The following is a 56504-nucleotide window of genomic DNA, read 5'->3' as shown; positions in this document are numbered from 1 at the left end:
GGAAATCGCCTCATCGGCCGCCGGTATCCACTACTTGCCGTGCTGGAACACCGGGTGGCCGCGGTCGCGCTGGGGTGCCTCACCGAGCAGCCGGCGCAGCCGCTTGAGCCCCCGGTGCCGCGTCACGCGTACGGCGACCGCCGACATGCCCAACGCCGCACAGGTCGCGGCGACGTCCATCCCGATCACCTCCAGGCAGGTGATCACGTCCCGCTCCCGTGCGGAGAGCGCGGCGAGCGCCTCGCGCAGCCAGGCCCGCTCGGGGACCACGCTGTCGGGGCCGCGCACCGGCTCGGGATGCAGCAGTGCGATGGTGTCGTGGTCGGTCGGGGTGGTGGCCCGCCGGCCGCTGGTGCGGCGGGCGTTGGCGGCGTGACGGCGGGCGATGCCGAACAGCCAGCCGCCGAACTCCTCGCGGTTGCCGTGGAAGTCGTGGATCTTGCCCGCCGCGGTCAGCCAGGTCTCCGCACCCAGATCCTCGGCGGCCGCGGTGGCGTCGCCGGGGGAGCGGTGGGCCAACCACACCACCAGACGCCCGGCGTGGGCTCGGTACAGCTCACGCCAGGCGTCTGGGTCCCTCTGCTTCGCCGCGGAGACGAGCGGGTCGTCCCGCTCGTCCCCGCGGTTGCTCGCGCTCACGGCGACCGACCACTCCCGAGGCGGCCGGGGCCGGGGCCGTGACCGAGCGTGCCCGGCCAGCTGGGGTTCCGGAACGGCGGCTCGAGGTGGTGACGCCGGTGATGGCGGGAGTATGTGCCGAACGTCGGGGCGGCGTGGCGATGCCGCTTCGTCTGACCCGTGTGAGCGGCCGCGGTGCGGGTACCGACCGGGTGATCGGGCGGCGTCGCCGCACCGGTCGAGCGGGAGTGTTCCGCATCCGAGGTGGAGTGAGTGGCGCCCGGTGTCCCCCGCGTGGGGTTGGGGACACCGGGCGTCCGGGTGCGTGGACGTGCCGCACCGTGGGGGGACGGCGGGGCGGTCGGGACGACGGTCGGCCCGTGCGGGTGGTGCGCCGGGATGATCGGGGACGACGTACCCGGCAGGGCGCCGACCAGCCAGGTCACCGCCGCGATGGCGGCCACGCTCGCCGCGACCAGCAGGACCTTCGCCGACGACGCCCGAGATGTCGTCCGCGACGGCGTCGTGCTGACGCTGAGATCGACCAGCCGGACGAGCAGCGCGGCATCCGGCTCCAGCGTCGGTACGTCGACGCGGAGTCGTGCGATGCGATCACTCGCCATGGCTGGTCCGTGCTAGCTCAGGAGACCGGTGCCGGCGTGGGGGTCGGCGTCGCGGTGTCGGTCGGGGTAGGGGTGGGCGTCGGTGTGGGGTGCTGCCGCACCGGCTTGCCGTGGTGCCAGAACCAGCCGAGGTGCCAGCCGCGCCACCAGCCGAAGTGGCGGTGGTGGTGCCGGACGTAGTGGTGGTGCGTGCCGCGGTAGTGGTGCGCGAAGGCGGGCACGGCGCTCGGGTCGACGCTGGAGTGGGCGGCGGGGTAGTACTGCCCGTGCGGGGCATGGCTCACGTCGCTGCCGGGTCCGCCCACGCACGCCTGCGCGGCGTAGGCACCTGCGACGACGCTGACGACGACGGCACCGGAGGCAAGTGCGATGCGGATGCTTCGCATGGTGATCTCCTCTCCGAGAAAGAGGCCCCCTCGGGGGCAGTGTCACCCTTTCCCTGTCACGGGGGCCACGATGCGTTACGCCGGACCGCGGAGAATCTCAGGCGTTCACCATGAAGTCGGCCGCGCGCAGGATGTAGCTCCAGAACTCCGCATCCTGCTCGGGTGTCAGCGCGGCCGCGTCGAGCCCCGCTCGGAAATGGGTGAGCCAGCGGTCGCGCGCCTCGGTGGTCACCGCGAACGGCGCGTGCCGCATCCGCAGCCGCGGGTGGCCCCGGGTCTCGGAGTACGTCGTCGGACCGCCCCAGTACTGGCACAGGAAGAGGAAGAAGCGTTCCTCGGCCGGTCCGAGGTCCTCCTCGGGATACATCGCGCGGAGCACGTCGTCCTCGGCGACGCCGGCGTAGAAGGTGGAGACGATCGTGCGGATCGTCTCGGCGCCGCCGATCTCGTCGTAGAACGTCACCCCTCCATTGTGAGGGGTGCCCGTTGAGCCGACCGACCCCACCCGTCAGGATGGGGCCATGGCTACCACTCGCACTGCAACCACCGTCTGGGAAGGCACCCTGTTCGAGGGCGCCGGCAAGGTCACGCTGGACTCCTCCGGCCTCGGCACGTACGACGTGTCCTGGCCCTCCCGGGCCGAGGAGCCCGGCGGCAAGACCAGTCCCGAGGAGCTCATCGCCGCGGCTCACTCGGCCTGCTTCTCGATGGCGTTCTCCAACGGCCTGGCCAAGAACGACACCCCGGCCACGTCGCTGACGACCTCCGCCGACGTCGAGTTCACCCCCGGCACCGGCATCACCGGCATCAAGCTCACCGTCCGCGGTGTGGTGCCGGGCCTGGACAACGACAAGTTCGTCGAGCTCGCCGAGGCCGCCAAGGCCGGCTGCCCGGTCAGCCAGGCGCTCGCCGGCACCACCATCACCCTCGACGCCGCCCTGGCCTGATCTGAGACGCGAAGCGGGCCTCTGGCGGCGTTGTCGTCGCTCGACGGCCCGCTTCGCTCAAAGGCCGCCTTCGCTCCTCCGCCTTGCCAGGGGCTCCGCCTCGCGTCTCAGAGTCTCAGGCTTCTTCGGCCTCTGACGGCGTTGTCGTCGGAGCGGTTCCGCCCGCGTACGGCGGCGTCGGGAAGAGCACCTTCTGGGTGAAGGGCATCGCGATGCCCTCGTGGTCGAAGCGGGCCTTGATCCGCTGCCGCAGCTCGCGGGCGATCGCCCACTGCCGCATCGGCGCGGTCTTGATCAGCACCCGCACCGTGATCGCGTCGGGTGTCATGGTCTCCACGCCGGTGACCTCCGGCTCCTCGATCACCACGTCGTGGAAGTCGTCGTCCTGCCACAGGTCGTGCGCGACGTCCTTGAGGACGCGCTGCACCCGGGCGAGGTCCTCGCCGTACCCGATGCTGACGTCGACCACCGCCCGCGCCCAGTTCTGGCTCATGTTGCCGACCTTGAGGATCGAGCCGTTGGGGACGTACCAGACCGTGCCGCTCTGATCGCGCAGCCGAGTGACCCGCAGCGACACCGCCTCCACGGTGCCGGAGGCGACGCCGACGTCGACCACGTCGCCGACGCCGTACTGGTCCTCGAAGATCATGAACACCCCGGACAGGAAGTCCTTGACCAGGCTCTGGGCGCCGAAGCCAAGCGCGACGCCGACGATGCCGGCGCTGGCGATGATCGGGGCGATGTTGACGCCCAGCTCGCCCAGGATCATGGTCCCGAAGACCGCGACCAGGACGCCGGTGACGATGCTCTTGAGCAGGTCGCCCATGGTCTTGGCGCGCTGCACCCGGCGGGTGGCCGTGCCGGTGCTGAACCGGTCGGGCAGCACGCCCTCCTCGGCGTGGCGGACGATCCGGTCGACGAGCTTGCCGAGCACCCAGCGGATGCACAGCGCGAGCACGACCAGTCCCAGGATGGCGAGGGGCTTGCCGATCACCACGTCGGCGACGTGGTGCCAGTCGGTCTTCGCGGAGAAGACGGCGGTGAGCGCGGACATGGCCCCCATTCTTAACAGGCCCGGGCAACCGCTAGGCTGACCCTCGTGAGCAACTCGATCGCACGCCGCGCCCTGACCCTCGGCGCCGCCGTCGCCGCGGTCACCGTGGCCGTCGTCGGCCCCGCCGCCGCCGACACCCCGAACGGCTGGAGCAACCCGTCACACGTCAACCCGCTGCACTTCCTGGCGTTCGTGCTGTTCATCCCGGTCGGTGTCGCGCTGATCATTTCCGGGCTGGTGCTGCTGCCGGGTCTGCTCCGCGGTGAGGGGCTGCTTCCGCGCGCGCACAAGCCGAGCAGCCAGCCGCCCTCGCAGGGCCACTGATCCTCCCAGAAGATCGGCGTATCCGCGGCTGCGGATGCGCCGATCTCTCATTTCAACGCCCACGGCGGTGAGCGGATGCGCCGGCCGCCTCGTGCAGCCGGCGCATCCGCTCACGCGTCCGGCTCAGGCGCTGGCGGCGTCCTTCGCCTGGGCGGCCAGCGCGCGGGCGATCTCGTCGCGGCCCTCGAGCACGTACCGGCGGGCGCCGTAGGGAATGTCCCCGGTGGCGACCGCGGCGTCGATGGTCGCCAGCGCCTCGGTGGAGATGAGCGCGAACGGGAAGCCGTACTCCAGCGCGACCGACGCCTTCTGCGGGCCGATCCGGTCCCAGAGCGTCTTGGCCGCCTCCAGCATCTTCGGCAGGTACGGCGCGATCAGCTCCTCCTGCCCGACGCGGGAGAAGGAGTTGGCGATCGACCGCTGGGTCTCGTTGGGCGTGGCCGGGTCGATCCAGCCACGCTCGAACGACGCCGCCTTGGTCTCGGCGCTGGGGATCGCGGCGCGGGCCTCGGCGGCCTTCTCCTGGCCGGTGATGGTGTTGTCCCGGCGCTCCTCGGCGGCGACCTCGGCCTCGCCGAACACACCGGCCGCGCACAGGCCGATGATGAAGTACCAGCGCAGGTCCTGGTCGACGCTGAGGCCCTCGATCGACCACGAGCCGTCCAGCAGCGCCTGGAGGTCGGCGTGGGTCTGGGCGGCGACCGGGACGCCGGGGATGCCCCCGCGCAGCTGGCTGCCCGCGCCGGAGTAGCGCCGGGCCAGGCTGAGCTGCAGGTCGCTGCCCGGCTCGGCGGCCAGGATCAGCTCGCGCAGCCCGGCCTCCCAACGCTCCTTGAGGGCGATACGACGAGCCGGGTCGGCGTACGCGTTGACGGCTAGCTCGGCGTAGTGCGGGATCCGCGAGATGCCCCAGGCGTCGGTCTCGGCGCCGATGTTGGCCAGCACCAGCTCGACGAAGTCGTGCGCCGACAGCTCGGCGTCGCGGGTCATGTCCCAGGCGGCGCCCCACACCAGCGCGCGGGCCAGCGAGTCGGGCATCGAGGACAGGCTGGTCAACGCGGTCGCCAGGGAGCGCTCGTCGAGACGGATCTTGGCGTAGGTGAGGTCGTCGTCGTTGAGCAGCAGCAGGTCCGGCTGGACCTCGCCGACCGCCTCGGCGATCTGGGTCAGCTCGCCCGCGACGTCGACCTCGAGGTAGCGGCGCCGTACGAGGGCCCCGTCAGTGGTGTCGTAGAACCCGATGCCGAGTCGGTGCCGGCGCAGGGTGGGGTGGTCGGCCGGGGCGGTCTGCCGCACCGCGAACGACGTGTAGCGGCCGTCCTCGCCGACGGTGAACTCGGGACGCAGTGTGTTGACCTGCGCAGTCTGCAGCCATTCCGCCGCCCAGCTGGTCAGCTCGCGGCCGGAGGCCTGCTCCAGGTGTCGCAGCAGATCGGCGAACTCGCTGTTGCCGTAGGAGAACTCCTTGAAGTACGCCGTCAGGCCCTGCAGGAACGGCTCGAGCCCGACCCAGGCGACCAGCTGCTTGAGCACCGAGGCGCCCTTGGCGTAGGTGATCATGTCGAAGTTGACCTCGATGGCGTCGAGGTCCTCGATCTCCGGCGCGATCGGGTGGGTGGTGACCAGCTGGTCCTGCCGGTAGCCGGTCTGCTTGCGGGCGTTGGTGAAGCCGGTCCAGGCCTCGGTGAACTCGGTGGCCGTCGCGCCGGCGTGGTAGGCGGCCCACTCGGCGAATGACTCGTTGAGCCACAGGTCGTTCCACCACTTCATCGTGACGAGGTCGCCGAACCACATGTGGGCCATCTCGTGCAGGATCGTGTTGGCGCGGTTCTCGTAGAACGAGCGCGGCTGCTTGGAGCGCGGGATCAGCTCGTCGCGCAGCGTCACGCAGCCGGCGTTCTCCATCGCGCCCATGTTGTACTCGGGCACGTAGAGCTGGTCGTACTTGCCGAACGGGTAGGGCACCTCGAAGGTCGACTCGAAGAACTCGAAGCCCTGCCGGGTGACGGTCACCAGCTCCTCGCGGTCCAGCGAGTCGGCCAGCGACTGGCGGCAGTAGTGACCCAGCGGGATGGTGCCGTTCTTGCCCTCGTAGACGTCCTGCACCTCGTAGTACTCACCGGCCACGACAGCGGTGATGTACGTCGCCATCCGCGCGGTGGGCGCGAAGTCCCAGCGCGCCTTGCCGTCGCCCAGGTCGACGGGCTCGGGGGAGGGGCTGTTGGAGACGACCTTCCAGTGCGCGGGCGCGGTCACGTGGAAGGTGAAGACCGACTTGAGGTCGGGCTGCTCGAAGGTGGTGTAGACCCGGCGGGCGTCCGGCACCTCGAACTGGCTGTAGGTGTAGACGCGGCCGTCGGCCGGGTCGACGAAGCGGTGCAGGCCTTCGCCGGAGTGCGAGTAGGGCAGGTCGGCGCTGACCATGAGCACGTTCTCGGCGGCCAGCTGGTCGAGCCGGATGCGCGAGTCGGCGTACGCCGAGGCCGGCAGGGTGCGGCCGTTGAGGGTGATCTCGCGCACCGATGCGTCGACGAGGTCGGCGAACGTCGCCGCGCCGGGCTGCCGGCAGGTGAAGGCGATCGTGGTGGTCGATGCGAAGGTCTGGTCCCCGGTGGTCAGGTCGAGCTGGATGTCGTACGACGTGACGTCGAGGAGGGCGGCGCGGGTGCGCGCTTCGTCCCGGGTGAGGTTGGTTCCAGGCATGCGGCCGATCCTCTCACCCGTGCCTCGGTGCGGCCGATGTCGGGGTGAGGCCACCGACGGCGTCGGAAAAAGTACAAAAATGTAATTCCGCCACGCCGGTATCGGTACTTGACTTTTTTCACTACGGTTCTCCCGTGCCTCATCCGTCACATTCGCCACGCCGGTCACTGAAGCGTTCAATTCTCACGGTGATCCTGGCGTCGTTGGCGACCGCGACGGCACTCGTCCCGGCGCTCACGCACACCGCCGACCTGAGGACGATGTCGGGCTCGTCCTCGGTGCTGTGCACCGGCTTCGGGCCGTGCACGGACGCCGGCATGAGCGCGAAGGGCTACCACGCCGTCTGGAACACGTCGTTCTGGAACATGGCGTCGGGCCAGCAGTGCACCAACTACGTGGCCTACCGGATGATCAAGGCCGGGATGTCGGCCACCCGGCCCGCCCAGCTCAAGCCGGGGAAGGGCAACGCCGAGTACTGGGGCACCTCGTTCGGCTACAACAGCATCCCGACCGTCGGCTCGATCGCCTGGTGGCGGGGAGGCGCGCAGGGCGCCAGCGCGGAGGGCCACCTGGCCTACGTCGAGCGAGTCAACTCGCCCACCGACATCGTCGTGTCCGAGTCGAACTGGGGCAGCAACTTCGACTGGCGCCACATCACCACCGCGGCCAACTGGCCCAGCGGCTTCATCCACCTGGTCGACAACGGGGCGCCGCCCCCGCCGCCGGTCACGACACCGCCCCCGGTGACCACGCCGCCCCCGCCGCCGGTCACCACGCCTCCGGCCACGACTCCGCCGGCCACGGTGCTGCGGAACGTCAGCCCGCCGACCATCACCGGGACCGTCCAGGTCGGCCAGACCCTGGCCGCCACCGACGGCAGCTGGTCCCCGGCCGCACAGACGGTGACGTACCAGTGGCTTGCCGACGGCAAGGCGATCTCCGGCGAGACCGGCCGGACGTTCCTGGTCGGGCGCAGCCGGCTGGGCAAGAGCATCTCGGTGCAGGTCACCGCGACCACGGGCGGGCAGAAGGTGACCGCCACCTCGGCTCCGACGGCGCCGGCGATCGCCGGCACCATCGCGGTGACCACGCCGCCGGTCATCGAGGGGACCCCGGCCATCGGCGAGACGATCACCGCCGTACCGCCGGTGACGTCGCCGGCCCCCACGGCCTCGGCCGTGCAGTGGTACGCCGACGGAGTGCCGATCCCGGGCGCCACGTCCTGGACGCTCAACGCCGGCGCGGACCTGGCCGGCAAGCGGCTGACGGTCCAGGTGACCGGGACCCGGCAGTCGTTCGCGAACCTCTCGACCACCAGCGCACCCAGCGATCCGGTGCAGGCGCCACCGATCCAGTTCACCACCCCGGGCTCGGTGGCCGGCGCACCGCAGGTCGGCTCGCCGCTGACCGCGAGCCCCGGCGTGACGGACCCGGCTCCGGCGTCGACGACGTACGCCTGGCTGCGCGACGGCCGGCCCATCCCGGGCGCCACTACGCCCGCCTACACGCCGACCAAGGCCGACGCCGGGCACCGCGTGTCGGTGCAGGTGACGCTGACCGCGCCGGGACACTTCCCGAGCATCAACGAGTACGCCGCCGGCACGATCAGGGCCAAGCCCCGGCTCAAGGTCGCGGCCCGGTCGGCGCGGCGCGCGGCCACTCTCACCATCAAGCTCAAGACGGCCGGCCTCCCGGTCAAGGGCGGCAAGATCGTGGTGCAGGTCGGCAAGCACAAGGTGAAGGCCCTGGCGGCCAAGCACAAGGTGCGGCTGCGCGTCGCCGGCCTCAAGCCGGGCAAGCGGAAGATCACCATCCTCTACCGCGGCACGACCACGGTCCTCGGCGACTCGACGACCGCGATCGTGAAGGTGAGGCGCTGAGATCCGGCCGTACCCCATCTGGGGCATGCCGGGGGCGATATCGGCGATTCCACGACGCGGCGGGCACGGTCACGCCATGATTCCTTCCTGACCGGTGGGTTCGGGACCACCACGCATTCATTCGTGAGAGGGATCCCTAGATGACTCTTTCGGCGTATCGCCGCGCTCGTCGCCGTACCGGCACTGGCGCTGGCGTCCCTGACGCTCATCGCGCCGGCGGCCCAGGCCTCGACGCCGGGCAACGACGACTTCGCCCAGGCCCAGGTCGTCGGCCCCACGCTGCCGGTGGCCGTGACCGGCTCCAACGTGAACGCGACGGCCCAGGCCGGTGAGCCGTCCGAGCAGGGCAACGGGCCCGCCGCCACCATCTGGTACCGCTGGACGGCGCCGGCCGACGCCACGGTCGCGGTGTCCACGCAAGGCAGCGAGACGACCGATGGCGACAGCCTCGACACCTACCTGGACGTCTACACCGGCGCGAGCCTCGACGCGCTGACATTGGTCGGCTCCGACGACGACGGTGGCACCGAGGGCTCCAGTCTGCTCACGTTCGACGCGACCAGCGGCACCACTTACTACGTCCAGGTCGACGGCTACCACTATTCCGAGGGACCCGAGACCGGTTCCATCGCCCTGTCCATCGCGGAGGTCGACGCGACATTGAGGGGCACCGTCACCGCGGAGGAGTCGGGCTCGCCGGTCGCCGACGCCTGTGTCGACGTCTCGTCCTCGACCTACCACGCCGAGACGTCGACCGACGAGGACGGCTCCTACTCCTTCGACCTGCCCGCCGGCACCTACGACCTGCACGTCTCGAGCTGCGGCAGCGACACGAGTCTGCTCGACGTAGACGAGACCGGCATCGTCGTGGGCGCACACGCCACCGTCACCGCCAACGTGCAGATGCCGCCGGCCGGCTCGATCAGCGGCACGGTGACCGGCCCGGACGGCATGATCCCGTCGGACGTCTGCGTGGAGGCCTACAACGACGACGACAGCGTCGACGAGAGCACCGACACCGATGGGACCGGCGCCTACACCATCAACAATCTGCCCACCGGCAGCTACTACGTCGAGTTCAGCGACTGTGGCGGCGACGGCCTGATGACCACCTACTACGGCGGTACGACCGACGAGTCTGGGTCGACCCAGGTGGCAGTGACGGCGGGTGAGAACACCAGCGGGACGAACATCCAGCTTGCTCGCGGTGCCAGCATCAGCGGCACGATCTCCAACGCGTCCGGCGCCGTCCTCGACAACGCCTGCGCCGAGGTCTACAACGACGACTACGACCGTACGCGATACGTGGACGACAACGGGCACTACACGGTCGAGGGCCTTGCGGCCGGCACCTACCACGTGGAGTTCTACGACGACTGTGACGCCGACCACCCGAGCACGCTCTGGTACAACGGCTCGACCACCGAGGCCGGAGGTCAGACGATCACCCTGGTGGCCGGTCAGCAGATGACCGGCGTCGACGCCGTCTTCGGCAAGGTGGCCGTGACCGGTGGCCCCTCCGCGGCCTGCACCAGCGCCCAGGCGGCGGCCCAGCGAGCCACCGCCGCGCTCGGTAGCGCCAACGGCAAGCTGCACAGCGACCAGGGCAAGCTCAAGAAGCTCGGCAAGAAGGTCAAGAAGGCCAAGGGCCACGCGAAGAGCAAGCTCAAGAAGAAGCAGAAGAAGCTGAAGAAGACGGTCAAGTCGGACAAGCACGCGGTGAGCGCGGCCACCACCGGCGTGAGCAGCGCCAACGCCGCGGTCAGCGCCGCCTGCCGCTGACCCACAGCGACGCCCCGTGGGCCCGGTCCCGTCCTGGACGAGGCCGGGCCCACGGCATAACCGTCGGTGTCCGGTGGTTGACTGCGGATATGACCAACGCTGACTTCTGGTTCGACCCCGCGTGCCCCTTCGCCTGGATCACCTCGCGCTGGATCCTGGAGGTGGAGAAGGTCCGTGACATCAACGTCACGTGGCACATCATGAGCCTGGCCTACCTCAACCAGGACAAGGACATCCCCGAGGACTACCGCGCGTTCCTGGCGACCGCGTGGCAGCCGGTGCGGGTGTGCATGGCCGTCAACGAGCAGTTCGGCCAGGAGAAGCTGGCCGAGATCTACACCGCGCTGGGCACCCGCCGGCACGTGGAGAAGAAGGAGTTCACCCGCGAGGTGATCGAGGACGCGCTCGCCTCGGTCGGGTTGCCGACGGAGCTCGCGGACGCGATGGACGACTCGTCGTACGACGAGGCGATCAAGAAGTCCCACCACCTCGGCATGGACCAGGTCGGCAACGAGGTCGGCACGCCCACGATCGCGTTTGAGGGCCAGGCGTTCTTCGGGCCGGTCATCTCCAAGGCGCCGAAGGGGGAGGCCGCCGGCCGGCTGTGGGACGGCTTCGTGCTCGTCACCGAGTATCCCTACGTCTACGAGCTCAAGCGCGCCCGCACGCACGAGCTGGACTTCAGCTGATGCCGGTCGACCAGGTCGGCACCCTGGCGCTGCAGCGCGCGCTCACCCAGGCTGCCGACCTGCTCGACGCCGTCACTCCCGAGGACCTCAGTCGCCCCACGCCGTGCTCCGAGTGGGACGTGCGCCGCCTCGCCAACCACCTCATCGCCCAGCCACGGGTCTTCGTCACCATGCTGCAGGGCGCGCCGCCGGGGTGGAACGGCCACGAGGACTACGACACCGCACTCGGCGACGAACTGCGCAGCCGGGGCAACACCCTGATCAACCTGTGGCGCGAGACCACCGGGGAGACGATGCTCGACCCGGACTGGCAGGCCGTCGAGATCGCGGTGCACACCTGGGACCTCGCCCGGGCGCTCGGCCGCACCACCGACGGGCTGGACCAGTCGGTGGCCCAGCGGGCGCTGGTGGCGATGGACCGCATCCTGGGCCCGACCCGCAAGGGCCGCGCCTTCGCCGACGCCCGGTCCGCACCGGCCGGCTCGGACGCCTACACCCACCTGGCGGCGTACGCCGGGCGCGAGGTCTGACGCCTCGACACGCGACCAGGGGCGCCGACTCGGGCGAGTGGCGCCCCTGGTCACCGTCCGGCTGCCGCGACGATCAGCGCTTGACCTTCTTGATGACGTGCAGCTTCTCCGTCAGGCTGGTGTAGCCGGGCACCCGGTAGGTGACCTTGACGGCGATCCGCTTGCCCGCGTCCTTCTTCACCAGCGTGTACTTGCGGTGCGTAGCACCCCGGATCGCCTTGCCGTTGCGCAGCCACTGGTAGCCGACGGAGTTCGCGTACGGCGACACGCGCCCGGCCTTGACCTTGTCGCTCTGCCCGACGTGGGTCCTCTTCTTGCCGACCAGGTGCGGCGCCCGCACCACCGTCAGCCGCTGGGCGCCCGGCGTACCGGCCGGGTTGGCCAGGCCCTGGGGACCCGCGGGGCCGGCCGGGCCCGCCGGACCGGACGGACCCGCCGGACCGGACGGCGTGCAGTCGTCACCGGGTCCGGACGGGTTCCCGCCCGGGACGTACGACAGGATCGTGTCGATCGCCTGCTGCAGCGTGCCCGAGAGCGGCTGCGGGAGATAGCCGAGGATGCTGTCCAACGCCGCCGCAAGATCGCTGGTCAGGCCGCTCGGATCGGTGGGAATGGAGGTCGGGAACCCGCTGGGAACACCGGTCGGCAGACTGCTCGCCCCGCTCTCGAGGGCGTTGATCAGGGTGGCGATCGCGTCCTGCAGCGGTGCGGGCAGGTCGGTGGGGATGCTGGTCGGGATGCTGGTGGGCAGCCCGCTGGCCCCGCCTTCGAGGGCGTCGATCAGGGTGGTGATGGCGTCCTGGAGGGTCGCCGGCAGGCTGCTGGCGCCGTCCTGGAGGGCGTTGGTGAGCGTGGTGATGGCTTCCTGCAGCGGTGCGGGCAGGTCGGTGGGGATGCTGGTCGGGATGCTGGTGGGCAGTCCGCTGGCGCCGCCTTCGAGGGCGTCGATCAGGGTGGTCAGGGCGCTCTGAAGTGGCGCGGGAAGGCTGGTCGGCAGTGTGGTGGGGACGCTGCCCGTCGGCAGGCCCGTGGCGGAGCCGCTCGGGAGCAGTCCGCCCAGGATCGGGTCGAGAACATCGGTGAGCGCGGCCGGTGAGACGGCGTCGGCGCCGGTTGCCCCGGCGGCGTACGCCCGGGCCTGGGCTACCGCGGCGGTGGTCGGGCAGGCGGAGGTGGCGGCGGTGCCGGTGCTCTGCGCGTCGGCCTGAGTGCCGACGATCAGCACGGGCACGCCGAGGACGGCGCCGCTCACGATCAGGACGCCGGCGCGCCTAAGGATCGTGCGGTTGGTGGGACGAGCGTTCTTCATCAAGACCCCTCGGTGCTGGCTGCTGCTGGAAAGGCGTGACCCAGGTCACCCGGTCCATCAACGAGAGCGTCGGGCAAAGGTGACGGCGCTGCCGGCTCCCAGGGGGACACCCGCCCTTCACTAGGATTCACCGCATGAGTCATGTCCTGTCGGCCGTTGCCTGGCCGTACGCCAACGGCCCGCGTCACATCGGACACGTTGCCGGGTTCGGCGTGCCGTCAGACGTGTTCTCCCGCTACATGCGGATGGCCGGTCACGACGTGCTCATGGTCTCCGGCTCCGACGAGCACGGCACGCCGATCCTGATCGCGGCCGACGAGGCAGGACTGACCGCGCAGGAGATGGTCGACCGGAACCACCGGCTCATCGCCGAGGACCTGTGTGCCCTGGGCCTGACCTACGACCTCTACACCCGAACGACGACGCGCAACCACCACGCCGTCGTCCAGGAGCTGTTCCTCGGGGTCTATGAGAACGGCTACTTCGTCGAGCGGACCTCCAAGGGCGCGATCTCGCCCTCGACCGGCCGCACCCTGCCGGACCGCTACATCGAGGGCACCTGCCCGATCTGCGGGTACGACGGCGCCCGCGGTGACCAGTGCGACAACTGCGGCAACCAGCTCGACCCCGACCAGCTGATCAACCCACGCAGCAAGATCAACGGCGAGGTCCCGGAGTTCGTCGAGACCCAGCACTTCTTCCTCGACCTGCCCGCGCTCGCCGAGGCGCTGGGGGAGTGGCTCGACGAGCGGGAGAAGACCGGGCTGTGGCGGCCCAACGTGATCCGCTTCAGCCAGAACATCCTCAAGGAGATCCGGCCGCGGGCGATGACCCGCGACATCGACTGGGGCATCGCCGTACCGCTGGACGGCTGGCGGGAGAACCCCACCAAGAAGCTCTACGTCTGGTTCGACGCGGTCATCGGCTACCTGTCGGCCTCCATCGAGTGGGCCCGCCGCTCCGGTGACCCCGACGCCTGGCGCCGGTGGTGGAACGACCCGGAGGCGCTGAGCTACTACTTCATGGGCAAGGACAACATCACCTTCCACAGCCAGATCTGGCCGGCCGAGCTGCTCGCCTACAACGGCAAGGGCGACAAGGGCGGCCGCCCACGTGAGCTGGGCGAGCTCAACCTGCCCACCGAGGTGGTCTCTAGCGAGTACCTGACCATGGAGGGCCGCAAGTTCTCCTCCTCGCGCAAGATCGTGATCTACGTGCGCGACCTGCTCAGCCGCTACCAGGCCGACGCGTTCCGCTACTACGTCGCGGTCGCCGGCCCGGAGACGAACGACGCCGACTTCACCTGGGCGGAGTTCGTGCGCCGGACCAACGACGAGCTGGTCGCCGGTTGGGGCAACCTAGTCAACCGGACCGCCACCCTGATCGCGAAGAACTTCGGCGAGATCCCCGCGCTCGGCGAGCTCACCGGCGACGATCGGGCGGTGCTCGACCTGGTCGACGGGGCCTTCGCCACCGTCGGCGGCCTGATCGGCGGCCACCGGCAGAAGCAGGCGATCAACGAGGCCATGCGCGTGGTCGGCGAGGTCAACAAGTACGTCTCCGACAGCGAGCCGTGGAAGATCGCCAAGTCGGGTTCTGGGGCGGACCAGGCGCGGCTGGGCACCGTGCTGCATGTGATCGCGCAGTGCATCGCCGACCTCAACCTGATCCTCTCGCCGTTCCTGCCGTTCTCGGCCAACGCAGTGGACCGGATCTTCGGGGGCGCGGGCCGGATCGCCCCGCTGCCGCGGCTGGAGGAGGTCGAGGACCTCGACGGCGGTGCGCCCTACCCGATCATCACGGGCGACTATGCCGACGTGCCGTCCTGGGAGCGGCACCCCATCGTCGCCGGTACGCCGGTGGCCAAGCCCGAGCGGATCTTCACCAAGCTCGACACCGCGGTGATCGAGGACGAGCTCGCCCGGCTCGGCAGCTGAGCGACCGGATGGAGATCGAGCCGCTGGCGGCGCTGCGTCGCCGTGAGTCGGTGAAGTGGCGCGCCTATCCCGGGGACGTGCTGCCGCTGTTCGTGGCGGAGATGGACTACCCGGTGGCCGAGCCGATCCGGGAGGCGATCGCGGCCCGGGTGGCCGCCTCGGACCTGGGTTACGCGTTCGCGCCCGGCCGGATGGGCGCGGCCTTCGCCGGCTTCGCCGAGCGGCACTGGGGCTGGGCGGTCGACCCGGCGGCGGTGCGGACGACCACCGACGTCTCGGTGGCCATCGTGGAGACGTTGCGACGCGCGATCCGGCCCGGGGACGGCGTGGTCATCACGCCGCCGATCTACCCGCCGTTCTTCGATCTGGTGCCGGAGGCCGGCGGCCGGGTGGTCGAGGTGCCGCTCCTGGACGACGGCACAGCCTGGGACCTCGACGTGGAGGGCATCTCCGCCGCGCTCGTGAACGGCGCCCGGGCGGTGCTGATCGCGAACCCACACAACCCGCTCGGCATGCTCTCGAGGCGGCTCGGCGAGCTGGCCGAGGTCGCCGCCCGGCACGGTGCGGTCGTGGTCTCCGACGAGATCCATGCGCCGCTGGTGCACGCCGGCGAGACGTTCACGCCGTTCCTGTCGGTCTCGGACGCAGCCCGCGCGGTCGGGGTGACGGTGACCAGCGCGAGCAAGGCGTTCAACATCGCCGGCACCAAGTGCGCGCTGATGGTCGCCGGATCGGCGGCCACTCTGGCGCTGCTCGACGGCATGTGGGACGAGGTCACCTTCCGCACCTCGCTGCTCGGGCTGCACGCCAACCTCGCCGCCTTCGAGTGCGGCGACGCCTGGCTCGCCGATGCCGTCGCCGAGATCGAGGCGTCCTCGGCGCGACTCGTCGGGCTCCTGGCCGAGCATCTCCCCGGGGTGGGCTACCGCCCGCCGGCCGCCTCCTACCTCGCCTGGCTGGACTTCCGCGGCCTGCCGGAGTGGGGCGACGACCCCGCCGGGTTGGCGCTGACCCGCGGGGTCGCGCTCAACCCCGGCCCGACGTTCGGCACGCAGGGCCGGGGGTTCGCGCGGCTCAATCTGGCCTGCTCGGCCGACGTACTCGAGGAGGCGGTCCGCCGCCTGGCGGCTGCCGCTCCCAAACTGTCACCGTGACAGTTTGCGTCTTGGGTGACAGCTCTGAAGTGTCACCCGCCACCCGAACTATCACGGTGACACTTTGGGTGGAGGGCGGCGGGTGGGGAAGGCGGGTCAGAGCCGCCCCAGCGCCGCCCTCAGCGGGTCGAGCCCGAGCGAGCCGAGGTTGAGCGCCGCGGTGTGGAACGCCTTCAGGTCGAAGGTGTCGCCGGCCCGGGCGCGGGCCTCGTCGCGGGCCTCGAGCCAGATCTTCTCGCCGACCTTGTACGACGGCGCCTGGCCCGGCCAGCCCAGGTAGCGCTTGACCTCGAAGTCGATGAACGCCGGGTCCATCAGGCAGTGCTGGCCCATGAACTCGCGGCCCAGCGCCGGCGTCCAGGTCTCGCCCGGGTGGAACCCGAACGGGTTGTCGGCGGGGATCCTCAGCTCCAGGTGCATGCCGATGTCGATGATCACCCTGGCCGCCCGGAACGCCTGGCCGTCGAGCATGCCGAGCCGGTCGGCTGGGTTGGCCAGGTAGCCCAGGTCGTCCATCAGCCGCTCGGCGTACAGCGCCCAGCCCTCACCGTGTCCGGAGACCCAGCACAGCAGCCGCTGCCAGCGGTTGAGCAGCTCCTTGCGATAGGCGGTCTGGCCGACCTGGAGGTGATGTCCGGGCACGCCCTCGTGGTAGACGGTGGTCACCTCGCGCCAGGTGCTGAACTCGCTGACCGTGTCCGGCACCGACCACCACATCCGGCCCGGCCGGGAGAAGTCCTCCGAAGGCCCGGTGTAGTAGATGCCGCCGTCGTTGGTCGGCGCGATCATGCACTCGATCCGCCGGATCGGCTCGGGGATGTCGAAGTGCACCCCCGACATCTCCTCGATGGTGCGATCGGCGAGCTGCTGCATCCAGTCGCGGAACGCCTCCTTGCCGGCGATCTTGGTCGTCGGGTCGGCGTCCAGGTGCGCCACCGCCTCGCGCACGGAGGCGCCGGGCAGGATCCGGTCCGCGGTCGCGGCCATGTCGTCTTCGAGCCGCTTGAGCTCCGCCCAGCCCCAGGCGTAGGTCTCCTCGAGGTCGACGACGGCGCCCAGGTAGCGGCGCGAGGCCAGCGCGTAGTGCTCGCGTCCGACCGCCTCCTTCTCCCGGCCGCGCGGCGCTAGATCGGTCTCCAGGAACGTCCCGAAGTCGGCGTACGCCGCGCTGGCGCCTGCGGCCGCGCGCTCCAGCTCGGAGTGCATCGGCTCCGGTGCGCCGGCGACGAGGCCGGCGAAGAAGTCACCGACGGCCCCGCTCTGGCCGGTCCAGTTGCGGATCTGGGCGGCGACCTCGACGTACTGCCGCGCGGCCACGACGCGACCGGCTGCGGCCTCCTGCGCCAGCGTCACGCGGTAGCCGTCGACCGCATCGGGTACGGCGGCGAGGCGGGCGGCGATGTTGCGCCAGTCCTCCTCGGTCGCGGTCGGCATCAGGTCGAAGGTCTCGCGGATCTCGTGGATGGCGCTGGTGATGACCGAGACCATCGGCCGGCTCAGCCCGGCCTGTGTGAACTCGGCCTCCAGGCCCATCCGTTCCAAGAAGGCCTCGCGCGCGACGGCCTCGCGCTCGTCGGTCGGGGTGAGGGCCTCGACGTCGGCGATGGCGCGCCGGGTCAGCTCCTCGCGGGCGGCGTACCCGTCGGGCGACAGGTCGGGCAGCTCATGGTCGTGGCCGGGAACCCCGGCATAGGTGGCAGTCAGCGGATCGAGCGCGCAGATCTCCTCGACGAACGTGTCGGTCCGAGCATCGACGGGTCGTGTCATGGCTCGACCTTAGTCAGATCCGCGTGGGCGCGGTCGGCGACCGGTGCGAGCAGCCACAGCGCCTCGGTGAGGGCGTAGAGGAACAGCGCCACCGCGGCGACGTTCCGGGCGGCCAGGAGCAGCACCGTGCCGAGGGTGTGGTCGGTGTGCAGGAGCAGGTCGCCGTACCGCAGCGGGAAGATCGCCTGCGTGGCCACCGCGGTGACCAGCAGCGTCGCCGACCAGCCGAGCAACCGGCGCCGGGTCTCGGGGCCACGCGCCACCGCGAGTCCCGCCGCCGCGGGTGGCAGCAGCCACAGCAGGTACTGCGGGCTGAACACCTTGCCGGTGACCACGAAGCCGGCGACCGAGGCCAGCACCAGCCAGACCGTCGCGTCCAGGGAGGCGTCGCGGCGGGCGGCCAGGGCCCACAGCCCGAGCAGCAGCAGCGCGAGTACGACGGTGGTGACCGTCGCGGCGTGCAGCAGGCCCGGGACGGCCGGCCCGGCGACCTCGTAGGCGTGCGAGCTGGCGTAGGAGACCGAGTAGCGGTCCGGGTGCAGGGCGAAGCCGAGCATCGCGGGTGTGGCCGCCACCGACTCGATCTGCAGCCCGCGGCCGTGCAGGAACGACAGCGGCGTCCACACCCGGTGCCAGCCGCCCAGGGCCACGGTCGGGACGGCCAGGCACAGCACCGCGATCCCGGACCACAGCGCGAGCGGACGCCGGGAGGGTCGCGGGCCGAGAAGCGCGGGCAGGACGATGGCCGGCCAGTACTTGGCGCCGGCCGCCACCGTGGCGAGCACGCCGGCCACGCGGGGTCGGCGGGCGACGTACAGCAGCGCCAGCCCGACCAGGATGCCGGGCACCAGGTCGAAGCGCGCGTACGCCGTCGCGCCCAGCGCCGGCACCGCCAGCAGCCAGACCCACTCCGCGGGGCGGATGCCGAGCAGACGTCCGACGCCGGGGCGCCAGGAGCGGGTGCGCACCAGTGCGGCCCCGAAGAGCGCGTCCGTGGCGAGCCCGCAGACCGCGATCGCGCCGCTGTAGGCCCCGACCGCGCCGACCGCCTGCAGCAGCCAGTAGGGCAGCGCGAGCAGCAGCAGCGCCGGCACCGGGTATTCCACCAGGGTGTGGCCGATGCCCAGCCGCGGCAGCTGGGCCAGGCTGAACGCGTAGTAGCGCGGGTCCCCGACGACGTCGTGCTCGACGCCGACCAGGAGCGCGACGACGAGCACGCGGGTGGTCAGCCAGGCCAGCGCGACCGGCCACCACCCGCGCACCACGACGCCCAGCGGGTGCTAGCGGGGCAGGCCGCTGGCGCGCCAGGCGCCGGCGCCGTGGGCGAGCGGCCGCCCCACCTGCCGGGCCGGTGACGCCCAGGTCGAGCGCGGCGGCTTCGGGGCCGTTGCCCCGCCGCCGAGCGCGGAGAACACGGCCACGATCGCCGCCACCTCCTCGGGGGTGGCGTGCGCGTCGATGATCCGCAGGGTCGGCTGGGTCTCGACAGGCTCGACCGACGAGTGGTCGCCCACGGTGCCGCCTCGCTCGCTGGCGCTCACAGCGGGATGTTCCCGTGCTTCTTCGGCGGCAGGGTCTCGCGCTTGGTCTTGAGCAGCCGCAGCGCCCGGGTGATCTCGGCGCGGGTCTCGTGCGGCGGGATGACCGCGTCGACGTAGCCGCGCTCGGCCGCGATGTAGGGGTTGGCCAGGGTGGTGTCGTACTCGTCGATCAGCTCGGCGCGGCGGCTCTCGACCTGCTCGGTGCTCGCGCCCGAGTCGGCCAGCGCCTTGAGCTCGCGGCGGTGGATGATGTTCGCCGCGCCCTGAGCGCCCATCACCGCGATCTGGGCGGTGGGCCAGGCCAGGTTGATGTCGGCGCCGAGGTGCTTGGAGGCCATCACGTCGTAGGCGCCGCCGTAGGCCTTGCGGGTGATGACGGTGACCAGTGGGACGGTCGCCTCGGCGTAGGCGAAGATCAGCTTCGCGCCGCGGCGGATGATGCCGTTCCACTCCTGGTCGGTGCCGGGCAGGAACCCGGGCACGTCCACGAAGGTGATCACCGGCAGGTTGAACGCGTCGCAGGTGCGCACGAACCGGGCCGCCTTCTCCGAGGCGTCGATGTCCAGCGTGCCGGCGAACTGCATCGGCTGGTTGGCGACCACGCCGACCGGGCGGCCCTCGATCCGGGCGAAGCCGATCAGGATGTTGGGCGCGAACAGGGCCTGCACCTCGAGGAAGTCGCCGTCGTCGACGACCTTGGCGATGACCTCGTGCATGTCGTAGGGCTGGTTCGGGGAGTCCGGGATGATCGTGTCGAGGACGCGGTCGTCGTCGGTGATCTCCAGGTCGGCAACCTCGTCGTACGCCGGCGGCTCGTCCAGGTTGTTGGAGGGCAGGTAGGACAGCAGTGCCTTGACGTACTCGATGGCGTCGGCCTCGTCGGCGCCCATGTAGTGCGCATTGCCCGACTTGGTGTTGTGCGCCCGGGCGCCGCCGAGCTCCTCCATCGTGACGTCCTCGCCGGTGACGGTCTTGATCACGTCGGGGCCGGTGATGAACATGGCCGAGGTCTGGTCGACCATCACGGTGAAGTCTGTGACGGCGGGGGAGTAGACGTGGCCGCCCGCGCAGTTGCCCATGATCAGGCTGATCTGCGGGATCACGCCGGAGGCGTGCACGTTGCGGCGGAAGATCTCGCCGTACAGGCCGAGCGAGACCACACCCTCCTGAATGCGGGCGCCGGCGCCCTCGTTGATCCCGATCAGCGGGCAGCCGGTCTTGATCGCCAGGTCCATCACCTTGGTGATCTTCTCGCCGTACACCTCGCCCAGGGAGCCGCCGAAGACGGTGAAGTCCTGGGAGAACACGCACACCTGGCGGCCGTCGATGGTGCCGTAGCCGGTGATCACGCCGTCGCCGTAGGGCCGGGTCTTCTCCAGGCCGAACGCCGTCGAGCGGTGCCGGGCCAGCTCGTCGAGCTCCTGGAAGGAGCCCTCGTCGAGCAGCATCTCGATCCGCTCGCGGGCGGTCTGGCGGCCCTTGGCGTGCTGCTTCTCCACCGCCTTCGCCGAGCCGGCGTGGATCGCCTCGTCGAGGCGCCGGTCGAGCTCGGCGAGCTTCCCGGCGGTGGTGTGCAGGTCCGGGCTGGGCTGGATGCCGTCGTCGGGCTGGGCGCTCACGTACTGACTCCCTCGGAGGTGAGAAATGGGCGTGCGCCAATCTAGTGCCCATGAGCGGCGACGGAATGAGACACCCATCACTCGACCCGGGGCGGCTGGCGGCGCTGGCGCCCCGGCTGGACGTCGAGGTGTACGACGAGACTCCGTCGACCAACCCGCTCCTGGCCGATCGCGCCCGCGCCGGGGCCGCGGAGGGCCTGGTGATCGTCACCGAGCACCAGACCGCCGGGCGGGGGCGGCTGGATCGCACCTGGCAGACCCCGCCGCGCTCGGCCCTCACGTTCTCCGTGCTGCTGCGACCCGACGTGCCGCCGGCACGCTGGCCGTGGCTGCCGCTGGTGACCGGGCTGGCGGTGACCGGGGCGCTGCGCGACCTCGGCTACCCGGCCGGGGTGAAGTGGCCCAACGACGTCCTACTGACGCTGCCCGAGGGCGAGCGGAAGGTATGCGGGATCCTGGTCGAGCGGGTGGAGACGCCGACCGGCCCGGCCGCGGTGATCGGGATCGGGCTGAACAGCTCGATGAGCGCCGAGGAGCTGCCGCTGGCGACCGCGACCTCGCTGGCGGTGGCGGGCGGCGCCGAGCCGGACCGGACGCAGGTGCTGATGGCGCTGCTGACGTCGCTGACCTCGACGTACGACGCCTGGCTGGCCGACCCCGAGGGCATCGCCACCGCCTATACGGCCGCCTCGATCACGCTCGGTCGCCGGGTGCGGGCCGAGCTGCCCGGTGGCGGGGTGCTGGAGGGCACCGCCACCCGGATCGACGAGCTCGGTCGCGTCGTCGTCGCCGGCCCCGACGGCGAGAACGCGGTGGGCGCGGGCGATGTCGTGCACCTGCGATCGGTGGAATGATCGCGCCATGGCCATCTCACCGAAGCTGCTGAACGAGGGCGAGAGCGTCGTCGTCAGCACCCGCACCCACCCCAAGGCGCTGCTGCTGCCCCTGCTCGCGCTGGTGGTGCTGCTCGCGATCGGCGTCGCGGTTCAGGTCTGGGTCGGCGTGAACGCGCTGAGCTGGATCGTGTGGGCGCTGGTGCTCATCGGGGCGCTGTGGTGGTTCGTGCGGCCGCTGCTGGTGTGGTCGGCCGCCTCCTACACGGTGACCACCCGGCGGCTGATCACCCGTCGCGGCGTGCTCACCCGGCATGGACACGACATCCCGCTGAGCCGGATCAGCGATGTCGCCTACGAGATGGACCTGATCGACCGGATGCTCGGCTGCGGCACGCTGCGGATCAGTGACGCCAGCACCGACGGCGAGGTCGTGCTGCCCGACATCCCGCACGTCGAGGACGTCCAGCGCAAGATCAACGACCTGCTGCACGACGAGCCCGCCGGCCACGGGAGCGTGGACTGAGCGTGTCGCTGTTCGAGCACGGCGGGAGCTCGCCGTACACCGCTCAGGAGGTGGCCGAGCGAGCGGGCGTGCCGTTGGAGCAGGCCAAGCGGCTGTGGCGGGCCCTGGGCTTCCCGGAGGTGGGTGACGAGACCGTCTTCGACGACTCCGACATCACCGCACTGAGCCAGTTGACCGGGGTGGTCGGCTCGGGGCTGATCGACTTCGACCTGGCGGTCAACCTCACCCGGGGCCTGGGCCAGACCATGGCACGGCTCTCGGACTGGGAGATCGCGGCGATGCTGCACCGCGCCGAGGAGCTGGGCACCGCGTCCGAGGGCGAGCCGGAGTCCCGCGCCGGCGTGTTCGGGATGGCGATGGACACCGCCGAGAAGCTCAACGAGACCTTCGAGCAGCTGCTCGTCTACGTCTGGCGCCGGCACATGGGCGCGGCGCTGGGCCGACTCGAGGCGGCCCGCTCCGGCGACCCGGGCACGACCCAGCTCTCCATCGGGTTCGCCGACATCGTGCAGTTCACGGCGCTGTCCAACACGCTGACCGAGGAGAAGATCGGCGACCTGGTGGAGCTCTTCGAGTCGCGCTGCGCCGACGTGGTCGCCGTGCAGCGCGGTCGGGTGATCAAGTCGCTGGGCGACTCGGTGCTCTTCGTCAACGACGACCCGATCCGGGCCTACGACACCGCCGAGGGGATCATCAACGTGATCGGCCGTGACCCGCGGATGCCCGACGTACGCGTCGGCCTGGCGACCGGCTCGGTGGTCACTCGGCTCGGCGACGTCTACGGCCCACCGGTCAACATGGCCGCGCGGCTGACGGCGGTGGCCCGACGCAACCGGATCATCATCGACGAGGAGACGGCGCGGCTGCTGCCGGCCGATCAGTTCGAGACCCGCCGGCTGCCGGCCCGGCCGGTGCGCGGCTTCGGCATCGTGGAACCGGTCGCCGTACGCCGAAACTGAGCCGCCTGACTCGAACCTGACCGTTTGGCAGGAACCTGTCAGTGGCCGTTCTAGGCCAATTCCTTGGCGGTGCCCCTTTACCGTCTTTACCCTGCCGGAATGATCGAGGTGCAGGACATCCGGCTCGACCCCGTCGAGCGCCGGGTGTGGCGAGGTGTCGACGAGGTGGCGTTCTCGCGCAAGGAGTTCGATCTGGTGCATGCGCTGATCGCCCGTGCGGGCGACATCGTGACCCGCGAGGAGCTGATGCGCGAGGTCTGGAACGCGACGTTCTGGACCTCTTCCAAGACCATCGACGTCCACCTCGGCTGGGTCCGCCGCAAGCTCGGCGACGACAGCCGCCGGCCGCATCTGATCACGACCATCCGGGGCAAGGGTCTGCGCTTCGAGAAGGGCACAGCCGCGTCACAGTGACCCCGCCGGCCCGTCATCGTTGAGGTTGAGACGACGCGATGATGGGGATGGTTCTCGGCGTGAGGATGTGGCAGTTCGTACGGCGGGGCGTGCTGGTGGGTGCCCTGGTGGTGGCGGGTTTGGTCGGGGTGGAGGTGGCGCCTGCGAGCGCGGCTCCGACGGCGCCACCGGCGGCAACGTTCATCCAGTGCACCGACAAGGGCTCGACGTCGGCGGTCTATGTGCTCGTGGGCGGGGCGGCGCTGCATGTGCAGTCCTGGACCAACTTCGGCTACGACATCTCGGGTGGTCCGAGCCACCCCACGCCGACCAAGCGGTCCTGCAAGAGCCTGCCCGTCGTCCCCGCGGACGGCACCTTCATCCGCGGCGTCAAGGCGGTGAAGAACTCCGCCGGCACCGTGACCAACTGGGCGTGGACGGGGTCGACGTACGAGGTGATCGGTGGCACGCCGATCACGGTGCACGCGTGGTCTCACGTCGGCCTGAGTGCCGCGCCCTCGGGCTCCCCGAAGGCGGTCGACAGCACCGTCTTGTCGGCCCTGGTCGCGCCGGGCGCCGCCTGCCCCAGCAGCTATGCCGGCTGCCTCTACAGCCGGCCGAGGAACGGCGCCGTCTTCTCCGGCTACAACACGACCGCGCACAAGGCGACGACGTTCTACAAGGTCGACTCCCTCGGGCACCCGGTCCCGCAGGCGGCCGCCACGTCGGGTGAGAAGACCGTCGACCAGACCAGCATCAACGCCTGCGAGCGGATGGACTGCGCACCCAACGGGCAGATCGTGAACTCCGGCGGCACCGGCTACGGCATCCTCCACGTGGACGGCTGGGCGATGGACTATCCCTCGGCCGCCCCGGTGAGTGTGCAGTTGACGGCCGGCGGCTCGACCTTCGTCGTGCCCGCCAACCAGCAGACGAACGAGGTCCTGCCCAGCGTGGCCGGCAACCACGGCTTCTCGGTGAACCTCCCGATCCCGGCCGGCAGCTACGTGCTGTGCGCCACGGTCCTGGGCACCACCCCGGGCGCGACGACCCAGGACCTGGGCTGCAGCAACGTCTCGGTTCCGGGGGCGAAGCCCGGCAAGGTGCATCGGCCCAAGGTCAAGGTGAAGGGCCACGGCAAGGTCCGGGTGAAGTGGAAGACGCCGGCGCAGAACGGCAGTCCGGTCAACCTCTACGTCGTCAAGGTCAGCGTCGGCTCGAAGCACAAGAAGAAGCAGGTCGCGGGCGCCAAGCACAAGGTGGTGCTCAAGCACCTGCCGCGCGGGCAGCAGGTGCAGGTCAAGGTGAAGGCCAACAACCTCTATGGGTTCGGTCCGGCCAGCAAGAAGTCGAAGCCGGTCCGGGTGCGCTGAACCGATAGGGTCGGCCCGTGCCGGAACTCGCTCCCACCCTCGCCATCATCGGCGGTGGCCAGCTCGCCCGGATGATGGCGCAGCCGGCGATCGCGCTGGGCCTGCCGCTGCGGCTGCTGGCCGAGGCGGAGGGCGTCTCGGCGGCGCAGGTCATCCCCGACCACATGGTCGGCGACTACCGCGATCTCGACACGCTGCGCAAGGTCACCGACGGCTGTGCGGTGGCCACCTTCGACCACGAGCACGTCCCGACGCAGCACCTGCACGCCCTCGAGGACGCCGGCGTCGCGGTGCGGCCCGGCCCGGACGCCCTGGTCTACGCCCAGGACAAGGGCCTGATGCGGCAGCGGCTCGGCGAGCTCGGCGTACCGTGCCCGCGCAACGCTCTGGTGAGCGATCCGGCGGAGGTGGAGGCGTTCGGGTTCCCGTGCGTGCTCAAGACCACCAGGGGCGGGTACGACGGCAAGGGCGTCTGGGTGGTTCGCTCCCGAGACGACACCGCGGAGCCGTTCCGGGTCGCGGCCGAGGCCGGGGTGCGGATCCTCGCCGAGGAACTGGTCGACTTCCGCCGCGAGCTCTCGGCGCTGGTGGTCCGCTCGCCCAGCGGCCAGGCCGCGGCGTACCCGGTGGTGCAGACGACGCAGCTCGACGGCATCTGCCACGAGGTGATCGCCCCGGCGCCGGACCTGTCCGAGGAGCTGGCGGGCCAGGCCCAGCAGCTCGCGCTGCGTGTCGCCGGCGAGCTGGGTGTGACCGGCGTGCTGGCGGTCGAGCTGTTCGAGACGGCGTCCGATTCCGGAGGCGACGGCCGGATCCTGGTCAACGAGCTGGCGATGCGGCCGCACAACACCGGCCACTGGACGCAGGACGGCGCTGTCACCTCGCAGTTCGAGAATCACCTGCGCGCGGTCATGGACCTGCCGCTCGGCTCACCCGCGCCGCGCGCCCGCTGGTCGGTGATGGTCAACATCCTCGGCTCGGCGGACACCGAGGTGGGGCGGCTCTACGACGGCTATCCGCATGCGCTGGCCCGCGACCCGCACCTGCGGGTGCACCTCTACGGCAAGGCGCTGCGCCCTGGGCGCAAGGTCGGCCACGTCAACACGTACGGCGAGGACCTCGACGACTGTCTGGAGCGGGCTCGCCATGCCGCGGCGTGGTTCCGCGGTGACCTGGGGAACGAGAGCGAATGAGCGTGTCAGTTGGCATCGTGATGGGGTCGGACTCCGACTGGCCGACCATGAAGGCGGCCGCGGAGGCGCTCGCGGAGTTCGACATCGGCTACGAGGCCGACGTCGTCTCCGCGCACCGGATGCCGGAGGAGATGCTCGCCTACGGCAAGGCCGCGCACCAGCGTGGCCTGCGGGTGATCATCGCCGGCGCCGGGGGAGCGGCCCACCTACCGGGCATGTTGGCGGCGGTCACGCCGCTGCCCGTCATCGGCGTACCGGTGGCGCTGAAGTACCTCGACGGCATGGACTCGCTGCTCTCCATCGTGCAGATGCCCGCCGGGGTACCGGTGGCCACGGTGGCGGTCGGCAACGCCCGCAACGCCGGCCTGCTCGCGGTGCGGATCCTGGCCGCCGGCGACCCCGCGCTGCAGCAGCGGATGCTCGACTTCCAGGCCGAGCTCAAGGCGGTCGCGCAGGAGAAGGGCAAGGTCGTTCGCGGGGAGGCGTGAGCCCGTCGGTGAGGGTTACCGGGGTGGCATGACCACTGCACCTGTCGAGCCGGGTCCGGAGGTCTTCCCCGACCCGGACGCACCGCCCCTGACCGATCCCGACCCCGATCTGGACCCGGACGTCTTCCCGCCGGATCCGGCCGAGCCGGAGCCGCAGACCGAGCCGGATCCCGGCTAGGGCGGCACGCTCTAGCCGCGCCGTCGCCACTCGATGGCGGGGCAGGTGTCCATCACCATCCGCAGCCCGGCCGCCGTCGTGCGCGCGAACGCTGCCTCGTCGACCACGCCGAGCTGGAACCACACGCCCCGCGCGCCCACCTCGACCGCCTCGTCGGCGAACTGTCCGGCCGCCTCCGAGCGGCGGAACACGTCGACGACGTCGATCTCGAACGGCACGCCGGCGAGTGTGGGGTAGGCCCGCTCGCCGAGCACCTCGAGGCCGTCCGTGGCGGCCGGATGGATGGGCACGATCCGCTTGCCGCGCCGCTGGAGCAGCGCGGCGATGCTGTACGCCGTCCGGGTCGGGTCGCCGGAGAGCCCGACCACGGCCCAGGTCGTGGTCTCGTCGAGGAGGAAGTCCACATCGCTTCGTGCTGCCCACCGGCTCATGAACAGAAGGTAACCACCGATGTGACATGGAGCACGCCGCCGTGTGTACGCTGACGGCGCGTCAGCGCTGACGTCGCGTGTCTGGGAGGGCGCGCGTCACAAGAGAGGGAATCCCTTCATGAAGCTCATCGCGAAGGCGGCTGCGTTCACCGCTGCTGCCGCCATCACCGCCACGGGTCTGGTGGGTGCGACCGGCACCTCGTCCTCGGCGGCGACCGTCTCGAAGTCCGTCACCTACAACTGCGACCTGTCGTCGTTCGACGTGCCCAGCGGCGCGCCGTCGCAGATCGTCGCGGCCTTCGTGGCCCCGGCCCTGCCGACGAAGCTGGATGCCGGCACGGCCGTCCCGGCGCAGCCACTGACGGCGAAGATCACCGTCTCGCCCGAGGTCAGCACGCTCATCTCGAGCGTCGGTGCGAACGGCGGCAAGCTCAGCGGGAGCGTGGACGGCAACGCGAAGTTCGGCGCTGCCGACGTCGCGGCGTCGCTGACGATCCCGCCGCAGGCCGTCACCGCCGGTGCCGCGTCGACCGTGGACGCCAGCGGCACCCTCGCCGGGTTCACCGCCAGCCAGACCGGCGCCAACGCCGTCAGCCTGCCCTCGGCCGTGACCGCCACGCTTGACTCGGTCGCCGGCGCCGCGACCGTGAAGTGCACGGCCGTCACGGGCAGCGACCTGTCGCTCGGCTCGGTGAACGTGACCCCGACCCTGAAGGCCACGGTCAAGCCCAAGAAGATCAAGGCCGGCCACGTCGCCAAGATCAAGGTCGTCACCACGCCGGCCCAGAAGGGCAAGGCGATCGCCAAGATCGGCAAGAAGAAGGTCGCCAAGGCCAAGCTGAAGAACGGCAAGGCCACCCTCAAGGTGAAGGGCCTGAAGAAGACCACCAAGGTCAAGGTCTTCGTCGGCTCGCTGAAGACGGTCGTGAAGGTCAAGGTCAAGAAGTGACCTTCGCCTGATCCGCGCACAGGGCGCGTCTCCGGTTCCGGCCGGGGCGCGCCCTGGTGCATTCCGGCGTGATCACCACCTGCGATGGGCCCGGTTACCGGGCAGTAGACTCCGCGCCATGAGCGCCGAGTACCCGCTGTTCGCCCTGTCCGAGGAGCACCAGGAGATCCGCAAGGCCATCCGCGAGATCTGCGACGCCAAGATCGCGCCGGCGGCCGCGGCGGTGGACGAGGAGGCCCGCTATCCGCAGGAGGCGCACGACGCCCTGCTGGAGACCGACTTCTACGCCCCGCACGTGCCCGAGGCGTACGGCGGGGTGGGCGCCGATGCGCTCGCCACGGTGATCGTGATCGAGGAGGTGGCCCGGGCCGACGTCTCGGCGAGCCTGATCCCGGCGGTGAACAAGCTGGGGTCGCTGCCGGTGCAGATCGGCGGCTCGGAGGAGCTGAAGTCGAAGTACCTCGGGGCGTTGGCGCGCGGTGAGGGCGGCTTCTCCTACTGCCTCTCGGAGCCGGATGCGGGCTCGGACGCGGCCAATCAGAAGACCCGCGCCGTACGCGACGGTGACGGCCCGGATGCTGGGTGGGTGCTCAACGGCACCAAGCGCTGGATCACCAACGCCGGGGTCAGCGAGTTCTACACCGTGCTGGCGATGACCGATCCCGAGAAGCGCTCCAAGGGGATCAGCGCCTTCGTGGTGGAGAAGTCCGACCCGGGCGTGAGCTTCGGTGCGCCGGAGAAGAAGCTGGGCATCAAGGGCTCTCCGACCCGTGAGGTCTACTTCGACAACGTCCGCATCCCCGCCGACCGACTGATCGGGCAGGAGGGCAAGGGCTTCGAGTATGCGATGAAGACCCTGGACCATACCCGGATCACCATCGCTGCGCAGGCGGTCGGGGTGGCGCAGGGGGCGCTGGACTACGTGCTGGGGTATGTGAAGCAGCGGCAGCAGTTCGGCAAGCCGATCGCGTCGTTCCAGGGCGTGGAGTTCATGCTGGCCGACATGGGCATGAAGATCGAGGCGGCCCGGCAGATGACCTACGCCGCGGCCGGCCGCTCCGAGCGAGGCGACGCCGACCTGACGTTCTTCGGTGCAGCGGCCAAGTGCTTCGCGAGTGATGTGGCGATGGAGGTGACCACCAACGCGGTCCAGCTGCTCGGCGGCTACGGCTTCACCCGGGACTACCCGGTCGAGCGGATGATGCGCGACGCCAAGATCACCCAGATCTACGAGGGCACCAACCAGGTGCAGCGGATCGTGATGGCCCGCCAGCTCCTCGCCGGGGTCCAGAGCACCATCTGATCGTCGGCGCAGCGCCGCCCCGCTCGTTAGCCGCGCTAACGGATCGGCTAGCGTGCCGATATGGCTGAACTCATCGAGATCCCCACCGGCGAGGGCACGGCCGAGGCCTACCTCGCCCAGGGTGGCAGCAAGGGCGGCGTGCTGTTGTTCATGGACGCCATCGGTCTGCGTCCCCGTATCGGCGAGATGGCCGATCGGATCGCGTCCTGGGGCTACACCGTGCTCGCGCCCAACGTCTTCTACCGCGACGGCAGCGCCGAGGAGCTCGCCCCCCAGGGGGATCTGCGCATTCCGGAGGAGCGGGAGAAGTTCTTCGCGACCTCCGGCGTGAGCCAGCATATGGAGAACCTCACGCCCGAGCGCGCCGCCACCGACACCGCGGCCTACGTCCGCACCCTGCAGCAGTACGTCGGCACCGAGACCAAGCTCGCCACGACCGGCTACTGCATGGGCGCGCGGCTGGCGATGCGTGCCGCCGGGCAGTTCCCCGGACTGATCGTGGCGGTCGGTGGCTTCCACGGCGGCGGCCTGGTCACCGACGACCCCCAGAGCCCGCACACCACCGTGACCAACCAGGCGGAGTACGTCTTCGGGCACGCCGACAACGACCGCTCCATGACCCCGGAGAACGTCGCCACGCTGGGGCGGGCGCTGGACGCGGTCGGGGCGACGTACACCAACGAGATCTACGCCGGCGCGCCGCACGGCTACACCATGTCCGACACCTCGATGTGGAACGAGGAGGCCGCGGAACGGCACTTCACCGCACTGCAGGCACTCCTTGCCCGCACGCTCGGCTGAGCACGAATCCGCCGATCGGCAAAGCGACTGAGACAGTAGGCGCATGCATATCGTGGTGATGGGCGTCAGCGGCTCCGGCAAGTCGACCGTCGGAGCGGCGCTGGCGGCCCGGCTGGGTGTGGAGTTCGAGGACGGCGACGACCTGCATCCGCAGGCCAACATCGCCAAGATGAGCGCCGGCATCCCGCTCACCGACGACGACCGCTGGCCGTGGCTGGACGCGGTGGGGGACTGGCTCGCGTCCCGCCCGGCCGGGGTGGTGGCATGCTCGGCGCTGCGCCGCGTCTACCGCGACCGCATCCGCGCCCGGGTCCCCTCGGCGTACGTCGTGCACCTGGCCGGCGACCGGGAGACCATCGCGGCGCGTCAGGCCGCGCGACGGGGGCACTTCATGCCGCCGGAGCTGGAGGCCTCGCAGTTCGCCACCCTCGAGCCGCTCGAGCCGGACGAGGCAGGTGTCACCCTCGATGTCGCGCTCTCGGTCGACGCGCTGGTCGAGCTGGCGGCCCGGCGCGCGCAGGACGAGGTGGCGCGGTGACGCCTCTCGGGTAGCGCCGCCGCGCCTGGGTCGGGGTCAGGCCTCGTCGTACTCGGGTGCGTCGAGGTCCTTCTCCGGCCCGGCATCGGTGCGTGCGTCTCGCACCGACTCGTCCTCGGTGAAGTTCCGCTGCTCGGACGGGTCCAGCTTCAACCGCTCGACGGCGTCGGCCTCGGAGATGTCCTCCTCGGCCGGCACATCCTCGAACCGGTGCGGCCGGTCGTCTTGTGGATGGAACACCATGCCGGGCCGGTAGCCCGTGTGGCGGATGCCAAACCGGGTGCTCAGTCGGGAAAGACCCGCGGGATCCGCGAGGCGCGACCGGTGAACTCCGGCGGGCGCTTGGCCCGGAACGCCGCCACGCCCTCCTTGCCGTCGCCGACCGAGGTGTGCCACATCGCCAGCGAGTCGGACAGGTGTGCCTCCAGCGGGTGGCCGGCGGCGCTGTTGCGGTTGACCAGCTGCCGGATCAGTCCGACCGAGACGGCGGAGCGGCCGGTCACGAACGAGCGGGCCAGGGCATACGCGGCCGGCAGCAGGTCCTCGGGCTCGTGCACACTGCGCACCAGCCCGCCCGCCAGCGCCTGCTCGGCGGTGAGGATGTCGGCGGTGTAGAACCACTCCAGTGCCTGTGAGACCCCCACGATCCGGGGCAGGAAGTACGACGAACAGGCCTCGGGCACGATGCCGAGCCGGCCGAACACGAAGCCGATCCGGGCGGCGCTGGAGGCCAGCCGCAGGTCCATCGCCAGCGTCATGGTGGCGCCGATGCCGACGGCCGGGCCGTTGATCGCGGCGATGACCGGCTTGGGCAGGGCATGGATCGCCAGGGTGACCTTGCCGCCGGTGTCGCGCACGCCGCGGTCCCAGGCCGGGTCGTCGAGGTGCGCCCGCAGCGACTCGGGGGTCGGGTCCAGCGACTCGTCGAGGCCGAAGACGTTGCCCTCGGCGGAGAGGTCCATGCCGGCGCAGAAGGCGCGGCCGGCGCCGGTGACCACGATCGCCGAGATGGCGTCGTCGTACGCGTCGGTCTCGAAGAAGTGCCGCAGCTCGTCGGCCATGGTGACGTCGAACGCGTTGAGCGCGTCCGGCCGATCCAGGGTGAGGGTGGCGATGCCGTCCGCGTCGACGCTCAGGCTGAGCGTCTTCATCCGGTCACCGACTTCGGGAGGCCCGAGGGGGTGCAGAGGCTGGCCGGGATGTCGGCGGTGTGGTCGGTCTTGATGTAGTTGATCAGCCTGAGCGCCCGGGCGTGGTCCCAGTGCACCGCCAGGTCCGAGATCGGGATGCCGCAGGTCAGGCCGTTCTTCCCGTTGACGTGGGTCATCGCGCTGGCCCACTCCGCGGCGCGGAACGCCGAGGTGCCGTCGCCGAAGGTGAACAGGTCGGGCACCGCGTGCAGCAGCTTCCAGTAGCGGAACGGGTTGATCACCGTCATCGGCGAGGCGACCTTCTTGCCGATCGCGGAGACGACCTCGCGCTGGTGCTGGGCGCGGCCGATGTCACCCAGCGCCTGGGTGTGCCGCGAGCGGGCGTAGCCGAGCGCCTTGACGCCGCCGGCGTGCTGGCAGCCGGCCTTGATGTGCAGCCCGGCGAGCGGGTCGTTCATCGCGGTGGTGGGGCAGATGGTGATGCCGCCGACCGCATTGACGGTCTTCACCAGGCCGCCGAAGCCGATCTCGACGTAGTCGTCGATCCGGATGCCGGTGTTCTGCTCGATGGTCTGCACCAGCAGCTTCGGGCCGCCCCAGGCGAACGCGGCGTTGATCTTGGCCGTGCCGTGGCCGGGGATCGGCACCAGGGAGTCGCGCGGGATCGACATCAGCACGTTCGGGCCGCTGCCGGTGTGCAGCAGCATGATCGTGTCGGTGCGCTGGCCGGCGGCGTCGCCGGTGCTGAGCCGCTTGCGCTGCTTCTTGGTCAGCCCGGCGCGGGAGTCACTGCCGACCATGAGGTACGTCGTGCCCGGCTGCGCCGCGGGCCGGTCGCCGCCGGGGGCGAAGGCGACCTGGTCCACGCTCTTCCACGCGAAGATCGGCACCAGCACCAGGTAGGCGATCCAGGCCACGATCAGCAGCCCTACCAGCTGGACGACCCGACGCGGTCGCCAGAACCGGCCGCGGCTGCGACCGGAGCCGCCGCCGCTGCCCGCGCCGCCGGGCGTGGGCGCGATCGGAGGAGGCGTCGGCCGCGACGCGGGCCGGCTGCCGTTGTGGGCGCTGTAGGTCGCCCCGGCGCGGGCCCGGCGCTGGTCCGTCGGCATGGGCCGGGTGGCGTCCTCGCGGGGCGCGTCGGCAGACGGCTCGGGGGCGTCCTTCCCGTACAGCCAGCCGAAGTCGGAGCCCTGCCGATCTGGGCGGCGCTCGGGATCGGGTCGCTCAGGCATGGGCCAGACGGTACAGGCTCGGCCCACCCGGCGCGTCGTACCGGCTGTGACTGATGTGACTGTAGATACTGGCGAGGCACTGACCTTCCCCTCAGAGCACAGAGAGGCCGTTCCATGCGGACCATCGAGGAGCGCGCCGCGCGTGTCCGATTCCGCCGGGCGCTCGCCCTGATGGCGATGACGCTCGTCGTACCCGGCTCGGCGCAGCTGGTCGCCGGCGACCGGCGCGTCGGCCGGATCGCGATGCGGATCTGGGTGCTGCTCCTGGCCGGCGGCTTCCTCACCCTGGTCACCTCCGTGCTCTGGCACGAGCTGGTCTTCTGGCTGGCCACCACGCCGAGCGTGCTGCTGACGCTGCGCATCGGCCTGACCGTCGGCGCGGTCGGCTGGGCCTACCTCTTCTACGACGCTTGGCGGATCAGCCAGCCGCTCACGCTGGCGATGGGCCATCGGCGCGCGGTCGTCTCGGTGGCCGGCGTGGTCACCCTCGCGGTCACCAGCGTGCTGCTCTTCGGGGCGCACCTGGTCGGCGTCCAGCGCGGGATGGTGATGGCGATGTTCGCCGGCAACACCGTCACCAACGCCCACGACGGCCGCTACAACGTCCTGCTCGTCGGCGCCGACTCGGGCGTCACCCGCTGGGGCCTGCGCACCGACTCGATGACGGTGGCGTCCATCGACGCCAAGACCGGCAAGACGGTGCTGATCGGGCTGCCACGCAACATGATGAACTTCCCGTTCCCGAAGGGCTCGATCCTGGCCAAGCAGTGGCCGCACGGCTACAACTGCTCGACCTGCGAGCTCAACAGCCTCTCGACGTACGCCGCCGACCACAAGGCGCTGTTCGACAAGTTCGACCAGCCCGGCGTCGAGGCGACCATCGAGGGCGTCGAGGGCATCACCGGCCTGGACATCAACTACTGGGCGATGATCAACATGCCCGGCTTCCGCGACCTGGCCAACGCGGTCGGCGGGGTGACGATCAACGTCCGCCAGCCGATCGCGATCGGCAAGACCGGCGCGGTCACCGGCTGGATCAAGCCCGGCGTGCGCAAGCTCACCGGCGAGCAGCTGCTCTGGTACGCCCGCTCGCGCGCCACCTCCGACGACTACTCCCGGATGGCGCGGCAGAAGTGCGTGATGAACGCGATGCTGCACCAGATCAGCCCGGCGAGCGTGATGAAGAACTTCACCGCCATCGCGCACGCCTCCGCGTCGCTGTTCCAGACCGACATCCCCACCAGCGAGGTCGACCACTTCGCACAGCTCGCCCTCAAGGCGAAGTCGCAGAAGATCGCCACGCTGTCGCTGGTGCCGCCGCTGGTCGACACCAGCCACCCCGACCTGGGTGTCATCCACGATGCGATCGACAAGGCGATCAACCCGCCGCCGCCCGCGCCGAAGAGCGCCGCCGGCACCAAGGCCGCCAAGCAGTCCAAGAAGAAGTCCGCGACCACCCCGGCGCCCAGCAAGGACGTCATGACCGAGGGCTCGTACGGCTCGCTGAAGACCGGCTACGTCGCCAACCAGACCGACGACCTGGCGGGCGCCTGCTGATCGATCGCCCCGTAGGGTGAGGCCCGTGCGTGTGGTGGCGGTCGTGGTGACCTACAACCGGCTGCAGATGCTGCAGGGGCTGCTGGAGCGCCTCGACCGGATCGCCGAGCTCGACGAGGTGCTGATCGTGGACAACGCCTCCAGCGACGGTACGTCGGGATGGCTCGCCGGGATCGACGGCGCCGACCCGGCCGACGACCACCCCACGGCACGGGTGCTGGCCCGCACGCTGGCCAGCAACACCGGGGGAGCGGGCGGGTTCCACGAGGGGCTCGCCTGGGCGATGGAGCGCGGCGCCGACCTGGTCTGGCTGATGGACGACGACGGCCTGCCCGACCCGGACTGTCTGGCTCGGTTGCTGCGGGAGCGCGACCTCGACTTCTGGGGGCCGCTGGTCGTCGATCGAGACGACCCGGGCCGGCTGGTCTTCCCGATCCGGCTGCCGGGCGGCACCCGGGTCGTCCACGACCTGGCCGACGTGCGCGCCGCCGCCACCGACGGCCGGATCGACGGCATCGTCATCCCGTTCAACGGCGTCCTGGTCACCCGCGAGCTGGTGGAGCGGATCGGGCTGCCGCGCAAGGAGTACTTCATCTGGGGCGACGACCACGAGTACCGGCTGCGCGCCGAGGCGGCCGGTGCTCGGATCGGCACCGTGGTCGACGCCCAGGTGCGCCACCCGGCGGTGGGCAGCCTCGGCACGCCGATGCTGGGCGGGCGGACGACGTACAACCACACGCCCAGCGACCTGAAGCACTACTGCATGGCCCGCAACAACCTGCTCAACCTGCGCGACTACAAGGGATGGCTGTATGCGGTGGCCTTTGTGCTGAAGACCCTGTGGTTCTACACGTTCACCCGCCCCTCCCCGAAGCGGCTGGTGCTCAGCGTGAGGGCCTGGTGGGCGGCGCTGCGCGGCGACTTCACCGGCCACGAGCGGTTCCTGACGAGCGAGCGCCGCGAGCGTCTCGAAGGGAGGTCGCGGCGGTGACCGAGTCCGTCGCGATCGTCGTCGTCACCTACAACCGCGCCGACCTGCTCGCGGTCATGCTCGAGGGCCTGGCCGCGCTCGAGCGGCCCGCGGACGCGGTGATCGTGGTCGACAACGCCTCCACCGATCACACCGCCGACGTGCTGGCGGCCGCGCGGGTCCCAGGCCTGCAGGTCGTCACCGCGGAGAAGAACCTCGGCGGCGCCGGCGGCTTCCACCGCGGCATGAAGGTGGCCTACGAGCAGGGCTTCGACCGGATCTGGCTGATGGACGACGACGTCGTTCCCGCACCGGACTGCCTGTCGGTGCTCCTCGCCCAAGACGAGGACTGCCTGATGAGCGTGCGGGAGAACACCGACGGCGCCCTGATCGAGCTGGCCGCCACCCGCTTCGACCTGAGCAACCCGCTGGCGATCAAGCCGAAGACCGCCAGCGTCGTGTCCACCTACGCCACCCGCGCCGACATGCCCGCCCGGGTGCGGCTGGAGAACGTGGCGTTCGAGGGCTTCATGGTGCGGCGCCGGGTGATCGACGCGATCGGGCTGCCCGACCCGAGCTTCTTCATCTTCTACGACGACGTCGACTTCGCCCTGCGCGCCCGCCGTGCCGGCTTCGACATCTGGGCGGTCCGCGACGCGGTCCTGGTCCGCCAGCTCGACTTCAGCCAGCAGCACGACCTGGCCAGCTGGAAGGGCTTCTACATGTACCGCAACCTCTTCGCCGTCCATTTCCGGTACGGCGAGAATCCGCTGGTGCGGCTCAAGCCCTGGCTGATCGTGCTCCTGGTGGTACTGCTGAGCCCGGTCCGGGGCGGTCCCCGCGAGGCCGGCAATGTGATCTCCGCCGTACGGGCGGCGCGGGGAATGCGGAGTGTTCCCCGGGCGTCCGTAGACTGACCGATCGTGCCAGACAGTGTTGATACTCCCGATCTCGTCGTGGTCGGATCGGGCTTCTTCGGCCTGACCGTCGCGGAGCGTTGCGCCGCCGACCTGGGTCTGAAGGTCCTGATCCTGGAGCGTCGTCCCCACCTGGGCGGCAACGCCTACAGCGAGTTCGACCCCGAGACCGGGATCGAGGTGCACAAGTACGGGACGCACCTGTTCCACACCAGCAACGAGAAGGTGTGGGAGTACGTCAACCGGTTCACGACGTTCACCAACTACCAGCACCGGGTCTTTGGCAAGTACCAGGGCCAGGTCTACTCGCTGCCGATGAACCTGGCGCTGATCAACCAGTTCTTCGGCAAGTCCCACACCCCGGCCGAGGCACGCGCGCTGATCGCCGAGCAGGCCAGCGAGTTCAAGACCGAGGAGGCCACCAATCTCGAGGAGAAGGCGATCTCGCTGATCGGCCGCCCCCTCTACGAGGCCTTCATCAAGGGCTACACCGCCAAGCAGTGGGAGAAGGACCCCACGGAGCTGAGCCCGGACATCATCACCCGGCTCCCGGTCCGCTACACCTTCGACAACCGCTACTTCAACGACAAGTACGAAGGCCTGCCGACCGACGGCTACACCGCCTGGCTGACCCGGATGGCCGACCACCCGAACATCGAGGTGCGGCTCGAGACCGATTTCTTCGCCGTCGCCGAGGAGTTCAAGGGCAAGGTCCCGATCGTGTACACCGGCCCGGTCGACGAGTATTTCGGGTACTGTGCGGGCCGTCTCTCCTGGCGCACGGTCGACCTCGAGTCCGAGGTCCTCGACGTGGACGACTACCAGGGCACGGGGGTGGTCAACGCCAACGACCCCGAGGTCCCCTGGACGCGTGAGCTGGAGTTCAAGCACCTCCACCCCGAGCGGGCCGCGTCGTACACCCCGGGCAAGACGATCGTGGTGCGCGAGTACAGCCGCTTCGCCGAGGAGGGCGACGAGCCGTACTACCCGATCAACACGGCCGACAACCGCGAGAAGCTGCTGAAGTACCGTGACCTGGCGACCAAGGAGCCGATGGTGCTCTTCGGCGGCCGGCTCGGGACCTACAAGTACCTCGACATGCACATGGCCATCGCCTCGGCGCTGTCCATGTACGAGAACAAGATCAAGCCGCACTTCGCCGAGGGGGCGGAGCTGAAGTCCGGGGGTGTGGACGCCTGATGGTCACCCGTCTGCTGCAGCGGCAGATCCTGCCGCTCGACCGCGACTTCGAGGTCTTCGCGCTCTACGTCGACCCCGACGACGCCGACCTGGACGAGGACAAGTACGTCGTCGGCGGGGAGCGTGCGGCCAAGGAGCTCAACAACACCAAGATCCGCCAGGCCACCGGCAGCGGCGAGCAGATCCGCGCCGACCAGATCCTGGACCGGACCCGGCTGCTGGTCGACGCCGGGCAGCGGCTGAGCCTGGGCGCCTACTTCAACGCCTTCCCGGCGTCGTACTGGCGGCGTTGGACGATCGTGGAGCACGTCACCCTGACCGTGACGGTCGAGGGCGCCGGCGCCACCGTGATCGTGAACAAGTCGCTGGCCAACGGCAACAGCCAGCGGGTCGGCTCCGCGGTCAGCGAGAGCACGGGGGCCAACACCCTGACCTTCGAGCTGCCGCTGGCGCCGTTCATCGACGGCGGCTGGTACTGGTACGACGTCGTCGCCGGCGAGCACCCGGTGGTGATCAGCGCCGAGTGGACCGCGAACGTCCCCGAGGACCGGGCCGCGCACGGCACCGTGGACGTCGCCATCACCACGATGAACCGGCCGGAGTTCTGCGCCAGGCTGCTGCAGCAGTTCGGCGAGCCCGACCTGGCCGACTACCTCGACACCGTCTTCGTGATGGAGCAGGGCACCAAGAAGGTGGCCGACAACGAGGAGTTCCCGGCGGCCGAGAAAGCGCTGGGCGAGAAGCTGCGGATCATCGAGCAGGGCAACCTCGGCGGCTCCGGCGGCTACGCCCGTGGCCAGCTGGAGTCGCTGCGCAAGGGCACCGCGACGTACGCGCTGATGATGGACGACGACGTCGTCTGCGAGCCCGAGGGCGTCATCCGCCAGGTCACCTTCGGTGATCTGGCCAAGCGGCCCACCATCGTGGGCGGCCACATGTTCAGCCTCTACGCGCGCTCGCGGCTGCACAGCTTCGGCGAGATCGTGCTGCCGTGGCGGTTCTGGTGGCGTACGCCGGAGGACGCCTTCGTGCAGTGGGACTTCGCCACCCGCAACATCCGCTCGGCGCGCTGGCTGCACAAGCGCCAGGACGTCGACTTCAACGGCTGGTTCTCCTGCCTGATCCCGCGCGAGGTGATCGACCGGGTCGGGCTGAGCCTGCCGCTGTTCATCAAGTGGGACGACGCCGAGTACGGCCTGCGGGCGCGTGCCCACGGCTTCCCGACGGTGACGTTCCCGGGCGCGGCGGTGTGGCACGTGCCGTGGACCGACAAGAACGACGCGGTCGACTGGCAGTCCTACTTCCACCTGCGCAACCGGCTGATCGCGGCACTGTTGCACTCGCCGTTCCCGCGCGGCGGCCGGCTGCTGCGGGAGAGCCTGAACAACCAGATCGCGCACCTGGTGGCGATGCAGTACTCCACCGCCGAGCTGCGGCTGCAGGCGATGGAGGACATCCTCAAGGGCCCCGAGGCGCTGCACGGCATGCTCGCCACCCGGCTGGCGGAGATCAACGCCATCCGCGGCCAGTTCAGCGACGCGCAGCTGGTGGCCGACCCCGACGACCTGCCGCCGGTCCGGGTGGAGAAGCCGAGCAAGAAGGACCTCACCGAGGTGCCCTCGCGCAAGGCGCAGATCATCACCGCCGGCCTGGCCCCGCTGCGCCAGCTGCGCAAGCCGCGCCCGCTGTCGCGGACCAACCCCGAGGTGGCGGTGCCGGCCCTGGACGCGAAGTGGTACCGGATCTCGTCGTACGACTCCGCGATCGTGTCGATGAACGACGGCACCGCTGCGGCCCTCTACCGTCGTGACCCGAAGCTCTACCGCGAGCTGCTCAAGCGCACACTGGAGCTGCACGCCCGCTACCTGCGGGAGTGGCCGCAACTGGCCGAGCGGTACCGTTCCGCGCTGGCCGACATCACCTCGCCGCAGGCGTGGGAGGAGACGTTCAAGCCGTGGAAGGAGGCTGGCGATGACTGAGGTGGCGACCGCCTCGGCGACGTCCGGCACGGCTCTGCCTCCGCTGGCCGCGCCGTCGTCGAACCTGGGCCTGGTCTCGGTCTTCAAGCGCCGTTACCTGCTCAAGCTGCTGGTGCAGCGGGAGATCTCGGCGCGCTACGAGCGCTCGTTCCTGGGCTTCCTGTGGTCCTACATCAACCCGCTGACCCAGTTCTTCATCTACTGGTACATCATGGGCATCGTGATGGGGGCGCACGCCACCATCCAGAACTATCCGGTGCACGTGTTCAGCGGCCTGATCATCGTGCACTTCTTCACCGAGACCTTCGGCTCCGGCACGGCCTCCATCATGCGCAACAAGTCGCTGGTGCAGAAGATGCCGTTGCCCCAGGAGATGTTCCCGGTGGCGGCCATGCTGGTCTCGCTGTGGCACGTGCTGCCGCAACTGGCGATCCTGCTCGTCGTCTGCATCCTCACCGGTTGGCACCCGGACATGGGCACGCTGATCGGGGGCCTGCTCTCGGTCGCCATCCTGATGATGCTGGGCACCGCGCTGGCGCTGATCTTCAGCGTGGCCAACGTGTTCTGGCGCGACTTCGGCAGCCTGGTGGGCATCCTCAACAACTTCGTCCGCTTCGGCTGCACGATGATCTACTCCTACGACCAGCTCTCGCAGCACGCGGGCAGTCTGCAGCCGGTGGTGCTGGGTAACCCGATCGCGGTGGCCTGTCTGCTCTTCCAGCGGGCGTTCTGGGCGCTGTCGACCGATCACCCGCACCACGTGCTGAAGACGGAGTTCCCGCCGCACCTGTACCGGCAGGGGTTGGAAGCACTCGCCGCGTCGCTGGTGATCCTGCTGTTCGCGCAGTGGTTCTTCAGCAAGTTCCAGGCGCGGATCCCGGAGCAGTTCTGATGGCGGAGGCAATCGTCGCCGAGCACGTGACGAAGGACTTCGTGCTCCGTCGCCACAAGACGTTCAAGAAGATGACGGTCGCGAAGATGCGCGGCGAGCAGACCGTCGACAGGTTCAACGCGGTCGACGACGTCTCCTTCACCATCCAGCAGGGGGAGTCGGTCGGCCTGATGGGGCTCAACGGCTCCGGCAAGAGCACCCTGCTCAAGCTGGTCAGCGGCGTGATGAAGCCCAACAAGGGCACGCTGCTCACCCGTGGCCGGATCGCCGGGCTGATCGCGACCGGCGCGGGCTTCCAGAACCAGCTCTCCGGGATGGAGAACATCTACCTCAACGCCGCCATCTACGGTCTGTCCGAGAAGGAGACCAAGGCGGTGCTCGACGAGATCATCGACTTCGCCGACATCGGGCAGTTCATCGACCAGCCGGTGGGAACCTACTCCTCGGGAATGAGCTCGCGGCTCGGGTTCGCCATCGCCGTGCACGTCGACTGCGACATCTTCCTGGCCGACGAGATCCTCGCGGTGGGGGACAAGCCGTTCAAGCGCAAGTGTCTGGCGAAGATGCAGGAGATCCGGGAGAGCGGCCGAACGATCGTCTACGTCAGCCACGCGGCGGGGTCGGTGCAGAAGATGTGCGACCGGGTGATCTGCCTGGAGAAGGGTCGGCTGGTCTTCGACGGCGACGTCGACGAGGGCATCCGCTTCCTGCACTACGAGGACGAGGACGACGGCGACGAGCTCGCCGCCGACGACGCCGAGCTCGGCGCCGACGTCTGATTCCCACCCTCGGTACCACGCCACGCTGCCCGCCCTCCTCGGAGGGCGGGCAGCGTGCATGTGTGTGCCCCTGGTCGGAATCACAAGATTGTAATTTTACTTTAATCTCGGATATGTCGGCGTGTCGAGTGGAAATTACAATTCTGTAGTTACTCGCAAACCCTTCCCAGGGCGCTGTGACGGGTGTGAAAGTTGAGCCCTCGTGTGACTCTTCCCCCACACCTGGAGCAATGGAATGCACTCCGCAAAGACGCGCTACGTCGCCCTGTGCCAGCAGCTGCTGGTGCTCGGCGTCGTCGTCGCAGCCCTCGTCCCCGCCGCCGGCATCGTGACCCTCGACGTGGTCCGCGAGAAGCCGGCCGGCACCAGCTCGCCGGCCACGTCGCCCGCGACCGCGCCCGCCACGTCGGCCATCGCGCCCACACCGAGCGGCGCCCTGGCGGCGTACGTCAAGGCGGCCACCACACCCTCGGTGGTGCCGACCTCGGCCGTCGATCCGACCGTCGACGAGGTGCAGCTGACCGCCCCGTCGGCGCCGCTGGTGGGCCGCCGCGCCATCGGCGTGGCCACCGGCGCCGCCACCCCGCACGCTCGGGTGGCGCCGGCGAAGAAGGCCGGCAAGATCGCCGCGCGAGTCGCCAAGGACACCTCCCTGCGGCTGCGGCAGCACACCACCGTCATCACCAGCACGCCGCAGAAGGTGACCGGCTTCGGCACCGTCGGCGTGACCTGGCAGCACGGGGACGACCTCAAGCCCAGCCAGGTGCGGGTGCAGGTCCGCAGCAAGAAGGACGGCGTCTGGGGCTCCTGGCAGAAGGCCGACTACGACCCGGACGGCCCGGATGCCGGCAGCGCCGACGGCAAGCGCTCGCGCCCCGGCACGATGGAGGCGCTGGTCGGCCACGTCGACCTGGTCCAGGTCCGGATGACCATCACCGGCGCGGCGGTCCCGCCGGACATGAAGCTCGCCGTGATCGACCCGGGCACCCCGACGTCGACGGCCAAGGAGCGGCCGGCGCTCGACACCTCCCGGCTCGACCCCGATCCGGCCAGCGCGCCCGACACGATGACCGCGGCGCCCGCGACGTACTCCGCTTCGACCGCCGCGAGCGGCACGACCGGTCAGCGGAGCACGGCGACGGTGTCGGCGAGCGAGTCGAGCGAGTCGAGCGAGTCGGCGAGCGGGCAGTCCGGCGACGCCGAGCAGGCGGTGCTGGCGGCCGCGGCGTACACCCCCAAGCCGCAGATCTACAGCCGCGCCCAGTGGGGTGCCGACGAGCGGGTGCGTGAGCAGACCCCGCCGAGCTACGCCGAGGTCCACGGCGGCTTCGTGCACCACACCGTCAACGCGAACGACTACACCGCCGCGGAGGTGCCGGGCATCATCCGCAGCATCTACGCCTACCACGTCAAGAGCCGCGGCTGGCGCGACATCGGCTACAACTTCCTGATCGACAAGTTCGGCCGCATCTGGGAGGGCCGGTACGGCGGTGTCGACCGCGCGGTGGTCGGCGCCCACACCGAGAACTACAACGACTACGGGTTCGGCGTCTCGGCGATCGGCAACTTCGAGATCGCCAAGCCGGGCTCGGCGATCGTGCAGGCGGAGGGCGCGCTGTTCGCCTGGAAGCTGTCCCTGTACGGCGTCTCGGCCGCCGCGACCAACGTGACCATCGGCCCCCGGACCTTCGTGTCCTCGATCATGGGCCACCGCGACACCAAGTCGACGGCGTGCCCGGGCAAGTACCTCTACAAGAAGATCCCCAAGATCCGGAAGCTGGCCGCCTCGCTGCAGGTGGGCTGGTCGGGCCGTGATCTGGAGTCGAACGTTGCCGGCTCGGCCTACCCCGACATCGTGGTCCGCAACGCCACCAACAAGCAGGTGTACGTCGTGCCGACCACGGGGGTGGCCGCGAAGACCACCGGTCGCAAGGCCGTGACCCAGTCCGTGGTCTCGCCCGACCTGACCGGCGACGGCAAGCCGGACCTGGTCAAGGTGACCAAGAAGGGCGTGGCGAAGGTCCGGCCCGGCAATGGGGCCGGCCACTACGGCGCGCCGGTGGCCAAGGACAAGAAGCACTTCGTCCACCGCTCCCTGGTCACCGCGGTCGGCGACGTCAACGGTGACGGGCACAACGACCTGGTCGCCAAGATCACCAAGAAGGGCAAGAACAAGGGCCGGCTGAGCATCTACCTCGGCAGGGGCAACGGGACGTTCGTTCGCAAGGCGCAGCACTCGGTCAACCTGCACGGCGTCGTCGGGCTGGCCGGTCCGGGCGACGTGACGGGTGACGGTCATCCCGACCTGGTCGGCCGCAGGTCCAGCGGCGCCACGGTGACCCTGCCGGGCACCGGTGCGGGCACGTTCGGCGCGCCGGTCAGCACGGCGCCGCCCGGCCCGGTGCCGACCGGCAGCGGCCTCGGGGCGCTGATCCCCACCGGACTCGCCATCCCGAACGCCAACCTGCTGCTCAACGCCGGCGACTGGAACCGGGACGGCTTCGACGACCTCGTCACCCGCAACACCGACGGCAACCTCTACCTCTACCTCGGCAACGGGCAGGGTCACTTCGCGGCCCCGACGCTGCTGGCCACGGGCTTCGGCGCGGTCACCATGCTGACCGCCGCCGGGGACATCACCGGTGACGGCTGGCCGGACCTGCAGGGCCAATCGAACGGCACCATGTACATCTGGCCCGGCCAGGGTGCCGCGGGCCTCGCCGCCGGCTATCCGTCGCACAAGGCGATCAAGGCGCAGCAGCAGGTCGCGGTCGGCCGTTGGGACGGCGACGGCGCCCCGGACGCGCTGTTCGTCAAGGCGAAGAAGACGGTGCTCTACCCGGGCAACGGCCCCGGCGGGCTGACCAACGCGGTCACGATCGGCGGCAGCCTGACGGCGTACGACTGGGTGATCGGGGTCAGCAACGTCGGTCTCTCCGGCGCCCCCGGTCTGATCGTGCGACAGAAGGGCACCGGCAACCTCTACCAGATCGCCCGCGGCGCGAACGGGCAACTGGCCGCGCCGGTCCTGCTGGGCAGCGGGTTCGGAGGCTACGACCTGGCCGGCTGAGAGCCGGTCACACCTGGGCCTCGCGTGGGAAGCGACCATCGGCCCGCTCGGCGACTGCGATCGCCTCGAGCCGGTCGGGGTCGGCGTGGGCGACCAGGATGAGCGAGCCGCCGCTGACGAGCGGCTCGCAGAAGGAGGCGGTTCCCGGTGGGGAAGCCGGGTCCACCTCCGACACGAGGCGGTCGCCGCCGGAGAGGGAAGCTCCGGTGGCGGCCGCCCACAGCTGCGCCTGGGTGGTCGTCTCGCCGGCCCACTCGGTGGCGGGGTCGTCCGCGCCTGGCGGGTCCCAGGGCCTCCAGCCGTCCGGCTGGCCCCACACCTCCACGCCGACATCGTGTACGCCGGTGGGCAGCGGCTCGGCGAACCGCACGCCCAGCGGTCGCAGCGAGCAGGCCAGGGTGGGTCGTTGCGCCGCCTCGGCCGCCCATCGGGCCAGGCCGTCGGGCCCGCACACCACCGCGTCCGGATCCTCCGCGTCGGTGACGACGAGGCCGGCGTTCCAGGCGGCGCCGAGGAAGACCAGCGAGAGCCAGTGCGGCGGCAGGTCGATCCGCAGCCGGTCACCGCGCTCGAGCTCGTGCTCCTCGACCAACAGCGCCGAGGCCTTCGCCACCCAGTTGGCGTAGGTGGTGACCGAGAGCTCGACCCGTTCGCCGGTGGCCTCGTCGTAGAACGTGATCAGCGGGCGACCCGGGTGGTGGCGCAACTGGGCGCCGAGGACCTGTGCGAACGTGCTCATGGTTCCCATCCTTCCGCCCGGGCCGTCCGCCCGGCTGCACTGCCGTTGACAATTAGTAATATTTTATGGATAGTGACGCCGATGTTGGTGACCTCTGACACAGATAGGACGCAACATGAGGGTTCTCGATCCATCCTCCCGGATCACGAGGAGAATCGCGGCGGTCGTCGGGCTCGTGGTCGCGGCCGCGACCGCCCTGTCCGCCTGCGGCAGTAGCGGCGGCGATTCGGGCGACACCCAAGGCGCGGTGAAGCTGGGGCTGATCACCCAACTGTCGGTGGGCGACTATTTCGTCGTCGAGGCGAACGGCGCGAAGGCGGAGGCCAAGAAGCTCGGCGTTGATCTTCAGGTCGTCGACTCCGGTCAGGACCCTCAGAAGGACGTCACTCTCGCCCAGTCGCTGATCACCGGCGGGATCAAGGGTCTCGCCGTCGTGCCCAGCAACACCGACATCGGGCCTCGGGTGTTCCGCGTCACCGACCAGGCGGGGATCCCGCTCGTCGCCTCCGACTCGCCTCTGGCGGACGCCAGCGGCAAGAAGGCTCCGTTCATCGGGCTCGACAACACCGGATCCGGTGAGCAGGTCGGCAAGATCCTGGCCTCTGAATACGGCAAGAAGGGGTGGTCGGCCGCTGACACGTACTTCGCAGTCGTCGCCGCTCCGACTCTTCAGGTGTGCAACCTTCGCACCAACGCCGAGGTCTCCGTGTTCCAGAAGGCGAACCCTTCGTTCCCGTCGAACCATGTGGTCACCGTCCCGTACGACGGGACACCGGGTAAGGCGACCGACTCGATGAGGACCGCGATCACCGCCCACCCCCAGGCGAAGCACTGGCTCATCACGTCGTGCAACGACGATGGCGTCGTCGGCGCGGCGAAGGCTCTCCAGGGCAACGACTTTCCGGCGGCGAATGTGCTCGGCGTCGGACTCGGTGGCGATCTCGCCTGCCAGATCTACGCCGACTCGTACCAGCAGGTCGCCATCCCGACGACGACGTATCTGGACGCGGGGCTCATCGGAGCGACGGCCGTGAAGACCCTGTACACGCTCGTCGTGAAGAAGGGCAAGGTGGGAGACAACGTCTACGTCCCGACGCCCCAGATCGACAAGTCCGACTACCAGAAGTACGCGGGGTGCAAGTGACCACTCCGCCGAGCAGTCGCATGACGGGTGAGGTGTCGTCGTCGGCCGAGGAGGTCGGCGACACCACCACCCCCCACGAACCGCCGCTGAGCGCACGAATCCTCAGGCGTATCGGTCCGGCCAACGTGGGTCTGGTGGTCGCACTGGTCGTCCTGTGCGCCGCGATCCGCACCCAGAGCGACAAGATCTTTCTCCTGGGGAACATCATCAACATCGGCGTCGCCGTCGCGATCCTCGGCGTTCTGGCGGTCGCGCAGATGGTCGTGGTCATCTCGGGAGGACTGGACATCTCGATCGGCAGTACGACGAGCCTGACGACGGTGGTCGTGGCGATGGCCCTGCACCACGGGGTCCCCACCGGGCTGGGGGTACTGATCGCGTTGGGAGTAGGGCTGGCGGCGGGGGCGGTCAACGGACTCATCGTCATCGCGATGCGCATCAACGCGATCATCGTCACGCTGGCCACCTTCAGCGGCTTCGCCGGAATCGCCTACGTGCTGTCGAAGGGCCTGCAGATAGCCGTCAACGGGAAGTTCTTCCTCGACCTCGGCACCAACAAGCTGGCCGGGATTCCGTACCCGGTGTGGGTTCTCGCCGTCTTCGCACTCCTCACCCACCTGTTCATCAGGTACACGGTGGCGGGTCGCCACATCTTCGCGATGGGAAGCAATGAGGCCGCGGCACGCAACACGGGCATCAGTCTCGCCCGCTACCGGCTCGGTGTGTACGCCTATGCGGGCCTCGCCGGAGGGGTCGCGGGACTGTTGAGCATCGCAAGCAACGGTCTGGGGGAGGCGACCACCGCGGGAGCCGATCAAGGGCTCACCGCGATCACCGCCGCGCTCCTCGGTGGCGCTGCGCTCACAGGCGGTCGGGGTTCCATTCCCGGGGCGGTTCTCGGCGTGATCCTCCTCGGCGTCCTCGACAACGGACTCGTGCTGATGAACGCCAATCCCTTCTACTCGCAGATCGTCGTCGGCTGTCTCCTGATCGTCGCGGTCGGGTTGCAGCAGTCCGGTGTGTTCGACCGGATGACATCCCGCGCCCGAAAGGCGAGAGTCTCGTGACCATTGCCAACGACGAATTCACCAGCGGCGCCCACGAGGCGGTTCTCACCCTCGAAGGCATCACCAAGCACTTCGGTGGTGTGACGGCGCTGGCCGGTGCCTCCTTCAACGTGGCGGCAGGTCGTGTCCTCGGCCTGCTCGGCCACAACGGTGCGGGCAAGTCAACGCTCGTGCGCATCATCTCCGGCGTGCAACAGCCGGACGCGGGTCGGCTGCTTTGGAGAGGCCGACCTGTGCAGGTGTCCTCGCCCGCCCACGCCCGGCGGCTCGGAATCGCCACCGTGTTCCAAGAGCTTGCGCTGGCGGACGATCTTGACGCGACCGCGAACATCTTCCTGAACCGGGAGCTTGCGTGGGGATGGGGGCCCGTCAAGGTACGACGCGAGCGGGAGATGCGCCGGCGGGCGGTCGAGCTACTCGACCGCTTTGCGATCAATCTCCCGCCCGGAGCCATCGACGTTCGTTCGATGTCCGGTGGTCAGCGTCAAGGTGTGGCCATCGCGCGCGCACTGGCCGGTGGCAGCGATCTGCTTCTCCTGGACGAGCCCACGGCGGCGCTCGGGGTGCGGGAGACACGTCAGGTCGAGGACCTGATTCTGAGGCTGCGCGATCACGGATCCGCGGTCTTGCTCGTGAGCCACGACCTCGAACAGATCTTGAAGGTGTGCGACGACATCGTGGTGTTCCGCCGTGGACATCAGGTCGGGCTCCATCCTCGCCACCAGCTCACCAAGGCTGACGTCGTCTCTCTGATCGTCGGCGGCGAGGGGTGATGGCCGGGCGCGTAGTGCGGTCGGGGCCGGAGAGGTGGGGACAGGTGGTCTTGGTGTAGCGAGTGGCGACGTCGCGTCGGATCCGCATGCCCGCTCCCTCCACACGCCCTAGGCTCTGGGCCATGGCAGGACGGCTGAACATCGAGAACTTCTGGGCGGTGATCCCGGCGGGCGGCGCCGGCACCCGGCTGTGGCCGTTGTCGCGGCAGACGGCGCCGAAGTTCCTGCGGGACCTGACCGGCAGCGGCCGGTCGCTGCTGCAGGAGACCTACGACCGGCTGCAGGTGCTCGCCGAGGACCGGCTGCTGGTGGTCACCGGGTCCAGCCACGAGGAGGCCGTGCTCGGCCAGCTGCCGGAGCTGGCCGGACGCGGCGGGATCCTGGCGGAGCCGTCCCCGCGCGACTCGATGGCGGCGATCGGTTTGGCCGCCGCCGTACTCGAGCTCCGCGACCCCGACGCGGTGATGGGCTCCTTCGCCGCCGACCATGTCATCACCCGGGCCCGGAAGTTCACCGAGGCCGTGCACACCGCTGTCGGGGTGGCCCGCGAGGGTTGGCTGGTCACGCTCGGCATCACGCCGACGTTCGCCAGTTCCGCGTTCGGCTACGTGCACGAGGCCGGCGAGCTCGAGGGCTTCCCCGGTGTCTGCCTGGTCGACAAGTTCGTCGAGAAGCCGTCGGAGGCGACCGCCCAGGGCTACCTCGCCGAGGGCGGCTACCGCTGGAACGCCGGCATGTTCGTCGTCCGGCCCGGCGTGCTGCTCGACCTCCTCGCCACCTGGCAGCCCGACTTCGCCGCCACCCTGCGGGAGATCGCGGCCAAGCCGGATCAGATCGAGGAGCTGTGGGGCCGGCTGCCCAAGATCGCCGTCGACAACGCCGTCGCCGAGCCGGCCGCGGCGGCCGGGCGGGTGGCGATCGTGCCGGCGTCGTTCGGCTGGGACGACGTCGGCGACTTCGACTCCCTGGCCACCCTGCTCGACGCCGCGATGACCGTCGACGCGGAGGGGCCGACCGTGTTGGGGGAGAAGTCGCTGGTCCACTCCATCGACAGCACCGGGCTGGTGGTGCCCAGCAGCGGGCGCACCATCGCGGTGGTCGGTCTCGACGACATCGTGGTGGTGGACACGCCCGACGCCGTCCTGGTCACGACCCGGGCGCGGGCGCAGCAGGTCAAGCAGGTCGTCGCCGGGCTCAAGGAGGCCCACCTGGACGACCTGACCTAGACACTGTCGAACATATGTTCGATCATGGTCGGGTGATTCTGCACGCCGACCTCGACTCCTTCTACGCTTCCGTCGAGCAGCGCGACGATCCGTCCCTGCGCGGTCGGCCGGTCGCGGTCGGCGGCGGGATCGTGCTCGCGGCCAGCTATGAGGCCAAGGCGTACGGCGTCACGACGCCCATGGCCGGCGGCGAGGCTCGGCGACGATGTCCGGGGCTGGTCCTCGTGCCGCCGCGGTTCGCGGCGTACAGCGAGGCGAGTGCGCGGGTCTTCGACATCTTCGCCGACACCACGCCGCTGGTGGAGGGGCTCTCCGTCGACGAGGCGTTCCTCGACGTGGGCGGCCTGCGCCGGCTGGCGGGGGAGCCGGTCGAGATCGCCGCGGCGCTGCGCCGGCGGGTACGCGCGGAGGTCGGGCTGCCGATCTCGGTCGGCGTCGCCCGTACCAAGTACCTCGCCAAGGTCGCCAGTGCGGTGAGCAAGCCCGACGGACTGCTGCTGGTCGAGCCGGAGCGCGAGCGGGAGTTCCTCCATCCGCTGCCGGTGGAGCGGCTGTGGGGCGTGGGCGCGGTCACCGCCGCCAAGCTGCATGCCGACGGCATCCGCACCGTCGGCGACCTGGCACGGCGCGAGCAGGAGGTCGTGCAGGGCCTGGTGGGCAGGGCCTCCGGGCGGCACCTGTGGGCGCTGGCGCACCTGCTCGACCCGCGCCCGGTCGAGGTCGGCCGGCGGCGCCGGTCGGTCGGGGCGCAGCGCGCCCTGGGACGGCGCCGATGCACGCCCGCCGAGCTCGACGCCCACCTGGTGGCGCTGGTCGACCGGGTCGCGCGACGCCTTCGCGCGGGGGAGCGGATCGGCCGGACGGTGACGCTGCGGCTGCGCTTCGACGACTACGCCCGCGCCACCCGCTCGGCCACGATCGGGTCCAGCACCGGCGCGACCGAGGCGTGGGTCGCGACCGCGCGGACGCTGCTGCGCGGCGCGCTCCCCTTGATCGAGGAGCGTGGCTGCACGCTGATCGGGGTCGGCATCTCCGGGCTGGTCGACGCCCGGACCGAGCAGCTGGAGCTGCCGCTGGAGTGGCCGGCGCGCCGCGCCAGCATCCTGGACGGCGCCCTGGACGCGGTCCGGGACAAGTACGGCGCCGGCGCCGTCACCCGCGCCGTACTCCTCGGGCGCGACCCGGGCCTGGAGATGCCGCAACTGCCCGACCCCGGCCCGACTGTTCGTCAGCAGGCGGCCGCGGCTCACATCGCGCCGGGCTCGGGGCTGTCGGTGTAGGGGTACTTGGTCATGAACGACTTGAGCGCGGCGCCCGAGACGTCGGAGCAGTACTGGAAGACGCCGACCTGCTTGGACACGTCGGTGATGCCGGTGCCGCCCTGCGACCAGTGCGTGAACGCGATGTGGGTGCCCTTGGGGAAGGCCTTGCCGATCTGCTTCTGGTCGGCCGGCAGCCACGGGACCGCGATGAACTTGTAGCGGAAGTTGGTGTCGCCGGGGAACTTCGCCCCGATCGCGCGGATCTCGTCGAGCTGCGCGGCCGACACGGTGTCGTCGTACCACAGCAGCGTGTAGCCGTGTTCGAGGTTGTGCACCAACGCCTCGAGGGCTGGGCGGTCGGTGCGGGTGTAGAACTTGCGGCTCATCGCCACCGGCGCCACGCCCTGCTCGTTCCAGTGCGCGCCGAACGCCGGCGGGGCGGTCGTGTAGACGACCGTCTGGCCCGTCGGGACGTGCTGCTGATTGCCGTCCGCCTTGATCGTGGTCACCGGCTTGCAGACCGAGGCGGGCTTGCCGATGCTGGCCAGGTCGACCGAGTTGAACTTGCGGGTGTCCCACCAGCCCTTGACCGGCTGGTACGCCGCCAGGCCGACGATCAGCACCGCCACCAGGGCGCAGACGCCGACGATGGCGTAGCCGCGGGCCCGCTCGGCGCCACGCTGTTGCTTGCGGATCGAGTCGAGGACCGCGCGGCGGTCGGACTTCGGCTGCTTGGCCACTGCTACCTCGGGCTGCTGGACGGGTCGGGTCGCGCAGAGTCTACGGAGTCAGCGGACGCATACGTGCGGTGATGCCCCGATCCGCCGCCTCCACCGTCCAGCCGAAGGCGAAGGCCAATGCGGCCAGCGCGGTCGGGTCGGCGCCGTCGACGGTCAGCCCCTCCCCATCCGGTACGGCGACGCCACCGGTCGCCTCGGCGATCGCCGCCGCCATCTCCTCGTGGTCGGCCGGAGCGCCGAACGGGGTGCGGTCCTCCGGCCGACCAGTCAGCGCGCGCAGCACGGCCTCGCGTGCGCCGTACCCGAAGAAGTCACGACCCTCCGGGCGGATCAGGCTGGTCGCGCCGGGGCCGTCCTCGCCGACGGGCATCACCAGGTCGGCGCGGCCGCGGACGAGCGCGAACGGGCGCCCGGCCAGCTTGCCGCCGGCCAGTTCGGCCAGCCCGGCCAGTTCGTCGGCGATCGCGGGCGCGGTGACCACGAGGTCGTTGCCGTAGCCGTCGACCCGGCCGGCGAAGCTCTCCAGCGGCAGGACGCCGGCCGCGCCGATCGCGATGTCGACCTGCCCCTCGCGCCAGGCCCGGCCAGCGGTGTCGGTCACGACCACGCCGACGTTGACCCCGGCCCGCTCGGCGAGCGCGGTGCGGAGTCGGCGCGCGGAGGCGTCGGGGTCGGCGGGGAGCAGCACGACATGGCCGGGCTCGACGTTGGAGGCGTCGATGCCGGCCGCGGCCATGGTCAGCCCGAGACGGTTGCGCACGATCGTGGTCGCGCCCCGGCGGGCCACCACCCGCCGGGTCTCGCCGGGCAGCTCCGCCTCGCGGGTGGAGGCGCGCACCTGTCCCTCGGCCTTGGCGACCACCTTGCTGGTGACCACGACGATGTCGCCGTCGGCGAGCTCGACCAGGGGCAGCAGCAGGGCGGCCAGATCGTCGCCGGTCCGCACGTCGCCGACGCCGTCGGGCGCGTGGACGGTGATCATCGGACCAGTGCGATGGCCGAGGCGGCCATCGCGGCGGTCTCGGCGGGCGAGGTCATCCACAGTGGTGCCGCGGCCGCCCGCAGCCCGGCCTCGCGCAGTCGCCCGAGCGCGGCCTCGTCGACGGTGTCGACCAGCCAGCCGTCGAGGACGCCGCCGGCCACGCGGGCACCGTGGTGCAGGCCGACGCCCGCGGCGCTCACCTCGGCGCCCACCGAGGCGAGCATCTGCTCGGCCATGCCACGCACGTGCGCTCCGCCGATGATGGGGGAGAGGCCGACCACGGGGGCCGCGGTGGCGCGCAGCACCTCGCGCAGGCCGGGTACGCCGAGGATCGTGCCGATCGACACGATCGGGTTGGACGGCGGCACGATCACCAGGTCGGCCCCGCTGATCGCGTCCAGGACGCCGGGACCCGGGGCGGCGTCCTCGAGCCCGACGAAGATCAGCTGCTCGGCCGGCACGGCGGCGTGCAGCCGCACCCAGTACTCCTGGAAGTGGACGACCCGCTTGCCCGAGGGGGAGTCGGCGTCGGCGATCGCCACGTGCGTCTCGACCCGGTCGTCGGTCATCGGCAGCAGCCGGACTCGTTCGCCGTACTTCGGGGTGAGCCAGCGCCGGCACAGCGCGGCGGTGACCTGGGAGAGCGGGTAGCCGGCCTCGAGCATCTGGGTGCGGACCAGGTGGGTGGCGATGTCGCGGTCGCCGAGTCCGAACCAGGTGTTGGGGACCTCGTAGGCATCCAGATCCTCCTTGACGCTCCAGGTCTCCTCGGTGCGGCCCCAGCCGCGCTCGTGATCCAGGCCGTCGCCCAGGGTGTACATCACCGTGTCGAGATCGGGGCATACCTTGAGGCCGTGGATCCACAGGTCGTCGGCGGTGTTGGCCACCACCGTCACCTCGGCCTCGCGGCTCACGCCCGGCAGTGCGCCGGCGGCGATCCCGTGCAACAGGCCCTGGATGAACTTCGCGCCGCCGTGCCCGCCCGAGAGGACGGTGATCCGGCGGATTTCTTCGCGGGTCGATGCGGCCATGGCGACAGCCTCTCAGACGCCGCCCGCACCCCTCCGTCGAGCCCGCGGTTGTGACTGATGTGACTGGTGGTGCTATAGCAGAAGGCGGGCTTGACTTCGCGTTGCGACAGGCATGTAATTTCATCAGTGTCGTTTTGGTGAGGAGTACTTCTCAGTAGTCCAGCCGACACGCCGATATGTGGGGCAGTTCATCTGTAGCGACAACATCTACTGCTGAAGGTCGGAAAGGGCTGAGGTCGATGAGGGAGTTGTTTCTCCTCGAGTCGAACGCCGACGACGGGGGTTGGCAGGAGCGTGCGCTGTGCGCCCAGACGGACCCGGAGGCGTTCTTCCCCGAGAAGGGTGGGTCGACCCGGGAGGCCAAGAAGGTCTGCCAGACCTGCGAGGTGCGTGACGAATGTCTGGAGTCGGCGCTGATGAATGACGAGCGCTTCGGCATCTGGGGCGGCCTCTCCGAGCGGGAGCGTCGCAAGCTCAAGAAGCGGGCGGTCTGAGCGCCGCGCCGCCACAGCAGGACCCCGGCGATCGCCGGGGTCCGCTGCATTTGCGTGCGCATCGGTTCGCCCGGTCGGGGGGCGGCGGCTAGGGTTGCCGATCGTGCGTCCCACGGTTGCAGTGCTCCTCGTCAGCCATGACGGGGCGCGCTGGCTGCCCACCGTGATCGGCGGCATCAAGGCGCAGACGACGCCTCCCGACCGGGTCCTGGCCATCGACACCGGCAGCAAGGACGGCTCCTCGGCGCTGCTCGAGGAGGCCTTCGGTACGGCGCTGCGCGTCTCCGGCGCCACCACCTACCCGCAGGCCGTGGCGCTCGGTCTGGCCGAGCTGCGCGAGGACGCTCCGGAGTGGGTCTGGCTGCTGCACGACGACTCGACGCCGGACCCGGGTGCCCTGGCGGCGCTGCTGGCCGCGGCGGCCGAGCACCCCGAGGCCGACGTACTCGGGCCCAAGCTGCGGGAGTGGCCCTCGCTGCGTCGGCTGCTCGAGCTCGGCATCACCATCTCGGGCACCGGGCGGCGCGAGACCGGCCTGGAGCACGGGGAGTACGACCAGGGGCAGCACGACCGGGTCCGGCAGGTGCTCGCGGTCAACACTGCCGGCATGCTGGTGCGGCGCAGCCTGCTGGAGAAGCTGGACGGACTCGACCCGCAGCTGCCGATGTTCGGCAACGACCTCGACTTCGGCTGGCGCGCCGCCACTGCCGGGCACACCACGCTGGTCGTCCCACAGGCGGTGGTCTTCCACGCCGAGGCGGCGCACCGCGGCGTACGGCGCACCCCGCTGACCGGGCGGCACACTCACTACCACGAGCGCCGGGCCGCGTTGTACACGCTGCTGGCCAACTCGCGCCGCGGGGCGCTGCCCTTCCAGATGGTCAGGCTGGCGCTCGGCACGCTGTGGCGGATGATCGGGTTCCTGCTGGTGCGCGAGGTCGGCACCGCGCTCGACGAGCTGGCCGCGCTGGTCTCGGTCTACTCCTCGCCCCGGATGGTGCTCGCCGCGCGCCGGCGGCGCCGCGGGCTGGCCGCGGCGCCGCCCAAGCAGGTCAAGGCACTGCTGGCACCGGCGTGGCTGCCCTACCGACACGGGCTCGACTTCGTCAGCGACGTCGCGACCGCGCTCACCAACCAGGCCTCCGATCTGGCCGAGCGCCGCCGGATCGCCGCCGCCGAGGCCGACCCCGCCTCCTTCGCCGCCCGCCAGGTGGCCGCGCGCGCCGCCGCCGAGGACGAGGACGAGATCCCGGTCGAGAACGGGTGGATCGTCAGGTTCTTCACCAACCCGGTCGCGGTGCTGCTGGCGGTGGTCGCCGTGCTCGGCGTGATCGGCTCGCGCGCCGCCTGGCACGCGGTGGCCGGTGGCGGGCTCTCCCCGGCGCCCGGTGGGGTCGGGGAGTGGTGGCACCTGCAGTACGAGTCCTGGCATGCGCTCGGGCTGGGCACTGCGGTGCCGGCACCGCCGTACCTGCTGCCGCTGGCGCTCCTCGGCACCATCCTGGGCGGCCATGCCGCGCTGACCATCAGCGTGGTGATGGTCCTGGCGTTCCCGCTGGCGCGGTGGGGTGCGTGGCGATTCCTGCGCATCGTGGGCCGGCTGATCAGCCACCGAGGGGCGCCGCGCTGGCTGATCCTGTGGGGAGCCACCACCTACGCCCTGGTCCCCGCAGTGAGCGGGGCGTGGGGCGATGGTCGGCTGGGTCCCGTGGTCGCCGGCGCGCTGCTGCCCTGGGCGGCGCACGCGGGCCTGGGCTTCGCCGAGCCGGATCCGGAGCGACGCTGGCGAGCGGCCTGGCGCACCGGCCTGCTGCTCACCCTGATGGCGTGCTTCACGCCCTCGGCCTGGCTGGTGGCGCTCGTGCTCGCGCTGGTGGTGTTGGTGGCGGCGTTCGGGATCGTCCCCGGCAGCATCCGCGACCGCAACGTGTGGGGGCCGCCGGCGCTCGCCCTGGTGATCGCCCCGGTGCTGCTGCTGCCGTGGTGGCTGCCGGCGCTGCTGCACGGTGCCGGCGACGGGCTGCTGCTCGACGCCGGCCGGCTGCCCAGCCCGCAACTCGGCGGCGGCCACCTGATCATCGCCCGGCTCTCGGACCTGGGTGCGCCCTGGTGGCTGGGCCTGGTGGTCCCGGTGCTCGCCATCGTGGCGCTGATCCCGATCCGGACCCGGATCCCGGTGCTGGTCTGCTGGATCGGCCTGCTCGCCACCGCCGTGGTGGCGATGGCGCTCGGATTCGTCACGCTCCGACTCGCGCACGGCACCAGCCCGACCGGGATGATGTTCCCACTGGTTTGCCTCCAGGGCGCCGCCGTGGTCGCTGCCGTGCTGGGCACCCAAGGCTGGCTCGCCGCCGCCGCGGCCCGGGGCCGCCCATCGTGGCGCTGATCCCGATCCGGACCCGGATCCCGGTGCTGGTCTGCTGGATCGGCCTGCTCGCCACCGCCGTGGTGGCGATGGCGCTCGGATT

At 70.5% G+C, this 56504-nt stretch carries 55 protein-coding genes (1 of these 55 running past the window's edge); 35 read left to right on the top strand and 20 right to left on the bottom strand.

The window, feature by feature from the left end:
• From VHA72_RS02975 to VHA72_RS02955, 5 genes are all read right to left on the bottom strand, one after another.
• Window positions 1-14, bottom strand: the 5' end (the start) of a protein-coding gene (locus VHA72_RS02975) for a matrixin family metalloprotease (protein WP_325572959.1). It extends 661 nt beyond the left edge of the window; 14 of the gene's 675 nt are visible here — the first part of the coding sequence; it begins with the start codon at window positions 12-14; its stop codon lies beyond the left edge, outside the window.
• A 16-nt stretch (window positions 15-30) separates the two neighbouring features.
• The gene (locus VHA72_RS02970; RefSeq protein WP_325572958.1) at window positions 31-639 is read right to left on the bottom strand and encodes an RNA polymerase sigma factor; all 609 of its coding nucleotides are present in this window, start codon (window positions 637-639) and stop codon (window positions 31-33) included.
• Complete coding sequence (locus tag VHA72_RS02965) at window positions 636-1241, bottom strand: hypothetical protein (RefSeq protein ID WP_325572957.1); 606 nt, start codon at window positions 1239-1241, stop codon at window positions 636-638. The genes VHA72_RS02970 and VHA72_RS02965 overlap by 4 nt, the downstream gene beginning before the upstream one ends.
• Window positions 1242-1258: 17 nt before the next feature.
• A complete protein-coding gene (locus VHA72_RS02960; RefSeq protein ID WP_325572956.1) occupies window positions 1259-1627 on the bottom strand; it encodes a hypothetical protein in 369 nt (122 codons plus the stop codon).
• A 97-nt stretch (window positions 1628-1724) separates the two neighbouring features.
• Window positions 1725-2090: a globin gene (locus VHA72_RS02955; RefSeq protein ID WP_325572955.1), complete on the bottom strand. Its 366-nt coding sequence runs from the start codon at window positions 2088-2090 to the stop codon at window positions 1725-1727.
• Window positions 2091-2148: 58 nt separating this feature from the next.
• Here VHA72_RS02955 and VHA72_RS02950 point away from each other — a divergent pair, with 58 nt between their 5' ends.
• Window positions 2149-2574 (top strand): OsmC family protein, encoded by a 426-nt coding sequence (locus VHA72_RS02950; RefSeq protein ID WP_325572954.1) that lies wholly within the window; start codon window positions 2149-2151, stop codon window positions 2572-2574.
• Window positions 2575-2689: 115 nt separating this feature from the next.
• Here the strand turns inward: VHA72_RS02950 and VHA72_RS02945 are convergent, their stop codons facing one another.
• Window positions 2690-3628 (bottom strand): mechanosensitive ion channel family protein, encoded by a 939-nt coding sequence (locus VHA72_RS02945; RefSeq protein ID WP_325572953.1) that lies wholly within the window; start codon window positions 3626-3628, stop codon window positions 2690-2692.
• A 45-nt stretch (window positions 3629-3673) separates the two neighbouring features.
• Between VHA72_RS02945 and VHA72_RS02940 the strand changes: the two genes are divergently transcribed.
• The gene (locus VHA72_RS02940) at window positions 3674-3952 is read left to right on the top strand and encodes a hypothetical protein (protein WP_325572952.1); all 279 of its coding nucleotides are present in this window, start codon (window positions 3674-3676) and stop codon (window positions 3950-3952) included.
• A 123-nt stretch (window positions 3953-4075) separates the two neighbouring features.
• Here the strand turns inward: VHA72_RS02940 and pepN are convergent, their stop codons facing one another.
• Complete coding sequence (gene pepN, locus VHA72_RS02935) at window positions 4076-6655, bottom strand: aminopeptidase N (protein ID WP_325572951.1); 2580 nt, start codon at window positions 6653-6655, stop codon at window positions 4076-4078.
• A 188-nt stretch (window positions 6656-6843) separates the two neighbouring features.
• Here pepN and VHA72_RS02930 point away from each other — a divergent pair, with 188 nt between their 5' ends.
• The 4 genes from VHA72_RS02930 to VHA72_RS02915 all read left to right on the top strand — a co-directional run bounded on the left by VHA72_RS02930 (window position 6844) and on the right by VHA72_RS02915 (window position 11536).
• Window positions 6844-8535, top strand: a complete 1692-nt coding sequence (locus VHA72_RS02930; RefSeq protein WP_325572950.1) for a CHAP domain-containing protein — start codon at window positions 6844-6846, stop codon at window positions 8533-8535.
• Window positions 8536-8826: 291 nt separating this feature from the next.
• Window positions 8827-10317 (top strand): carboxypeptidase-like regulatory domain-containing protein, encoded by a 1491-nt coding sequence (locus VHA72_RS02925; protein ID WP_325572949.1) that lies wholly within the window; start codon window positions 8827-8829, stop codon window positions 10315-10317.
• Between the two features lie 89 nt (window positions 10318-10406).
• Entirely contained in the window at window positions 10407-11006 is a 600-nt protein-coding gene (locus VHA72_RS02920) for a mycothiol-dependent nitroreductase Rv2466c family protein (protein ID WP_325572948.1), read from the top strand.
• The gene (locus tag VHA72_RS02915; RefSeq protein WP_325572947.1) at window positions 11006-11536 is read left to right on the top strand and encodes a maleylpyruvate isomerase family mycothiol-dependent enzyme; all 531 of its coding nucleotides are present in this window, start codon (window positions 11006-11008) and stop codon (window positions 11534-11536) included. Before VHA72_RS02920 ends, VHA72_RS02915 begins: the two co-directional genes overlap by 1 nt.
• A gap of 73 nt (window positions 11537-11609) precedes the next feature.
• Here VHA72_RS02915 and VHA72_RS02910 read toward each other — a convergent pair whose 3' ends face one another.
• Window positions 11610-12845, bottom strand: coding sequence for a hypothetical protein (locus tag VHA72_RS02910; RefSeq protein ID WP_325572946.1), 1236 nt, complete (start codon window positions 12843-12845; stop codon window positions 11610-11612).
• A gap of 134 nt (window positions 12846-12979) precedes the next feature.
• On the opposite strand from VHA72_RS02910, the gene metG reads away from it, so the two are divergent.
• Window positions 12980-14782 carry a methionine--tRNA ligase gene (gene metG, locus VHA72_RS02905; protein WP_325572945.1) on the top strand — a complete coding sequence of 601 codons (1803 nt, stop codon included), beginning with the start codon at window positions 12980-12982 and terminating at the stop codon, window positions 14780-14782.
• 8 nt (window positions 14783-14790) lie between these two features.
• On the top strand, window positions 14791-15936 hold the full coding sequence (locus tag VHA72_RS02900; protein WP_325572944.1) for a MalY/PatB family protein: 1146 nt from the start codon (window positions 14791-14793) through the stop codon (window positions 15934-15936).
• A 96-nt stretch (window positions 15937-16032) separates the two neighbouring features.
• Here the strand turns inward: VHA72_RS02900 and VHA72_RS02895 are convergent, their stop codons facing one another.
• From VHA72_RS02895 to VHA72_RS02880, 4 genes are read right to left on the bottom strand one after another with little or no spacing between them, the layout of a single operon-like run.
• The gene (locus VHA72_RS02895) at window positions 16033-17703 is read right to left on the bottom strand and encodes a DUF885 domain-containing protein (RefSeq protein WP_325572943.1); all 1671 of its coding nucleotides are present in this window, start codon (window positions 17701-17703) and stop codon (window positions 16033-16035) included.
• Window positions 17700-18968 (bottom strand): glycosyltransferase 87 family protein, encoded by a 1269-nt coding sequence (locus tag VHA72_RS02890; RefSeq protein WP_325572942.1) that lies wholly within the window; start codon window positions 18966-18968, stop codon window positions 17700-17702. Before VHA72_RS02890 ends, VHA72_RS02895 begins: the two co-directional genes overlap by 4 nt.
• A 15-nt stretch (window positions 18969-18983) precedes the next feature.
• The gene (locus VHA72_RS02885) at window positions 18984-19244 is read right to left on the bottom strand and encodes an acyl-CoA carboxylase subunit epsilon (protein WP_325572941.1); all 261 of its coding nucleotides are present in this window, start codon (window positions 19242-19244) and stop codon (window positions 18984-18986) included.
• On the bottom strand, window positions 19241-20863 hold the full coding sequence (locus VHA72_RS02880) for an acyl-CoA carboxylase subunit beta (RefSeq protein ID WP_414689743.1): 1623 nt from the start codon (window positions 20861-20863) through the stop codon (window positions 19241-19243). The genes VHA72_RS02885 and VHA72_RS02880 overlap by 4 nt, the downstream gene beginning before the upstream one ends.
• 65 nt (window positions 20864-20928) lie before the next feature.
• On the opposite strand from VHA72_RS02880, the gene VHA72_RS02875 reads away from it, so the two are divergent.
• From VHA72_RS02875 to VHA72_RS02840, 8 genes are all read left to right on the top strand, one after another.
• A complete protein-coding gene (locus VHA72_RS02875) occupies window positions 20929-21717 on the top strand; it encodes a biotin--[acetyl-CoA-carboxylase] ligase (protein WP_325572940.1) in 789 nt (262 codons plus the stop codon).
• A gap of 7 nt (window positions 21718-21724) precedes the next feature.
• On the top strand, window positions 21725-22222 hold the full coding sequence (locus VHA72_RS02870) for a PH domain-containing protein (protein ID WP_325572939.1): 498 nt from the start codon (window positions 21725-21727) through the stop codon (window positions 22220-22222).
• 2 nt (window positions 22223-22224) lie between these two features.
• A complete protein-coding gene (locus VHA72_RS02865; protein WP_325572938.1) occupies window positions 22225-23181 on the top strand; it encodes an adenylate/guanylate cyclase domain-containing protein in 957 nt (318 codons plus the stop codon).
• 99 nt (window positions 23182-23280) lie between these two features.
• Entirely contained in the window at window positions 23281-23595 is a 315-nt protein-coding gene (locus VHA72_RS02860; RefSeq protein WP_325572937.1) for a winged helix-turn-helix domain-containing protein, read from the top strand.
• Window positions 23596-23660: 65 nt separating this feature from the next.
• Entirely contained in the window at window positions 23661-24947 is a 1287-nt protein-coding gene (locus tag VHA72_RS02855) for a fibronectin type III domain-containing protein (RefSeq protein ID WP_414689746.1), read from the top strand.
• 17 nt (window positions 24948-24964) lie between these two features.
• Window positions 24965-26140 (top strand): 5-(carboxyamino)imidazole ribonucleotide synthase, encoded by a 1176-nt coding sequence (locus tag VHA72_RS02850; RefSeq protein ID WP_325572935.1) that lies wholly within the window; start codon window positions 24965-24967, stop codon window positions 26138-26140.
• Window positions 26137-26628, top strand: coding sequence for a 5-(carboxyamino)imidazole ribonucleotide mutase (gene purE / locus VHA72_RS02845; RefSeq protein ID WP_325572934.1), 492 nt, complete (start codon window positions 26137-26139; stop codon window positions 26626-26628). The genes VHA72_RS02850 and purE overlap by 4 nt, the downstream gene beginning before the upstream one ends.
• 28 nt (window positions 26629-26656) lie before the next feature.
• The gene (locus VHA72_RS02840) at window positions 26657-26806 is read left to right on the top strand and encodes a hypothetical protein (RefSeq protein ID WP_325572933.1); all 150 of its coding nucleotides are present in this window, start codon (window positions 26657-26659) and stop codon (window positions 26804-26806) included.
• Window positions 26807-26817: 11 nt separating this feature from the next.
• Here VHA72_RS02840 and VHA72_RS02835 read toward each other — a convergent pair whose 3' ends face one another.
• Window positions 26818-27237 (bottom strand): CoA-binding protein, encoded by a 420-nt coding sequence (locus tag VHA72_RS02835; RefSeq protein ID WP_325572932.1) that lies wholly within the window; start codon window positions 27235-27237, stop codon window positions 26818-26820.
• A 118-nt stretch (window positions 27238-27355) separates the two neighbouring features.
• On the opposite strand from VHA72_RS02835, the gene VHA72_RS02830 reads away from it, so the two are divergent.
• The 4 genes from VHA72_RS02830 to VHA72_RS02815 all read left to right on the top strand — a co-directional run bounded on the left by VHA72_RS02830 (window position 27356) and on the right by VHA72_RS02815 (window position 30828).
• A complete protein-coding gene (locus tag VHA72_RS02830) occupies window positions 27356-28186 on the top strand; it encodes a DUF6801 domain-containing protein (RefSeq protein WP_325572931.1) in 831 nt (276 codons plus the stop codon).
• A 118-nt stretch (window positions 28187-28304) separates the two neighbouring features.
• Complete coding sequence (locus tag VHA72_RS02825; RefSeq protein WP_325572930.1) at window positions 28305-29489, top strand: acyl-CoA dehydrogenase family protein; 1185 nt, start codon at window positions 28305-28307, stop codon at window positions 29487-29489.
• Window positions 29490-29549: 60 nt separating this feature from the next.
• Entirely contained in the window at window positions 29550-30290 is a 741-nt protein-coding gene (locus VHA72_RS02820; RefSeq protein WP_325572929.1) for a dienelactone hydrolase family protein, read from the top strand.
• Window positions 30291-30333: 43 nt separating this feature from the next.
• Window positions 30334-30828 (top strand): gluconokinase, encoded by a 495-nt coding sequence (locus tag VHA72_RS02815; RefSeq protein ID WP_325572928.1) that lies wholly within the window; start codon window positions 30334-30336, stop codon window positions 30826-30828.
• 36 nt (window positions 30829-30864) lie between these two features.
• On the opposite strand, the gene VHA72_RS02810 is transcribed toward VHA72_RS02815, so the two are convergent.
• Genes VHA72_RS02810 through VHA72_RS02800 form a run of 3 tightly spaced genes read right to left on the bottom strand, consistent with a single transcriptional unit; the run spans window position 30865 to window position 33214 of the window.
• Entirely contained in the window at window positions 30865-31071 is a 207-nt protein-coding gene (locus VHA72_RS02810) for a hypothetical protein (protein ID WP_325572927.1), read from the bottom strand.
• 41 nt (window positions 31072-31112) lie between these two features.
• The gene (locus VHA72_RS02805) at window positions 31113-31979 is read right to left on the bottom strand and encodes a crotonase/enoyl-CoA hydratase family protein (protein ID WP_325572926.1); all 867 of its coding nucleotides are present in this window, start codon (window positions 31977-31979) and stop codon (window positions 31113-31115) included.
• Complete coding sequence (locus VHA72_RS02800; RefSeq protein WP_325572925.1) at window positions 31976-33214, bottom strand: LCP family protein; 1239 nt, start codon at window positions 33212-33214, stop codon at window positions 31976-31978. The genes VHA72_RS02805 and VHA72_RS02800 overlap by 4 nt, the downstream gene beginning before the upstream one ends.
• Before the next feature lie 114 nt (window positions 33215-33328).
• On the opposite strand from VHA72_RS02800, the gene VHA72_RS02795 reads away from it, so the two are divergent.
• From VHA72_RS02795 to VHA72_RS02760, 8 genes are all read left to right on the top strand, one after another.
• Entirely contained in the window at window positions 33329-34771 is a 1443-nt protein-coding gene (locus tag VHA72_RS02795; RefSeq protein ID WP_325572924.1) for an LCP family protein, read from the top strand.
• A 25-nt stretch (window positions 34772-34796) separates the two neighbouring features.
• Window positions 34797-35762 carry a glycosyltransferase family 2 protein gene (locus VHA72_RS02790; RefSeq protein WP_325572923.1) on the top strand — a complete coding sequence of 322 codons (966 nt, stop codon included), beginning with the start codon at window positions 34797-34799 and terminating at the stop codon, window positions 35760-35762.
• Window positions 35759-36658 (top strand): glycosyltransferase family 2 protein, encoded by a 900-nt coding sequence (locus VHA72_RS02785; protein ID WP_325572922.1) that lies wholly within the window; start codon window positions 35759-35761, stop codon window positions 36656-36658. Before VHA72_RS02790 ends, VHA72_RS02785 begins: the two co-directional genes overlap by 4 nt.
• A 6-nt stretch (window positions 36659-36664) precedes the next feature.
• A complete protein-coding gene (gene glf, locus VHA72_RS02780) occupies window positions 36665-37858 on the top strand; it encodes a UDP-galactopyranose mutase (protein ID WP_325572921.1) in 1194 nt (397 codons plus the stop codon).
• Window positions 37858-39837 carry a glycosyltransferase gene (locus tag VHA72_RS02775; protein ID WP_325572920.1) on the top strand — a complete coding sequence of 660 codons (1980 nt, stop codon included), beginning with the start codon at window positions 37858-37860 and terminating at the stop codon, window positions 39835-39837. Before glf ends, VHA72_RS02775 begins: the two co-directional genes overlap by 1 nt.
• Window positions 39830-40729 carry an ABC transporter permease gene (locus VHA72_RS02770; RefSeq protein ID WP_325572919.1) on the top strand — a complete coding sequence of 300 codons (900 nt, stop codon included), beginning with the start codon at window positions 39830-39832 and terminating at the stop codon, window positions 40727-40729. The genes VHA72_RS02775 and VHA72_RS02770 overlap by 8 nt, the downstream gene beginning before the upstream one ends.
• Window positions 40729-41508: an ABC transporter ATP-binding protein gene (locus tag VHA72_RS02765; RefSeq protein ID WP_325572918.1), complete on the top strand. Its 780-nt coding sequence runs from the start codon at window positions 40729-40731 to the stop codon at window positions 41506-41508. The genes VHA72_RS02770 and VHA72_RS02765 overlap by 1 nt, the downstream gene beginning before the upstream one ends.
• 235 nt (window positions 41509-41743) lie before the next feature.
• Window positions 41744-44578 carry an FG-GAP-like repeat-containing protein gene (locus VHA72_RS02760; protein WP_325572917.1) on the top strand — a complete coding sequence of 945 codons (2835 nt, stop codon included), beginning with the start codon at window positions 41744-41746 and terminating at the stop codon, window positions 44576-44578.
• Between the two features lie 7 nt (window positions 44579-44585).
• On the opposite strand, the gene VHA72_RS02755 is transcribed toward VHA72_RS02760, so the two are convergent.
• Window positions 44586-45317 (bottom strand): TIGR03089 family protein, encoded by a 732-nt coding sequence (locus VHA72_RS02755; RefSeq protein ID WP_325572916.1) that lies wholly within the window; start codon window positions 45315-45317, stop codon window positions 44586-44588.
• Between the two features lie 115 nt (window positions 45318-45432).
• Here VHA72_RS02755 and VHA72_RS02750 point away from each other — a divergent pair, with 115 nt between their 5' ends.
• From VHA72_RS02750 to dinB, 5 genes are all read left to right on the top strand, one after another.
• Complete coding sequence (locus tag VHA72_RS02750) at window positions 45433-46461, top strand: substrate-binding domain-containing protein (RefSeq protein WP_325572915.1); 1029 nt, start codon at window positions 45433-45435, stop codon at window positions 46459-46461.
• 20 nt (window positions 46462-46481) lie between these two features.
• On the top strand, window positions 46482-47528 hold the full coding sequence (locus VHA72_RS02745) for an ABC transporter permease (protein ID WP_325572914.1): 1047 nt from the start codon (window positions 46482-46484) through the stop codon (window positions 47526-47528).
• On the top strand, window positions 47525-48301 hold the full coding sequence (locus VHA72_RS02740) for an ATP-binding cassette domain-containing protein (protein WP_325572913.1): 777 nt from the start codon (window positions 47525-47527) through the stop codon (window positions 48299-48301). Before VHA72_RS02745 ends, VHA72_RS02740 begins: the two co-directional genes overlap by 4 nt.
• A gap of 122 nt (window positions 48302-48423) precedes the next feature.
• Entirely contained in the window at window positions 48424-49527 is a 1104-nt protein-coding gene (locus VHA72_RS02735; RefSeq protein ID WP_325572912.1) for a mannose-1-phosphate guanylyltransferase, read from the top strand.
• A gap of 32 nt (window positions 49528-49559) precedes the next feature.
• On the top strand, window positions 49560-50807 hold the full coding sequence (gene dinB / locus VHA72_RS02730; RefSeq protein ID WP_325572911.1) for a DNA polymerase IV: 1248 nt from the start codon (window positions 49560-49562) through the stop codon (window positions 50805-50807).
• Here the strand turns inward: dinB and VHA72_RS02725 are convergent.
• From VHA72_RS02725 to cofD, 3 genes are read right to left on the bottom strand one after another with little or no spacing between them, the layout of a single operon-like run.
• Window positions 50774-51529, bottom strand: coding sequence for a DUF3105 domain-containing protein (locus tag VHA72_RS02725; RefSeq protein ID WP_325572910.1), 756 nt, complete (start codon window positions 51527-51529; stop codon window positions 50774-50776). The two genes, dinB and VHA72_RS02725, sit on opposite strands and share 34 nt — an antisense overlap.
• Before the next feature lie 40 nt (window positions 51530-51569).
• Window positions 51570-52511: a coenzyme F420-0:L-glutamate ligase gene (locus VHA72_RS02720; protein WP_325572909.1), complete on the bottom strand. Its 942-nt coding sequence runs from the start codon at window positions 52509-52511 to the stop codon at window positions 51570-51572.
• On the bottom strand, window positions 52508-53542 hold the full coding sequence (gene cofD / locus VHA72_RS02715) for a 2-phospho-L-lactate transferase (RefSeq protein WP_325572908.1): 1035 nt from the start codon (window positions 53540-53542) through the stop codon (window positions 52508-52510). Before cofD ends, VHA72_RS02720 begins: the two co-directional genes overlap by 4 nt.
• A gap of 239 nt (window positions 53543-53781) precedes the next feature.
• Here cofD and VHA72_RS02710 point away from each other — a divergent pair, with 239 nt between their 5' ends.
• Window positions 53782-54036, top strand: a complete 255-nt coding sequence (locus tag VHA72_RS02710) for a WhiB family transcriptional regulator (protein ID WP_325572907.1) — start codon at window positions 53782-53784, stop codon at window positions 54034-54036.
• Window positions 54037-54139: 103 nt separating this feature from the next.
• Complete coding sequence (locus VHA72_RS02705; RefSeq protein ID WP_325572906.1) at window positions 54140-56422, top strand: glycosyltransferase family 2 protein; 2283 nt, start codon at window positions 54140-54142, stop codon at window positions 56420-56422.
• Window positions 56423-56504: the final 82 nt, after the last annotated feature.

This window comes from Nocardioides sp., from assembly GCF_035547795.1.
Taxonomy (GTDB): Bacteria; Actinomycetota; Actinomycetes; order Propionibacteriales; family Nocardioidaceae; genus Nocardioides.
Note: the sequence above shows the minus strand (reverse complement) of the source record. Positions and strands in the feature narration are given on the sequence as shown.

Coding starts and splice junctions, on each gene's coding strand:
- VHA72_RS02735 (WP_325572912.1), top strand. CDS start 48,424: ATGGCAGGACGGCTGAACATCGAGAACTTCTGGGCGGTGATCCCGGCG.
- VHA72_RS02810 (WP_325572927.1), bottom strand. CDS start 31,071: ATGGTGTTCCATCCACAAGACGACCGGCCGCACCGGTTCGAGGATGTG.
- VHA72_RS02755 (WP_325572916.1), bottom strand. CDS start 45,317: ATGAGCACGTTCGCACAGGTCCTCGGCGCCCAGTTGCGCCACCACCCG.
- VHA72_RS02910 (WP_325572946.1), bottom strand. CDS start 12,845: ATGAAGAACGCTCGTCCCACCAACCGCACGATCCTTAGGCGCGCCGGC.
- VHA72_RS02760 (WP_325572917.1), top strand. CDS start 41,744: ATGCACTCCGCAAAGACGCGCTACGTCGCCCTGTGCCAGCAGCTGCTG.
- VHA72_RS02765 (WP_325572918.1), top strand. CDS start 40,729: ATGGCGGAGGCAATCGTCGCCGAGCACGTGACGAAGGACTTCGTGCTC.
- VHA72_RS02815 (WP_325572928.1), top strand. CDS start 30,334: ATGCATATCGTGGTGATGGGCGTCAGCGGCTCCGGCAAGTCGACCGTC.
- VHA72_RS02805 (WP_325572926.1), bottom strand. CDS start 31,979: ATGAAGACGCTCAGCCTGAGCGTCGACGCGGACGGCATCGCCACCCTC.
- purE (WP_325572934.1), top strand. CDS start 26,137: ATGAGCGTGTCAGTTGGCATCGTGATGGGGTCGGACTCCGACTGGCCG.
- pepN (WP_325572951.1), bottom strand. CDS start 6,655: ATGCCTGGAACCAACCTCACCCGGGACGAAGCGCGCACCCGCGCCGCC.
- VHA72_RS02750 (WP_325572915.1), top strand. CDS start 45,433: ATGAGGGTTCTCGATCCATCCTCCCGGATCACGAGGAGAATCGCGGCG.
- VHA72_RS02825 (WP_325572930.1), top strand. CDS start 28,305: ATGAGCGCCGAGTACCCGCTGTTCGCCCTGTCCGAGGAGCACCAGGAG.
- VHA72_RS02860 (WP_325572937.1), top strand. CDS start 23,281: ATGATCGAGGTGCAGGACATCCGGCTCGACCCCGTCGAGCGCCGGGTG.
- VHA72_RS02745 (WP_325572914.1), top strand. CDS start 46,482: ATGACGGGTGAGGTGTCGTCGTCGGCCGAGGAGGTCGGCGACACCACC.
- VHA72_RS02950 (WP_325572954.1), top strand. CDS start 2,149: ATGGCTACCACTCGCACTGCAACCACCGTCTGGGAAGGCACCCTGTTC.
- VHA72_RS02920 (WP_325572948.1), top strand. CDS start 10,407: ATGACCAACGCTGACTTCTGGTTCGACCCCGCGTGCCCCTTCGCCTGG.
- VHA72_RS02895 (WP_325572943.1), bottom strand. CDS start 17,703: ATGACACGACCCGTCGATGCTCGGACCGACACGTTCGTCGAGGAGATC.
- VHA72_RS02900 (WP_325572944.1), top strand. CDS start 14,791: ATGGAGATCGAGCCGCTGGCGGCGCTGCGTCGCCGTGAGTCGGTGAAG.
- VHA72_RS02795 (WP_325572924.1), top strand. CDS start 33,329: ATGCGGACCATCGAGGAGCGCGCCGCGCGTGTCCGATTCCGCCGGGCG.
- cofD (WP_325572908.1), bottom strand. CDS start 53,542: ATGGCCGCATCGACCCGCGAAGAAATCCGCCGGATCACCGTCCTCTCG.
- VHA72_RS02770 (WP_325572919.1), top strand. CDS start 39,830: ATGACTGAGGTGGCGACCGCCTCGGCGACGTCCGGCACGGCTCTGCCT.
- VHA72_RS02840 (WP_325572933.1), top strand. CDS start 26,657: ATGACCACTGCACCTGTCGAGCCGGGTCCGGAGGTCTTCCCCGACCCG.
- VHA72_RS02720 (WP_325572909.1), bottom strand. CDS start 52,511: ATGATCACCGTCCACGCGCCCGACGGCGTCGGCGACGTGCGGACCGGC.
- VHA72_RS02835 (WP_325572932.1), bottom strand. CDS start 27,237: ATGAGCCGGTGGGCAGCACGAAGCGATGTGGACTTCCTCCTCGACGAG.
- VHA72_RS02945 (WP_325572953.1), bottom strand. CDS start 3,628: ATGTCCGCGCTCACCGCCGTCTTCTCCGCGAAGACCGACTGGCACCAC.
- VHA72_RS02855 (WP_414689746.1), top strand. CDS start 23,661: ATGTGGCAGTTCGTACGGCGGGGCGTGCTGGTGGGTGCCCTGGTGGTG.
- VHA72_RS02965 (WP_325572957.1), bottom strand. CDS start 1,241: ATGGCGAGTGATCGCATCGCACGACTCCGCGTCGACGTACCGACGCTG.
- VHA72_RS02915 (WP_325572947.1), top strand. CDS start 11,006: ATGCCGGTCGACCAGGTCGGCACCCTGGCGCTGCAGCGCGCGCTCACC.
- VHA72_RS02875 (WP_325572940.1), top strand. CDS start 20,929: ATGAGACACCCATCACTCGACCCGGGGCGGCTGGCGGCGCTGGCGCCC.
- VHA72_RS02960 (WP_325572956.1), bottom strand. CDS start 1,627: ATGCGAAGCATCCGCATCGCACTTGCCTCCGGTGCCGTCGTCGTCAGC.
- VHA72_RS02830 (WP_325572931.1), top strand. CDS start 27,356: ATGAAGCTCATCGCGAAGGCGGCTGCGTTCACCGCTGCTGCCGCCATC.
- VHA72_RS02800 (WP_325572925.1), bottom strand. CDS start 33,214: ATGCCTGAGCGACCCGATCCCGAGCGCCGCCCAGATCGGCAGGGCTCC.
- metG (WP_325572945.1), top strand. CDS start 12,980: ATGAGTCATGTCCTGTCGGCCGTTGCCTGGCCGTACGCCAACGGCCCG.
- VHA72_RS02775 (WP_325572920.1), top strand. CDS start 37,858: ATGGTCACCCGTCTGCTGCAGCGGCAGATCCTGCCGCTCGACCGCGAC.
- VHA72_RS02870 (WP_325572939.1), top strand. CDS start 21,725: ATGGCCATCTCACCGAAGCTGCTGAACGAGGGCGAGAGCGTCGTCGTC.
- VHA72_RS02710 (WP_325572907.1), top strand. CDS start 53,782: ATGAGGGAGTTGTTTCTCCTCGAGTCGAACGCCGACGACGGGGGTTGG.
- VHA72_RS02820 (WP_325572929.1), top strand. CDS start 29,550: ATGGCTGAACTCATCGAGATCCCCACCGGCGAGGGCACGGCCGAGGCC.